54 protein-coding genes and 1 tRNA gene (1 of these 55 only partly in view) are annotated in these 55,527 nt (G+C 70.7%); 37 read left to right on the forward strand and 18 right to left on the reverse strand.

The window, feature by feature from the left end:
• Positions 1–235: 235 nt before the first annotated feature.
• Positions 236–1,522: an MFS transporter gene (locus tag ACFY3J_RS25130; protein ID WP_390841783.1), complete on the forward strand. Its 1,287-nt coding sequence runs from the start codon at positions 236–238 to the stop codon at positions 1,520–1,522.
• Positions 1,523–1,698: 176 nt separating this feature from the next.
• Here the strand turns inward: ACFY3J_RS25130 and ACFY3J_RS25135 are convergent, their stop codons facing one another.
• Together ACFY3J_RS25135 and ACFY3J_RS25140 are read right to left on the reverse strand one after the other, a co-directional pair.
• Positions 1,699–2,448, reverse strand: a complete 750-nt coding sequence (locus ACFY3J_RS25135) for a glycosyltransferase family 2 protein (protein WP_390841784.1) — start codon at positions 2,446–2,448, stop codon at positions 1,699–1,701.
• A gap of 8 nt (positions 2,449–2,456) precedes the next feature.
• Entirely contained in the window at positions 2,457–3,245 is a 789-nt protein-coding gene (locus ACFY3J_RS25140) for a GntR family transcriptional regulator (RefSeq protein WP_141360770.1), read from the reverse strand.
• Between the two features lie 157 nt (positions 3,246–3,402).
• Between ACFY3J_RS25140 and ACFY3J_RS25145 the strand changes: the two genes are divergently transcribed.
• The 11 genes from ACFY3J_RS25145 to ACFY3J_RS25195 all read left to right on the forward strand — a co-directional run bounded on the left by ACFY3J_RS25145 (position 3,403) and on the right by ACFY3J_RS25195 (position 9,915).
• Positions 3,403–3,753, forward strand: coding sequence for a hypothetical protein (locus tag ACFY3J_RS25145; protein WP_141360772.1), 351 nt, complete (start codon positions 3,403–3,405; stop codon positions 3,751–3,753).
• A gap of 2 nt (positions 3,754–3,755) precedes the next feature.
• On the forward strand, positions 3,756–5,111 hold the full coding sequence (locus ACFY3J_RS25150) for an FtsK/SpoIIIE domain-containing protein (protein ID WP_390841785.1): 1,356 nt from the start codon (positions 3,756–3,758) through the stop codon (positions 5,109–5,111).
• A 27-nt stretch (positions 5,112–5,138) separates the two neighbouring features.
• On the forward strand, positions 5,139–5,345 hold the full coding sequence (locus ACFY3J_RS25155) for a hypothetical protein (protein ID WP_376654696.1): 207 nt from the start codon (positions 5,139–5,141) through the stop codon (positions 5,343–5,345).
• A complete protein-coding gene (locus ACFY3J_RS25160; protein ID WP_385941613.1) occupies positions 5,345–6,037 on the forward strand; it encodes a DUF2637 domain-containing protein in 693 nt (230 codons plus the stop codon). The genes ACFY3J_RS25155 and ACFY3J_RS25160 overlap by 1 nt, the downstream gene beginning before the upstream one ends.
• Positions 6,038–6,056: 19 nt before the next feature.
• A complete protein-coding gene (locus ACFY3J_RS25165) occupies positions 6,057–6,248 on the forward strand; it encodes a mobile element transfer protein (protein ID WP_141360780.1) in 192 nt (63 codons plus the stop codon).
• Positions 6,249–6,262: 14 nt separating this feature from the next.
• On the forward strand, positions 6,263–6,418 hold the full coding sequence (locus ACFY3J_RS25170; RefSeq protein ID WP_141360782.1) for a hypothetical protein: 156 nt from the start codon (positions 6,263–6,265) through the stop codon (positions 6,416–6,418).
• Between the two features lie 21 nt (positions 6,419–6,439).
• Positions 6,440–6,778: a SpdD-like protein gene (locus ACFY3J_RS25175; RefSeq protein WP_383055794.1), complete on the forward strand. Its 339-nt coding sequence runs from the start codon at positions 6,440–6,442 to the stop codon at positions 6,776–6,778.
• 155 nt (positions 6,779–6,933) lie between these two features.
• On the forward strand, positions 6,934–7,176 hold the full coding sequence (locus ACFY3J_RS25180) for a hypothetical protein (protein ID WP_390841786.1): 243 nt from the start codon (positions 6,934–6,936) through the stop codon (positions 7,174–7,176).
• The gene (gene repSA, locus ACFY3J_RS25185; protein WP_390841787.1) at positions 7,173–8,564 is read left to right on the forward strand and encodes a replication initiator protein RepSA; all 1,392 of its coding nucleotides are present in this window, start codon (positions 7,173–7,175) and stop codon (positions 8,562–8,564) included. The genes ACFY3J_RS25180 and repSA overlap by 4 nt, the downstream gene beginning before the upstream one ends.
• Complete coding sequence (locus tag ACFY3J_RS25190) at positions 8,561–8,746, forward strand: helix-turn-helix domain-containing protein (protein WP_390841788.1); 186 nt, start codon at positions 8,561–8,563, stop codon at positions 8,744–8,746. Before repSA ends, ACFY3J_RS25190 begins: the two co-directional genes overlap by 4 nt.
• Positions 8,746–9,915 (forward strand): tyrosine-type recombinase/integrase, encoded by a 1,170-nt coding sequence (locus ACFY3J_RS25195; protein WP_390841789.1) that lies wholly within the window; start codon positions 8,746–8,748, stop codon positions 9,913–9,915. The genes ACFY3J_RS25190 and ACFY3J_RS25195 overlap by 1 nt, the downstream gene beginning before the upstream one ends.
• 95 nt (positions 9,916–10,010) lie before the next feature.
• On the opposite strand, the gene ACFY3J_RS25200 is transcribed toward ACFY3J_RS25195, so the two are convergent.
• The 3 genes from ACFY3J_RS25200 to ACFY3J_RS25210 form a co-directional block, all read right to left on the reverse strand.
• Positions 10,011–10,084 (reverse strand) — tRNA-Pro (locus ACFY3J_RS25200).
• A 33-nt stretch (positions 10,085–10,117) separates the two neighbouring features.
• Positions 10,118–10,951 (reverse strand): Pr6Pr family membrane protein, encoded by an 834-nt coding sequence (locus ACFY3J_RS25205; RefSeq protein WP_384174830.1) that lies wholly within the window; start codon positions 10,949–10,951, stop codon positions 10,118–10,120.
• A 126-nt stretch (positions 10,952–11,077) separates the two neighbouring features.
• Entirely contained in the window at positions 11,078–12,004 is a 927-nt protein-coding gene (locus ACFY3J_RS25210) for a metallophosphoesterase (protein ID WP_390841790.1), read from the reverse strand.
• A 151-nt stretch (positions 12,005–12,155) separates the two neighbouring features.
• Here ACFY3J_RS25210 and ACFY3J_RS25215 point away from each other — a divergent pair, with 151 nt between their 5' ends.
• Positions 12,156–12,620, forward strand: coding sequence for a GatB/YqeY domain-containing protein (locus tag ACFY3J_RS25215; protein ID WP_384174834.1), 465 nt, complete (start codon positions 12,156–12,158; stop codon positions 12,618–12,620).
• A 130-nt stretch (positions 12,621–12,750) separates the two neighbouring features.
• Here ACFY3J_RS25215 and ACFY3J_RS25220 read toward each other — a convergent pair whose 3' ends face one another.
• Positions 12,751–15,000, reverse strand: coding sequence for a transglycosylase domain-containing protein (locus ACFY3J_RS25220; protein WP_384174836.1), 2,250 nt, complete (start codon positions 14,998–15,000; stop codon positions 12,751–12,753).
• A 640-nt stretch (positions 15,001–15,640) separates the two neighbouring features.
• Here ACFY3J_RS25220 and ACFY3J_RS25225 point away from each other — a divergent pair.
• On the forward strand, positions 15,641–15,979 hold the full coding sequence (locus tag ACFY3J_RS25225) for a WhiB family transcriptional regulator (protein WP_172632898.1): 339 nt from the start codon (positions 15,641–15,643) through the stop codon (positions 15,977–15,979).
• A gap of 122 nt (positions 15,980–16,101) precedes the next feature.
• Here the strand turns inward: ACFY3J_RS25225 and ACFY3J_RS25230 are convergent, their stop codons facing one another.
• Both ACFY3J_RS25230 and ACFY3J_RS25235 read right to left on the reverse strand, forming a co-directional pair.
• Positions 16,102–17,478 (reverse strand): ArsA family ATPase, encoded by a 1,377-nt coding sequence (locus ACFY3J_RS25230; RefSeq protein ID WP_384174840.1) that lies wholly within the window; start codon positions 17,476–17,478, stop codon positions 16,102–16,104.
• A complete protein-coding gene (locus tag ACFY3J_RS25235) occupies positions 17,475–18,452 on the reverse strand; it encodes an ArsA family ATPase (RefSeq protein WP_384174842.1) in 978 nt (325 codons plus the stop codon). Before ACFY3J_RS25235 ends, ACFY3J_RS25230 begins: the two co-directional genes overlap by 4 nt.
• Before the next feature lie 106 nt (positions 18,453–18,558).
• Between ACFY3J_RS25235 and ACFY3J_RS25240 the strand changes: the two genes are divergently transcribed.
• From ACFY3J_RS25240 to ACFY3J_RS25255, 4 genes are all read left to right on the forward strand, one after another.
• Entirely contained in the window at positions 18,559–18,717 is a 159-nt protein-coding gene (locus tag ACFY3J_RS25240) for a DUF4177 domain-containing protein (RefSeq protein ID WP_009189813.1), read from the forward strand.
• Positions 18,714–19,178 carry a RidA family protein gene (locus tag ACFY3J_RS25245; RefSeq protein WP_384174844.1) on the forward strand — a complete coding sequence of 155 codons (465 nt, stop codon included), beginning with the start codon at positions 18,714–18,716 and terminating at the stop codon, positions 19,176–19,178. The genes ACFY3J_RS25240 and ACFY3J_RS25245 overlap by 4 nt, the downstream gene beginning before the upstream one ends.
• Before the next feature lie 71 nt (positions 19,179–19,249).
• A complete protein-coding gene (locus ACFY3J_RS25250; RefSeq protein WP_384174846.1) occupies positions 19,250–20,119 on the forward strand; it encodes an NUDIX hydrolase in 870 nt (289 codons plus the stop codon).
• A 43-nt stretch (positions 20,120–20,162) separates the two neighbouring features.
• Positions 20,163–20,993, forward strand: a complete 831-nt coding sequence (locus ACFY3J_RS25255; RefSeq protein ID WP_384174848.1) for an MBL fold metallo-hydrolase — start codon at positions 20,163–20,165, stop codon at positions 20,991–20,993.
• Between the two features lie 83 nt (positions 20,994–21,076).
• Here ACFY3J_RS25255 and ACFY3J_RS25260 read toward each other — a convergent pair whose 3' ends face one another.
• Positions 21,077–21,751, reverse strand: coding sequence for a Crp/Fnr family transcriptional regulator (locus ACFY3J_RS25260; RefSeq protein ID WP_100568471.1), 675 nt, complete (start codon positions 21,749–21,751; stop codon positions 21,077–21,079).
• Between the two features lie 308 nt (positions 21,752–22,059).
• Between ACFY3J_RS25260 and nth the strand changes: the two genes are divergently transcribed.
• The 3 genes from nth to ACFY3J_RS25275 all read left to right on the forward strand — a co-directional run bounded on the left by nth (position 22,060) and on the right by ACFY3J_RS25275 (position 25,078).
• On the forward strand, positions 22,060–23,004 hold the full coding sequence (nth, locus tag ACFY3J_RS25265; RefSeq protein WP_384174850.1) for an endonuclease III: 945 nt from the start codon (positions 22,060–22,062) through the stop codon (positions 23,002–23,004).
• 70 nt (positions 23,005–23,074) lie between these two features.
• Positions 23,075–23,779, forward strand: coding sequence for an NUDIX hydrolase (locus ACFY3J_RS25270; RefSeq protein ID WP_390841791.1), 705 nt, complete (start codon positions 23,075–23,077; stop codon positions 23,777–23,779).
• 99 nt (positions 23,780–23,878) lie between these two features.
• Positions 23,879–25,078, forward strand: a complete 1,200-nt coding sequence (locus ACFY3J_RS25275) for a MarP family serine protease (RefSeq protein WP_384174854.1) — start codon at positions 23,879–23,881, stop codon at positions 25,076–25,078.
• 21 nt (positions 25,079–25,099) lie between these two features.
• Here the strand turns inward: ACFY3J_RS25275 and ACFY3J_RS25280 are convergent, their stop codons facing one another.
• From ACFY3J_RS25280 to ACFY3J_RS25305, 6 genes are all read right to left on the reverse strand, one after another.
• On the reverse strand, positions 25,100–25,279 hold the full coding sequence (locus tag ACFY3J_RS25280; protein ID WP_141359658.1) for a hypothetical protein: 180 nt from the start codon (positions 25,277–25,279) through the stop codon (positions 25,100–25,102).
• 127 nt (positions 25,280–25,406) lie between these two features.
• Entirely contained in the window at positions 25,407–26,357 is a 951-nt protein-coding gene (locus ACFY3J_RS25285) for an alpha/beta hydrolase (RefSeq protein WP_358733491.1), read from the reverse strand.
• On the reverse strand, positions 26,354–26,848 hold the full coding sequence (locus ACFY3J_RS25290; protein WP_384174857.1) for a phage holin family protein: 495 nt from the start codon (positions 26,846–26,848) through the stop codon (positions 26,354–26,356). Before ACFY3J_RS25290 ends, ACFY3J_RS25285 begins: the two co-directional genes overlap by 4 nt.
• 120 nt (positions 26,849–26,968) lie before the next feature.
• Positions 26,969–28,411 (reverse strand): Na+/H+ antiporter NhaA, encoded by a 1,443-nt coding sequence (nhaA, locus tag ACFY3J_RS25295; protein WP_384174859.1) that lies wholly within the window; start codon positions 28,409–28,411, stop codon positions 26,969–26,971.
• 247 nt (positions 28,412–28,658) lie between these two features.
• A complete protein-coding gene (gene acs / locus ACFY3J_RS25300; RefSeq protein WP_384174861.1) occupies positions 28,659–30,623 on the reverse strand; it encodes an acetate--CoA ligase in 1,965 nt (654 codons plus the stop codon).
• Between the two features lie 130 nt (positions 30,624–30,753).
• Positions 30,754–33,159 (reverse strand): bifunctional SulP family inorganic anion transporter/carbonic anhydrase, encoded by a 2,406-nt coding sequence (locus ACFY3J_RS25305; RefSeq protein ID WP_384174863.1) that lies wholly within the window; start codon positions 33,157–33,159, stop codon positions 30,754–30,756.
• A gap of 319 nt (positions 33,160–33,478) precedes the next feature.
• On the opposite strand from ACFY3J_RS25305, the gene ACFY3J_RS25310 reads away from it, so the two are divergent.
• A complete protein-coding gene (locus ACFY3J_RS25310; protein WP_390841792.1) occupies positions 33,479–34,741 on the forward strand; it encodes a hypothetical protein in 1,263 nt (420 codons plus the stop codon).
• Positions 34,742–34,747: 6 nt separating this feature from the next.
• Here ACFY3J_RS25310 and ACFY3J_RS25315 read toward each other — a convergent pair whose 3' ends face one another.
• On the reverse strand, positions 34,748–35,728 hold the full coding sequence (locus ACFY3J_RS25315; protein WP_390841793.1) for an ATP-binding protein: 981 nt from the start codon (positions 35,726–35,728) through the stop codon (positions 34,748–34,750).
• A gap of 100 nt (positions 35,729–35,828) precedes the next feature.
• Between ACFY3J_RS25315 and ACFY3J_RS25320 the strand changes: the two genes are divergently transcribed.
• On the forward strand, positions 35,829–36,692 hold the full coding sequence (locus tag ACFY3J_RS25320) for an oxidoreductase (protein WP_390841794.1): 864 nt from the start codon (positions 35,829–35,831) through the stop codon (positions 36,690–36,692).
• Positions 36,693–37,062: 370 nt separating this feature from the next.
• Here the strand turns inward: ACFY3J_RS25320 and ACFY3J_RS25325 are convergent, their stop codons facing one another.
• A complete protein-coding gene (locus tag ACFY3J_RS25325) occupies positions 37,063–37,896 on the reverse strand; it encodes an HAD family hydrolase (RefSeq protein ID WP_384174871.1) in 834 nt (277 codons plus the stop codon).
• 582 nt (positions 37,897–38,478) lie between these two features.
• On the opposite strand from ACFY3J_RS25325, the gene ssd reads away from it, so the two are divergent.
• The 7 genes from ssd (at position 38,479) to ACFY3J_RS25360 (ending at position 43,875) form a co-directional block, all read left to right on the forward strand.
• Entirely contained in the window at positions 38,479–39,582 is a 1,104-nt protein-coding gene (gene ssd / locus ACFY3J_RS25330) for a septum site-determining protein Ssd (protein ID WP_384174873.1), read from the forward strand.
• 86 nt (positions 39,583–39,668) lie between these two features.
• Complete coding sequence (locus tag ACFY3J_RS25335; protein ID WP_390841795.1) at positions 39,669–40,844, forward strand: TadA family conjugal transfer-associated ATPase; 1,176 nt, start codon at positions 39,669–39,671, stop codon at positions 40,842–40,844.
• Entirely contained in the window at positions 40,837–41,712 is an 876-nt protein-coding gene (locus tag ACFY3J_RS25340; RefSeq protein WP_390841796.1) for a type II secretion system F family protein, read from the forward strand. The genes ACFY3J_RS25335 and ACFY3J_RS25340 overlap by 8 nt, the downstream gene beginning before the upstream one ends.
• A gap of 29 nt (positions 41,713–41,741) precedes the next feature.
• The gene (locus ACFY3J_RS25345) at positions 41,742–42,509 is read left to right on the forward strand and encodes a type II secretion system F family protein (protein WP_390841797.1); all 768 of its coding nucleotides are present in this window, start codon (positions 41,742–41,744) and stop codon (positions 42,507–42,509) included.
• 123 nt (positions 42,510–42,632) lie between these two features.
• A complete protein-coding gene (locus ACFY3J_RS25350; protein WP_384174881.1) occupies positions 42,633–42,824 on the forward strand; it encodes a DUF4244 domain-containing protein in 192 nt (63 codons plus the stop codon).
• On the forward strand, positions 42,811–43,221 hold the full coding sequence (locus tag ACFY3J_RS25355; protein WP_390841798.1) for a TadE family type IV pilus minor pilin: 411 nt from the start codon (positions 42,811–42,813) through the stop codon (positions 43,219–43,221). The genes ACFY3J_RS25350 and ACFY3J_RS25355 overlap by 14 nt, the downstream gene beginning before the upstream one ends.
• A 36-nt stretch (positions 43,222–43,257) precedes the next feature.
• Positions 43,258–43,875 carry an Rv3654c family TadE-like protein gene (locus ACFY3J_RS25360; RefSeq protein WP_390841799.1) on the forward strand — a complete coding sequence of 206 codons (618 nt, stop codon included), beginning with the start codon at positions 43,258–43,260 and terminating at the stop codon, positions 43,873–43,875.
• On the opposite strand, the gene ACFY3J_RS25365 is transcribed toward ACFY3J_RS25360, so the two are convergent.
• Positions 43,872–46,376, reverse strand: coding sequence for a DEAD/DEAH box helicase (locus ACFY3J_RS25365; protein WP_390841800.1), 2,505 nt, complete (start codon positions 46,374–46,376; stop codon positions 43,872–43,874). The two genes, ACFY3J_RS25360 and ACFY3J_RS25365, sit on opposite strands and share 4 nt — an antisense overlap.
• Before the next feature lie 82 nt (positions 46,377–46,458).
• On the opposite strand from ACFY3J_RS25365, the gene bldG reads away from it, so the two are divergent.
• From bldG to topA, 7 genes are all read left to right on the forward strand, one after another.
• A complete protein-coding gene (gene bldG / locus ACFY3J_RS25370; protein WP_009189842.1) occupies positions 46,459–46,800 on the forward strand; it encodes an anti-sigma factor antagonist BldG in 342 nt (113 codons plus the stop codon).
• 106 nt (positions 46,801–46,906) lie between these two features.
• Positions 46,907–47,338: an ATP-binding protein gene (locus ACFY3J_RS25375; RefSeq protein WP_225076944.1), complete on the forward strand. Its 432-nt coding sequence runs from the start codon at positions 46,907–46,909 to the stop codon at positions 47,336–47,338.
• Between the two features lie 312 nt (positions 47,339–47,650).
• A complete protein-coding gene (locus tag ACFY3J_RS25380) occupies positions 47,651–50,056 on the forward strand; it encodes a sodium-translocating pyrophosphatase (protein ID WP_384174888.1) in 2,406 nt (801 codons plus the stop codon).
• 191 nt (positions 50,057–50,247) lie between these two features.
• Positions 50,248–50,865, forward strand: coding sequence for a small secreted protein (locus tag ACFY3J_RS25385; RefSeq protein ID WP_384174890.1), 618 nt, complete (start codon positions 50,248–50,250; stop codon positions 50,863–50,865).
• 91 nt (positions 50,866–50,956) lie between these two features.
• Positions 50,957–52,510, forward strand: coding sequence for a methyltransferase (locus tag ACFY3J_RS25390; RefSeq protein WP_384174891.1), 1,554 nt, complete (start codon positions 50,957–50,959; stop codon positions 52,508–52,510).
• A gap of 325 nt (positions 52,511–52,835) precedes the next feature.
• Positions 52,836–53,033, forward strand: coding sequence for a hypothetical protein (locus ACFY3J_RS25395; protein WP_384174893.1), 198 nt, complete (start codon positions 52,836–52,838; stop codon positions 53,031–53,033).
• Between the two features lie 248 nt (positions 53,034–53,281).
• Positions 53,282–55,527, forward strand: the 5' portion of a protein-coding gene (topA, locus tag ACFY3J_RS25400; RefSeq protein ID WP_384174895.1) for a type I DNA topoisomerase. 589 nt of this gene lie beyond the right edge of the window; the window shows 2,246 of its 2,835 coding nt (coding positions 1–2,246); its start codon is at positions 53,282–53,284; its stop codon lies off the right edge, out of view.

Genomic DNA, 55,527 nt, shown 5'->3' on the forward strand with positions numbered 1-55,527 from the left:
GCGTCAGTAGCCGCTTAAGTCACTGGCATTGCGTCTAGGGCAGACGTCAAGCACCACCCGACGCCAACCCGTCAACCATCAACTGAGACTCGACACGCCACTTGGCGCTGCGTCTGGAGCCTGTCACGATCACACAGCTCGGAAATGTCGATGGGAACTGACAATGCCTGAAGCCTCTTCTTGAAGTGGCTGGTTCACGGCATGTGCCGACCTGGGTCCCATAGGGTGCCTGGCCGTGACGGTCTCTTCGGGTGGGTCGCCGTTGTGGCGCGACCGGCAGTTCGTCCTGCTCCTCTGCGCGCGGGTTATTTCCGTGCTGGGCAACGGCTTCGCCCGGGTGGCGCTGGCGTTCGCGGTGCTCGCTCTGCCGGGGGCGAGCGCGGGTCGGTTGTCGCTGGTGCTGGCCTGTCAAGCATTGCCGCAGCTGGTGTTCATTCTGGTGGGTGGGGTGATTGCGGACCGGATGTCACGGTCGAGGCTGATGGTCCTTGCCGACGCGCTGGGGGCCGCTGCATATGCGGGGCTGGCCGCGATGGTGTTGTCCGGTCATGCGCCACTTGTGGCATTGTGTCTGTTGGCCGTGGCGGCCGGAACGGCGACTGCCCTGCTCTCGCCAGCGATGGACGGCCTTGTGCCGTTGGTAGTGCCTGCGGACCGCTTGCAGCAGGCCAACGGGCTGTTGCGGATGGGCACTAACAGCTCTCTGCTGCTGGGCCTAGCGCTGTCCGGGGTGACCGTGGCGTTGATCGGGGCTGGCTGGGCGCTCGCCCTCAACGCGGCGTCCTTTGTTGCCAGTGCGGCACTGACCGCCCGGCTGCGGGTGGCCGCGCGGCCGCGCAAGAGATCGTCGGGCTGGGCCGATCTGCGGGAGGGCTGGCAAGAATTCGCTTCCCGGCAGTGGCTGTGGGTCGTGGTCGTGCAGTACTCGGTCGTGGTTGCCGCGCTTAATGCCAACGCCGGGGTCCTGGGCCCGCTGACGGCCGAGCAGCACCTGGGCGGAGCGCGGGCGTGGTCGGTCATCGTGGCCGCACAGGCCGTGGGCACCATCGCGGGCGCGGGACTTGCCGCCCGGGTGCGGGTGAACCGTCCCATTCTGGTGGCCGTGCTGTGCACCTTTCCGGCCGCCATACCGATCGCTCTGCTCAGTGCCGAGGCCCCGGTGTGGCTGATCGCCGCAGCCATGTTCGGCGCCGGTATCGCGGGGGATGTCTTCGGCGTGCTATGGGCCACCACCATCCAGCGGGAGATCCCGGAGCAGGTTCTGTCCCGGGTCAGCTCCTATGACTGGTTCGGATCCCTGGCCTTCGCTCCCCTCGGACTGCTTGTCGCTGGCCCCCTCGCCGCTGTCGTGGGCACCAGCCAAGCCCTGGCCGGCTGCGCGGCCCTGGTCATCCTGGCCACCATGGCGGCCCTGTTCTCACCTCAGGTACGTACTCTGCGTGCATCTGACGAGAAGCCTTCCGGCACGGCATCCTCACCGGAGGCTGCGGAGTATCAGGTCGGCGAGGAGACGGCAGGCTAAGACGCCGGACCAGTTGCTCGGGTGGCCTTGGCGCTGGCGAGGCAGTTGGACTCGGTGCCGGTTTCGATGATGTTCCCGCCCAAGGTGAGGCGGTCGATGATGGCCGCGAAGAGCCGCAGATCGGTGAACGTTTTGCCCCACGAGTTCGCCTACGCAGATGCGGCACTAGGCTGGGTTCACAGGTTCCAAGTGCTGAGCTTCCCCAGTGCTTCGGCGCGTTCCTCAATGATCTTCATGCGGGCACGCCGTTCGGCTTCGTGGTGGTGGGCATCCTGGGCGGTGCTCTGACCGGGCCACTTCCGGTAGAGGAGTCCGCATTCCTCGGTGAACCATCCGGTGCTGACGGCGTTCAGGGCCATCAATAGTCCGGTGTCCTCGGAGGCTGGGAGTGCCATCCAGCCGCCGAGTGCGGTAACCACGTCACGCCGTGCGCACAGTGTCGCCGGGTGCACCTGTGCCCTGTAGTTGTGTGTCCGCCACCGTTCCAGGACGGCGCCCTGAGTGATCGGCCCGGCTGGGGGGTCACCCTCGAAACCGACAGTTGATCCGTCCGGTAGCAGATCGAGGACGCGTGAGGTTGTCCAGGCGACTCCGCTCTGCGCGGTCAGGACCGTGATGTCTCGGAGTAGAGCCCCAGGGGTGAGCATGTCGTCGGCGTCCAGCACCTTGACCAGGTCGCCGCGGGCGCGGGCAAGTGCCATCGTGCGGGCCATGCCGGCGCGGCCGTGCCGCCCCTGGTCGAAGCTGATGCGGGAGTCCTCGGGGACGTGTGGGCGTACGTCCTCCGTCTCGCCGTCCTCCTGGATGAGCCATTCCCAGTCCCAACCGGGAGGCATTTCCTGCTGGGTGAGTGACGAGTAGGCGTCAGCGAGATACGGTGCGGCCGGTCCGTGTACGGGCGTGATCACCGAGACAAGGTGCGTCATGCGACCGTTCACCACCTTTCCAGTGGGGTTACGCACTTCACGGCGTAGCGGTCGCCAGGCAGGACTACGTCTGCCACCTCCACGATCCGGCCGTTGATGTCGTAGAGGGTTTTTCGGACGTCCATGACTGCGACACCTGGCATGAGTCCCAGTTCCTCGACCTCGTCAGATGTCGGCGGGCGGGCGGTCACGACCTCCTCGACCCGGTCGACTTCAACTCCCACGGTATGCAGCTGGTTCATGGTGCCGCCGGGCCACGGCTCCTGGCCCTCGTCGAGTAGGTCAGGGTTCTGCTCGACAAGCGCGTAGGGGATGTACGAGCGGGCCACGTTCAGCGGCTCGTCCTCGTCCACGCTGCGGGTGCGATACGTCCGCCTGAGTACGGCGGTGCCCGGATCGACGCCCAGTGCCGCGGCTAGGGCCTCTGAGGCTTCGATGCGCTCGTACTGGGCGTTGAACGCCAATTGGGTGATGGTGAGGCCGGTGTCCCGCTCGGTTGCGCCGGTGGTGCTGCGCTCCTTCAGGTCGGCGCGTGCACGGTCCTTCTCCCACTGGTGGCGGAGGTTGCTCCGCTCGGCGCGCTGGCGCTGCTTGCGTACGAAGTTGCCGAGACCGTGCTTCTTTTCGATCAGCCCCTCTGCCTGGAGCGCGCTCAGGGCCTGCCGCAGTGTGGGCAAGCTGACCTTGTACTTCGTGACAAGGGTCGTCTCCGCCGGCAGCCGGTCTCCAGGGACGTACTCGCCGGACTCGACGCGGCGGCGCAAATCCTCAGAAACCTTCTCGTATCGCTTCGCCATCTGCGGCCTCCTTGCTCCGACACACAGTCTAAGTCCTCTTGAGGACTTGACGAGTGGTGGGGGAGTCTGCATAGTCGTAGCAACTCCTAAAGAGGAGTTGAAGACTACAGCTCTGTAAGTGCTGACTGAGTCGGCCCGATGGAAGCGAGATTCAACGATGCGTCAGATCCCCGTCGACACCTCCGACGCCACCGCGATGGTTGCGCAGGCCCCGGAACCGAAGATCCGTGACCGCCGTACCGGTGAGGTCGCCACCGACACCGAGACCGGCGCGACCCTGATGACCGTGAGCGTGATGTTCGCCCTTCGCGGTGAGGTGGAGATCCTGAACATCACCGTGCCCGAGACCGGCATCTCCGGTGAGCTGCCGATGGGCACCCCGGTCGCGCTCACGGGGCTGATCGCCCGGCCGTGGGAGAACGAGTTCAACGGCCAGAAGCGCCACGGGATCGCCTTCCGCGCGGTCGCCGTCACCTCGCTGACCGCTGCGGCGTCGCAGGCAGCCTGATCATGACCGACTTCATGGTCGCTCTCGTGCTGGTCGTCGCCACCGCGGGTCTCCTGCGGTGGCGACGCCCCGCCTGGTACTGGCTGACCTTCGGGGTCACCCTCGCCACGCTGCGGGTCCTGCTCCGGTACGGCACGGTCATGGACGCCTGCGGCCTGACGGTCCCGCCCGCGCGTTGGCGCTTAACCCTGGCCCGGGTTGCCAACCGGCCCGTGCCAGGCCCTCGTGCTCCGCGCATTCTCCGGGTGCGGCCGACCCGGACGGGTCTGGTGCTGCGGCTCAAGCTCCGCCCCGGTCAGGACGCCTTCGACGTCGCTGCCTCCTGTGACCGGCTACGGCACTCGTTCGCCATGTACGGCGTCACCTCGCGTGAGCTGCGGTCGGGCGTGGTCGAGGTCCGTATGACCGGCTACGACGTGCTCAAGCGGGTGCAGATGCCGGCGCGGCTGGACACCCGGCCGATGCGGGTTCCGGTCGCCCTGCGCGAAGACGGCTCGGTCCACTATCGCGACTACCGGTCGATACCCCACGCGCTCACCCTTGGCGCCACGGAGTCCGGCAAGTCCGTCTACCAGCGCAACCTGGTGGCCGGGCTCGCCTCGCACCGGGTCGCCCTGGTCGGCATCGACTGCAAGCAAGGGGTGGAACTGTTCCCCCTGGCCCGGCGGTTCTCGGCGCTCGCCGACAACCCCGATACCGCCGCCGAACTCCTCGATGCGCTCGTGGCCCGGATGGAGGGCGTCTATCAACTCATCCGCGCCGAGCAGCGGATCAGCGTTGACGTGCCGGATGCGGAGATCGCGGCCGATATCTGGAGCCTGCCGGAAGAACTGCAGCCCGTGCCGATCGTGGTCCTGGTCGACGAGGTCGCAGAACTCGCCCTGTTCGCCAACAAGGAAGAGGAGAAGCGCCGGGACCGGATCATCACTGCGCTGGTCCGCCTCGCCCAGCTCGGCCGCGCCGCCGGCATTTACCTGGAGATCTGCGGGCAGCGCTTCGGCTCCGAACTCGGCAAGGGCATCACCATGCTCCGCGCCCAGCTCACCGGCCGCACCGCCCACCGCGTCAACGACGAAACCTCGGCGAACATGGCCTTCGGCGATATCGCCCCGGATGCCGTTCTGGCAGCGATCCAGATCCCCACCGACACCCCGGGCGTCGCCGTCACCGGCGATTCGACCGGCGGATGGGCTCGCATCCGTGCCCCGCACACCTCGCTCCGTCAGGCAGTCAACACCTGCAACCGGCACGCCGACCTGACCCCGGACCTGCCCGAACTCTCCCCGTTCCGGCCCGTGCTTCCCGGCACTCCCGCGATCCCGGTGCCGCTGTCCAAGACGGCCCTTGTCGCGACCTGACCACGCCCGTAGAAGGGAGATCCCACCATGTGCCCCGACTGCGATGACTTCGCCCGGACCGTGCTCCTCCTCGGGCAACTCGCCCTGTATGCCGACATGACCGGCGCCGACCTCGACTTCGTGGACGCCGTCAGCCCGTCCCTGGCTGCCTCGCTGCCCGAGCCGCCGCCCGGCACCTTCTCGCCCGGCTACGACCCTGAGGACGGCCCCGACTACCCCGGCGGAGACGCCTGATGGCCCCCCGCCCTGCCCTCCGGGTCGACGCGGTCCTCGTGCAGGCCGTCATCGCCGGCGCCCTGTCCTTTGCCCACCTGCACGACCTCGCCGCCGCGGCCGGTCAGGACGGCTGGAAAGCCTGGGCCTACCCGGTCAGCGTTGACCTGCTCCTGGTCGCCGCCTGGCGTCGGCTCCGCTCCGACGGGCCGTCCCGGCTGGCCTGGTGCTGGTTCGTGGTCGCGCTGTTCGCCTCGCTCGGCGCGAACGTCGCCACCGCCGGCTTCCTAGACCTGGCCGACCCGCCCGCCCTGCTCCGCCTCGGCATCGCCGGATGGCCCGCCCTCGCCTTCCTCGGCGGCACCCTCCTCGCCCACTCCGCTGGGGACCGGTCACCGGTTCCGCCGACGCCTGCCGCCCCGGACCCGGCCCCTGGGGCTGAGCCCGAGATCGAGCCGGAACCGGCCGCCGTCGCCGAGCCGGAACCGGCCCCGGTCACCCCGGTCGCCGACGACCCCGCCCCAGTCCTCCCGGCCGTCGCCCCGGCATCACTTCCGGCCCTGCCGGTCCCTGCCGCGCTCGTCGACCACGCCCGGAAGGTCGCCGCCGACCACCAGGCCCGAACTGGTGCCCAGATCGACACCGACACCCTGCGCGCCCGTCTCGGCGTCCCGGCCCAGCTCGCCGACACCATCGCCGCCCACCTCGCCTGACCGACAAGGAGAACAGCTCATGCCCTCCCGTGACTTCTTCCACTCCGTGATGCGCATCGGCCCGGTGCAGATCGGCACCCACCGCGACCGCACCGGTCAGACCAAGCACGCCGCCGTGTGCACCAACGACCGTTGCGGCTGGTCCTCGGACTACTCCAGCCAGTCCGCCGCGCAGCTCGCCGCCCGTACCCACCGCTGCCGCGTCAACTGACGGAGATCACCGACATGGACGTCCCGCTCTGGTTCGCCCTCCTCTGCGTCGGAGTCCTCGGCGTCAAGCTCATCCGCCCGCCCTGGTGGCTCGTCGCCGTGCTCCTCCTCGGCGGCTACCTCCTCGCAGACAGCCTCTTCGCCCCCGTCATCAACACCGCCGTCAAGTAACCCGAGAAAGGAGATCCGCTCATGCTCCGGCCCAAGCTCCCGACCATGCCGCAGCCGACCGGCATCGTGATACCGACCGCCGTCATCGAGCCGACTGCCGTCACCCCGGCCGCCCACATCCCGGCGGCTGCCCATGTCCCGCCGCCGGTCGCCTTCGCCACGGCGACACCGTCCCGCCCTGCCGTTCAGCTCACGCCCGGCACCGCGCTCGCCCTGGTCGGCGGCGGCACCGCCGCGGTCCTGGCCGTCGGCGCGGTCCTGGTCTCCATGCTCCTGGCCGTGGCCATCACGGGTGCCTCGGTCGCCGTCTGCGCCGTGGTTCTGCGCTCGCTGATCGGCTCGTCGCGCAAGCACCGCTGAGCGGCCCCCGGGGCGGTCTCAACCGCCAAGTCTCGTCCGCCCCGGGCGCCTTTCCACCCTCCAGATCCAACGGACCCGAAAGGGAAGCTCCATGATGCCCGACTGCGCCCCGTCGTCGCGACGGATCGTCCTCGCCCGTACCGGGCGGTGATCGCGTGAAGACCATCACCATCTCGGCCCACTTGGAGCCGGACACCACCAGCCGTGTGACCGTGTTCGACAGCACGCCCGACGGCGAGTGCTTCGTCAGCCTCCGTATCGGCGGCGAGCTGATCGACATCGCGCTCCTTGCCCAACCGGGCACCGCCGGTGCCCTGCGCGCTCTCGCCCGTGCCGCCGAGGAAGCTGCCTCCGCGCTCGACCTGATCACCGAGTCCGCCCCGGACGGTGCGGCGTGACCGACATCGCGACCTTCGCGGACCTGGACCCCATCACTCTCGGGGACATCCTCAGGGTGGCGGGGTCCCCCGGCTTCGACCGCTGGGAAGACCAGGTCCGCCGTACCGGCGGCTGCGCCGACCCGATCCACCTCCGCGGCTGGGTGCTCCACAAGGACAAGACCACCGGCGAGACCCTGCACCACTACTCCACCGAGGTTGAGCCGACCGGACGGCTCCGCGTCGCCTGCGGCAACCGCCGCGCCTCCCGCTGTCCGTCCTGCGCCTGGACGTACGCGGGCGACACGTACCACCTCATCCGTGCGGGCTTAGCTGGAGACGACCGCCGCGACATCCCCGCCACCGTTCGTGATCACCCCCGCGTCTTCGCCACTTTGACGGCACCCTCGTTCGGCGCAGTCCACAACCGGCCCGACCGGGGCGTATGCCGCTGCGGCACCCGTCACGTCGCCGATGATCCTGCCCTCGGCACCGCCCTCGACCCGAGCAGGTACGACTACGCGGGCGCCGTGCTGTTCAACAACCACGCCGGGCAACTCTGGCAGCGCTTCACCAACCGGCTCCGCCGGGAGATCGCTGCCCACGCCGGCATCACACAACGGGAGCTGAAAGAGTGCGCCCGGCTGTCCTACGGCAAGGTCGCTGAGTTCCAGAAGCGGGGCGCCGTGCACTTTCATGCAGTGATCCGCCTCGACGGATCGGACGGTCCCGGCACTCCACCACCGACCTGGGCCACGGTCGATCTCCTTGCCGACTCGATCCGGGCTGCTGCCGCGCACTCCTACACCTCGGTTTCCGTCCCGGCTGCCGCCGACGAACCCGCCCGCACGTTCCGCTGGGGCACCCAGCTCGACGTACGACCGGTCAAGGCGTTCGGGGACGGCTCCGAGATCACGGAACAGGCTGTCGCCTCCTACGTCGCCAAGTACGCCACCAAAGCCGCGGAGAACACCGGCACCCTCGACCGGCGCATCGGTGAGCTGTCCGAACTCGACCGCCACGATGTCCCCGACCACACCCGCCGCCTCGTCGCCGCCTGCAAGCTCCTCGACCCGCTCTACCCGGATCGGCGGCTGTGGGCCTGGGCGCACATGCTCGGCTTCCGCGGCCACTTCTCCTCGAAGTCACGCCGTTACTCGACCACCCTCGGCGCTCTCCGCCAGGCGCGTGCCGACTACCGCACCGCGCAGGAACGCGCTGCCCTCGGCCTGGACCACGTCGAGCCGGACACCGTCCTCGTCCTGGCTGACTGGCAGTACGCCGGCCACGGCCACACCCCCGGCGAATCCGCCCTCGCCGCGTCCATCGCCCGGGACCTCCAGCTCAACCGCGAAACCGCCCGTGAAGCCCTGCGAGACCAACTCGCCCAGGAAGGAGCCGCAGCATGACCACCGCTCCAGAACTGCTGACCGTGCCGGAAGTCATGGCGCGGCTGAAGGTCGGACGATCCAAGGTCTACGACTTGATCCGAACTCACCGGATTGCCTCGATCAAGATCGATGGCGCGAGGCGCGTGCCCGCTGACGCGGTACGCGAGTTCATCCAGGGCCAACTGGCAGAGGTCGCCTGATGAGCAAGCGTCGAAGCCGTGGGGACGGCGGCCTGCATTGGGACGAGAAGCGGCAACGGTGGATCGCCACGGCGAACCTCGGTTTTGATCCGAGCGGCAAGCGGATCGTCAAGCGGGGGAGTGGCAAGACCAAGACCGAGGCCAAGAACAAGCTCAAGGAGGTGCTGCGGGACCACGAAGACGGCCTTGCCATCGCGCCCACCAACTACACGGTCAAGGACGCCGTGACGGACTGGCTTGCGTACGGCCTGGTGGGCATCGACCCCACCACAGCCAAGACCTGCGCGATCCTGAGCCAGACGCACGTCATCCCGTCCCTGGGCGCTCGCAAGCTCCGCGACCTGAGTGCGGAGGACGTAGACCGCTGGCTCGCTGCCAAGGCAAAGACCCTCAGCACGCGCACCCTTCAGGCGGTCCACTCGTGCCTCAACCGTTCGGTCAAGCGGGCCATGGCCCGAGACAAGGTGAAGCGGAACGTCGTCGAGCTGTGCTCAGTGCCCCAGGGACAAACCGGGCGCCCCTCCAAGGCGCTCACCTTCGCTCAGGCTGAGGCCGTACTCAAGGGTGCCGAGGGGACCTCGATGTACGCGTACATCGTCGTAGCTCTGCTTACTGGTGCCCGTACCGAGGAACTGCGGGCGCTCACCTGGGACCACGTCTTCCTGAAGGGCAATCCGGACGCCGACCCGCCGCAGCCTCCGCACATCGCGGTGTGGCGCTCGGTCCGCCGGGGTGGAGACACCAAGACCCGGAAGTCGCGGCGAACGCTCGCTCTGCCGGCGCGCTGCGTCGAAGCTCTCTGGCAGCAATTCGAGGATCAGGGCTGGGACCGGCTCGCCGCTGACGAGAAGTGGGAGGAACACGGGCTCGTCTTCTCCTCGGCCGTGGGCAAGCCGCTCGACGCGGCCAACGTCCGCCGCGCCTTCCGCCAGGCACTCAAGGATGTCGACGGGATCAGTGCCGACGAGTGGACGCCCCGGGAGCTCCGGCACAGCTTCGTGTCTCTGCTCTCCGACCGTGGCGTCCCGCTGGAAGTGATCTCCCGGCTTGTCGGGCACTCCGGGACGGCCGTGACCGAGGAGGTCTACCGGAAGCAGATCCGGCCCGTGATCCAGACCGGCGCTGTGGTCATGGACGGGATCTTCGCCACCGATCCGCAGCGGCCCTAGTCACGCGGGAAGCGATAGTCACGCAGATATACACGCAGACGAAACAGGTCCCCCGTCTACTCACGTGAGTAAACGGGGGACCTGGTGTTTCTCTGTCGGGGTGGCGGGATTTGAACCCACGACCTCTTCGTCCCGAACGAAGCGCGCTGCCAAGCTGCGCCACACCCCGATGTCGCTGCTTGCCGCGGCGACGACGTTTACTTTAGCCCACTGGTGGCCAGAGGCGAAATCCGGTTTTGGCACGGCGGCGGATCGGGTTCGGGCGGGTGTGGTCGACGGCTACGAGCAGGAGGGCCAGGGCGTAGAAGGCGAGGCCCAGGAGGAGGGCGTTGGCGAGGACGTGCTTGTAGCCGTGCTGGGAGACGTCCAGGAAGGGGTGGAGGTAGCGGTCGGGGGCGTCGGCGGGGAGCAGTTCGCCGCGGGTGAGGGAGAAGGCCAGGTAGGCCAGCGGGTAGAGCAGCCACGGTGCGGCCTGGCGCAGGTGGAGGTGGTCGGGCGCGGTGAGCAGGAGCCAGTCCAGGAGGGCGGCGGTCGGCGCCGCCGTCAGCAGGATCACGGTGGCCGTCTTCTGCCAGAGCGGGTGGGTGCCGGGTTCGCCCGTGATCGAGAACGCCGGCGATGCGCGGGCCAGGAGCCCGTGGTGCACGAGGGCCGTGATCAGGGCGTAGAGCACGGTCGCTCCGGTCAGCGAGGCCGGCAGGGGCTGGCGGGCCGCCCGGGCCCGGCGGGCCGAGAGGAAGAGGACCAGGGCCAGGAGGATGTTGCTCTGGATCGCGAACACACTCAGGACGCGGGCCGGGGAGCCGAGGTGCAGTTCCACGGCCACCGCGGCCGTGATCGCCGCGGCCGTGAGGAGACGGAAGGCCGCCGCCCCGGGGTGGCGGGTGGGCGCCATGACGGCGGTCGGGGGGACGAAGGAGGGGGGCATCAGTCTGACGATGCCCGGGATCGCGGGAAGCTCCGGTATGTCCCGAGGCATGAAAGGCGTCGGAGGTATCTCCGGCACGTCGGGCAGTTCGGGGGTCTCGGCGGCCATGCCCTCACGGTAGGGAGGGTGGGCAAAGGGGGCGATTCGGGTAGTCCGTGTGGGTTACGGATTGCCGTGCGGTGAGAGACCGTCGCCGCCCGCCGTCGCCGCCCCCGGGCCCGTACCGCTACCGCGTCACTCCCGCCCCACCAGCGTCAGCAGCGTCGCCTCCGGCGGGCAGGCGAAGCGGACCGGGGTGTAGCGGTTGGTGCCGCAGCCGGCGGAGACGTGCAGGTAGGACGTGCGGCCCTCGGCGGTGTGGGTGGACAGGCCCTTCACCCGGTCGGTGTCCAGGTCGCAGTTGGTGACCAGGGCGCCGTAGAAGGGGATGCAGAGCTGGCCGCCGTGGGTGTGGCCGGCCAGGACCAGGGGGTAGTCGTCGGCCGTGAAGGCGTCCAGGACGCGCAGGTACGGGGCGTGCACCACGCCCATCGAGAAGTCCGCCGCGGTGGACGGGCCGCCCGCCACCCTGGCGTAGCGGTCCCGCTTGATGTGCGGATCGTCCAGGCCCGTCAGCTCCACCGAGAGGCCCTCGAGCTTCAGGGTGCCGCGCGTGTTCGTCAGGTTGAGCCAGCCGGCCGCGTCGAAGCCGTCCCGCAGGTCCTCCCACGGGTTGTGGATCACTCCGACGGCGGGCGCGTTGCCGTTCAGGCCGTGCCGGCCGCTGGCCTTCTCCAGCAGGTAGCGGGCGGGGTTGCGCAGCTTGGGGCCGTAGTAGTCGTTGGAGCCGAAGACGTACGCCCCCGGGAACTCCATCAGCGGGCCGAGGGCGTCGAGAACCTCCGGCACGCCTTCCGGGTCGGACAGGTTGTCGCCCGTGTTGATCACGAAGTCGGGGCGCAGCCCGGCGAGCGAGCGCAGCCAGCGCTGCTTCTTGTGCTGGCCGCCGACCATGTGGATGTCGGAGACCTGAAGGACGCGCAGGGGGCGCATGCCGGAGGGCAGGACCGGGACCGTCACCCGCCTCAGGCGGAAGGAGCGGGCTTCGAACCCCGCCGAGTAGAGGAGACCGGCGGCCGCGACCGCCGTGATGCCCAGGGGTACTCCGTATCGCGCGCGCATGTGTCCATCGTCTCAGGCCCATGCCGTGCGGCGGAAATCGCCCGTGGGCTGCCACGGCGCCAACGCGCGGGCTCCGCCAGGGGGTCGGCGTACCGCCGTGCTCCGTAAATCGGCGCGCGGGAGCCTTGCCGTACCTGCGACAATCAACCTCATGACCACGCTCAAGTCGAAGCTGCACGATGACCTCAACGCCGCGATCAAGGAGCGTGACGAGCTGCGCTCCTCGACGCTCCGGCTGACGCTCGCCGCGATCACCAAGGAGGAGGTCGCGGGCAAGGAGAAGCGTGAGCTCTCCGACGACGAGGTCCTCAAGGTGATCACCAAGGAGGCCAAGAAGCGCCGGGAGGCGGCCGAGGCCTTCGCGCAGGGTGGTCGCGCCGAGTCGGCCGAGCGGGAGAAGGCGGAGGGCGAGCTGCTCGCCACGTACCTGCCCAAGCAGCTGTCCGACGAGGAGCTGGACCGGATCGTCGCCCAGGCCGTGGAGGAGGCGAAGGCCGCCGGTGCGGAGGGGCCGCGGGCCATGGGCGCGATCATGAAGATCGTGAACCCCAAGGTCGCGGGCCAGGCCGAGGGCGGCCGTGTCGCCGCCGCGGTCAAGAAGCTCCTGGCCGGCTGACCCGGCCGGTCCTCGGGGATGGACCCGGGTACGTACGACGAAGGGGCGCCGGCCATCCGCCGGCGCCCCTTCGCTGTGGCTGAGGCGGAGGACGGCGCCACCGCCGCCCATCCGTCAGGCCATCTGCCCGTCAGCCGTGGCCTCCTCCGTTGCCGTTGCCTCGCGGTCCGCCGTTCTGGCCCTGGAAGAAGCCTTCAGGGATGGAGAAGGACGGGTTCGGGAAGGGGCCGCGGCCGTTGTTCCCCCCGTTGTCGCCGCCGTTCCCGTGCTCGTCTCCCCGGTCCCTGCCCTTGTGCTTGTCCTGCTCCTTCTCGGGGTCCGGGATGTCCACGAGGTTGAAGGACGGGGCGTCCTTGCCCGTCAGCGCACCCGACATCATGTCGCGCCAGATCGGGCCGGGGACCTGGCCACCGAAGACCTTCGCATAGGTGGTGCCGCCGATGGTGATGTCGACCATGCGCCGCTGGTGCGCCGGGTCGCCGACCCAGACCGCGCCCGCCATGTTCGGCGTGTAGCCGACGAACCAGGCCGCGAAGCGGAAGTCCGTCGTACCTGTCTTGCCCGCGCTGGCACGGTCGCCGAGGCCGGCCTGCGTGCCCGTACCGTCCTCGACCACACCCTTCAGGAGCGTGTTGACCGTGTCGGCGGTGGTCTCCGACATCGCCCGGGAGCAGGTCGACTTCGGGACGGCCAGGGACTTCTTCTGGTTGCCGGTGGTCTGAGTGATCGACTCGATGGCGATCGGTGTGCAGTACGTGCCGCGGGAGGCGAACGTGGCGTACGCGCTCGCCATGGTCAGCGGCGACACCTCCTGGGTGCCGAGCGCGATCGACGGGTTCTGCTCGATCGGCGTGCCGTCCGCGCGCTGCACGCCCATCTTGTTGGCCATGTTCTTCACCGGGCAGATGCCGATGTCGCTGATCAGCTGCACGTAGTAGGTGTTGACCGACTTGGCGGTCGCCTCCTTCATGCCGTACGGGCCGACCTCCGTCTCGTTCTCGTTGGTGAGATCGGAGCCCTCCGTGTTCACCCAGTTCTTGCCGTCGCAGGCGGCGATCGGGCTCGGGTACGGCATCCGGTAGGGCGAGGAGTACTCCTGAGTCGCGGGCTTGCCGCCCTCGATGGCGGCCGCGGCCACGATCGGCTTGAACGTGGAACCGGGCTGGTAGCCCGCGCCACCGCCCATGGCCTTGTCCACCGAGAGGTTGATCTGGGTCTCGTTCTTGCCGAAGCCGTACGGACGGGACTGGCCCATGGCGAGGATCTTGCCGGTGCCGGGCTCGACGATGGTTGCGGCCGTGGCCACGGCGTCACTCGCCTTGACGTGGTCGTGGACGGACTTCTCCAGGGAATCCTGCGCCTGAGGGTCGAGCGTCGTGCGGATCGTCAGACCACCGCGGTTCCAGATCTTCGCCCGGTCCTTGCGGGTCTTACCGAAAACCGGGTCGTTCATGAACACTTCGCGGACGTAGTCGCAGAAGAAGCCCGCGCCCCTGATCGCCGTGATGCAGCCGTTGCGCGGCTGGGTGACCTTCAGGCCCAGCGGCTCCTTCTTGGCCTTGTCGGCCTCCGCCTGCGAGATGTCGCCGACACTCGCCATGCGCTCCAGGACGACGTTGCGCCGCTTGGTGGCCTCGGCCTCGTCGTTGACCGGGTCGTAGCGGCTCGGGGACTGGACGATGCCGGCGAGGAGCGCCGCCTCGGGCAGGGTCAGGTCCTTGGCGTGCTTGGAGAAGTAGCGCTGGGAGGCGGCCTCGATGCCGTAGGCCTGCTGGCCGAAGAACGTGATGTTCAGGTAGTTCTCGAGGATCTTCTTCTTGCCCAGGTCCTGCTCGACCTGGATCGCGAACTTCAGTTCCTTGATCTTGCGGCCGATGGTCTGCTGGGTGGCCTCCGCGACCTTCGTCGGGTCGTCGCCGGCCTCCTCGACGAAGACGTTCTTGACGTACTGCTGGGTGAGCGTGGAGGCACCCTGGGAGACCCCGCCGCTCTGCGCGTTCTTGTTGAGCGCGCGCAGTACGCCCTTCAGGTCGATCGCGCCGTGCTCGTAGAAGCGCGAGTCCTCGATCGCGACGATCGCCTTCTGCATGTACGGCGAGATGTCCTTCAGTTGGACCACCGTACGGTCGCGGGAGTAGACCTGGGCGATCTGCTCGCCCTTGTTGTCCAGGATCGTGGTCCGCTGACTGAGCGGCGGACGCTTGAGATTGGCCGGGATGTCGTCGAACCCCGTGGCCGACCCCTTGGCGGCCAGGCCCAGCGCACCGGCCGCGGGCAGTGCGATGCCCGCCATCACGGCTCCCGCGAGCACACTGACACCGAGGAACTTGGCGGCCTGCTGCGTTGGCGACAGACCACCGCCCGAGCGCTTCTTTGGCATGGGGGCAGCCTAATCCGTAGTGATGTGCGATCCGACGGAGCGGGGCTCCTCGGAATGTTCGAATGCAGGATCGTGACATCCAGGGGCGTTCGGGCGGGCAACACCGCAACGCGCAGGGTGACCTCCCGGACGCGGCACGCCGCCCCGGCTGTCGAACACGGCCCACCGGCACCGCGTGAGGCATGGCAACGTGAGGGGTCTACGTTCTCATTCGCCGGACACGCGTATATGCCTTGGCCTAAGCTGCTCTCGACTGTCACAGCGGTGCGGCCACGTATCCATACGTCCGGCAGCTCCGAAACGTTCCGGCTCCGTGCGACTTTTCTGGTCGGGTGGTCCGGGTGGTGTCGGGGCGCGCGGTCGGGGCGTGTGGGATGCGTGCCTGAATTCACCCTGTGTGTCATCCGGTGTCCGTTGCGGCGCACCGTAACTGCCCTACTGTGCCGGGAATGTCGCGCATGTCGCCAGCTCACTCCCCCGGGTGATCTGCCGCTTACCCATAGTCCGTTCGGACCATTCAAGATTGGGCCCGCTGGGGGTGTTGCGCCGTGCCCACCTTCCGTAACGTCCTCAACTGGCGGCGGTGAATATGCCGCTGCCGCCGTGGGGGAGCCTCGATTCGGGAGAGGACGGCGCCGGTATGGGCTGGGTAACCGACTGGAGTGCGCAGGCGGCCTGTCGCACTACCGATCCGGATGAACTGTTCGTTCAGGGAGCAGCGCAGAACAGGGCCAAGGCGGTGTGCACCGGATGCCCGGTTCGCACCGAATGTCTCGCCGACGCGCTCGACAACCGCGTCGAGTTCGGCGTCTGGGGGGGGATGACGGAGCGTGAGCGCCGCGCACTGCTGCGCCGGCGGCCGACCGTGACCTCCTGGCGCCGGCTGCTGGAGACCGCGCGCATGGAGTACGAGCGGGGCGCGGGACTGGTGTCCCTCGCCGACGACCAGGTGTACGAGGACTACGCGGCGGTCGGCTGAGCGGCGGGGCTGAGGCGTCGTCCTTCCTGGGCGGGCCGCGGTTGTCCGTGTGTTCGTGAGTCCGTGTGCCCGTGGTTGTCCCGCTGCGGGGAGGGACCGCGGAAGCCCCCGGCGGGCGGGCGTCAGGCGCCCGGCTCGGGAAGCTCGCGGCGGTGTTCCGCGAGCCGGTTTCCGATGTCCCGCAGCCCCGTGAGGTCGTGCACATCCCCGGGCAGTGCGGCAACTTCGGCCACCGCCACCTCGGGGTGCAGGGCGGTGAAGCGGTCACGCGTGCGCTGCTCACGGGAGAGCAGCTGCATGCGCTCGGCATGCAGCCTCAGCAGGCCCGCGGTGACCTGGTCGACGGACGGCTCCGGTTCGAAGTCGTCGCCGGCGGGCGCCTCGGGGTCCGCGGGAGGCGCACCGGAATCGGGATGAGCAGCGGTGGAGTCTGAACTGCCATACGTTTCAGGAGAGTTACGAAGTCCAGCTTTCCCGTCCCGCTGATCCACAATGCGGGACTCCTCAAGATTTTCCGCGGCGGCGAGCGCCAGCTCGGCCGACAGCTCACCGGCGCCGCTGCCGTGCACCCGGTTGAGCACCAGACCGGCCAGCGGCATCTTCTCCGCGGCCAGCCGCTCCACGAAGTACGCGGCCTCGCGCAGCGCGTCCCGCTCCGGGGCCGCGACCACAAGGAACGCGGTTCCCGGCGCCTGGAGCAGCTTGTACGTCGCGTCCGCGCGGGTACGGAAGCCGCCGAAGGTCGTGTCCATCGCGGCCACGAACGTCTGGACGTCCTTGAGCAGTTGACCGCCCAGCAGCTTGCCGAGCGTGCCGGTCATCATCGACATCCCGACGTTCAGGAACTTCATCCCCGCGCGCCCGCCCAGCTTCGCCGGGGCCGTCAGCAGCCGGATCAGCCGGCCGTCGAGGAAGGAGCCGAGCCGCTTGGGCGCGTCCAGGAAGTCCAGGGCCGAGCGGGACGGCGGGGTGTCGACGACGATGAGGTCCCACTCGTCCCGGGCCCGCAGCTGGCCCAGCTTCTCCATCGCCATGTACTCCTGCGTGCCCGCGAAGCCGGCGGAGAGCGACTGGTAGAAGGGGTTGGCCAGGATCGCGGTTGCCCGCTCGGGGTCCGCGTGCGCCTCGACGACCTCGTCGAAGGTGCGCTTCATGTCGAGCATCATGGCGTGCAGTTCGCCGTCGCCCTCGGTGCCCTTCACCCGGCGCGGAACGTTGTCCAGGGAGTCGATGCCCATGGACTGGGCGAGCCGGCGGGCCGGGTCGATCGTCAGGACGACCACCTTGCGGCCGCGCTCGGCGGCGCGCAGGCCGAGAGCCGCCGCGGTGGTGGTCTTGCCGACCCCGCCCGAGCCGCAGCACACCACGATCCGCGTCGTCGGGTCGTCGAGCAGCGGGTCGACCTCGAGCGCGCGCGTGGGTGCCAGATGACGGACCCCGTCGTGCGCGGGGGTGGAGGTGCGCGCGGTCTCCCGCGCGGGTGCCGGGTCCGGGCTCATGACATCCCCTGCTTCCGCAGCTCGGTCGCCAGTTCGTACAGGCCCGCCAGGTCCATGCCCTCGGCGAGCAGCGGCAGTTCGTGCAGGGGCAGACCCAGCTCGCTCAGCACGGACCGCTGCTCCTCCTCCAGCGTGTAACGCTCGGCGTACTCCTCGGCCTGCTCCAGCAGCGGACCCACCAGCCGCTCGGCGTTCTGGCCGCGCCGCGCCCCGCCGAGCCCGGCGGAGGACAGCGACCGGGCGAGCGCGGTGCGCGAAGCGGTCCGTACGAGTTCCAGGTCGCCCGCGTCCAGCACCTGCGGGCGCACCATGTTCACGATGATGCGTCCCACCGGCAGCCGGGCGGCGCGTAGTTCGGCGATGCCGTCCACGGTCTCCTGGACCGGCATCTCCTCCAGCAGCGCCACCAGGTGCACGGCGGTCTCGGGCGACTTCAGCACCCGCATCACCGCCTGGGCCTGATTGTGTATCGGGCCGATCTTCGCCAGGCCCGCCACCTCGTCGTTGACGTTGAGGAAGCGGGTGATGCGCCCGGTGGGCGGTGCGTCCATGATGACGTAGTCGTAGACGAATTGTCCGCTGCGATCCTTGCGCCGCACCGCCTCGCACGCCTTGCCGGTCAGCAGGACGTCTCTGAGCCCGGGCGCGATGGTGGTGGCGAAGTCGATGGCGCCGAGCTTTTTCAGGGCCCGGCCGGCACCGCCCAGTTTGTAGAACATCTGGAGGTAGTCCAGCAGGGCCAGTTCGGGGTCTATGGCCAGCGCGTACACCTCCCCGCCCCCGGGAGCGACGGCGATCTTCCGTTCCTCGTAGGGCAGCGCTTCCGTCTCGAAGAGCTGTGCGATGCCCTGCCGGCCCTCGACCTCGACGAGGAGCGTCCGCTTCCCCTCCGTGGCCAGGGCCAGCGCGAGAGCGGCGGCGACCGTCGTCTTTCCGGTCCCGCCCTTGCCGCTGACGACCTGGAGCCTGCTCACGTATTCGAGACTAACCAGTTCGCGCTCGGGTCACGCGGGAGGCTGTGGACAACCGACGTCGTGGTCGGCCCGTGGCCCGCCGGCGGCAGCGGATACAGTCGGCCGCATGACCAAGTGGGAATACGCAACCGTGCCGCTGCTCGTCCATGCCACGAAGCAGATTCTGGACACCTGGGGCGAGGACGGCTGGGAGCTCGTCCAGGTCGTGCCCGGACCGAACCCCGAGCAGCTGGTGGCCTACCTGAAGCGGGAGAAGCAGGCATGAGCGCGGTCGAGGAGAGGCTGGCGGAGCTGGGTCTGAGGCTGCCGGAGGTCGTGCCGCCGCTGGCCGCCTACCAGCCCGCTGTGCGGTCCGGCGTGTACGTCTACACCGCCGGCCAGCTGCCGATGGTGGACGGCAAGCTCCCGGTCACCGGCAAGGTGGGCCTGGAGGTCACGCCGGAGGAGGCCAAGGAGCTGGCGCGCACCTGTGCGCTGAACGCCCTGGCGGCCGTCAAGTCCGTCGCGGGCGACCTGGACCGTGTCGCGCGCGTGGTGAAGGTCGTGGGCTTCGTCGCCTCGGCGGCGGACTTCACCGGCCAGCCGGGCGTCGTCAACGGCGCCAGCGAGCTGCTGGCCGAGGTCCTCGGCGAGAAGGGCGTGCACGCGCGCAGCGCGGTCGGCGTGGCGGTGCTGCCGCTGGACGCGCCCGTGGAGGTGGAGATCCAGGTCGAGCTGGAGCCGTAGTCCGAGCCCGGAACCGGCTCTGACCTCGGTCACCTCTCGAACATTCGCTCACCACGGGATAGCCTCCGCCCATGGCGAATGGGCAGTGGTTTCCCCCGGACTGGCCGGACCGTATCCGCGCGCTCGCGGACGGCAGCCTCACACCGGTCACGCCGAAGCGCGCGGCCACCGTCATGCTCCTGAAGGAGACCGGTTCCGGCCCCGCGGTGCACATGCTGCGCAGACGCGCCTCCATGGCCTTCGCCGGAGGCGCGTACGCGTACCCGGGCGGTGGCGTCGACCCCCGTGACGACGACCACCACGTCCGCTGGGCGGGGCCCTCGCGCGCGTGGTGGGCCGACCGGCTCGGCGTCGACGAGAAGGCGGCCCAGGCGATCGTCTGCGCGGCCGTCCGCGAGACGTACGAGGAGGCCGGCGTCCTGCTCGCCGGACCCGGCGCCGACAGTGTCGTCGGCGACACCACGGGTGCCGGCTGGGAGGCCGACCGTGCCGCCCTGGTCGCCCGTGAGCTGTCGTTCGCGGAGTTTCTGGACCGCCGGGGCCTGGTCCTGCGCTCGGACCTGCTGGGGGCCTGGACCCGCTGGATCACCCCCGAGTTCGAGTCCCGCCGCTACGACACCTGGTTCTTCGTGGCCGCGCTGCCCGAGGGCCAGCGCACCCGGAACGCCTCCACGGAGGCCGACCGCACGGTGTGGATCGCGCCCGCGGAGGCGGCGGCCGCGTACGACCGGGGCGAGCTGCTGATGATGCCGCCCACCATCGCCACCCTGCGCCAGCTGATGCCCTGCGGCAGCCCCGCCGAGGCGCTCACCGCCGCGCGGTCCCGCGATCTGACCCCCGTGCTCGCACGGGCCCGCCTGGTGGACGGCGAGGTGGTCCTGACCTGGCCGGGGCACGACGAGTTCACCAAGCACATCCCGAGCGGCACGGCCCGCGCGTGAGCCGCCGCTCCCGCCCGGCCGACGTCGAGGAAGGCCCTCTCGCATGACGGACGCAGCAGCGCTGCCCGGGCAGCCCCGGGGCGGTGTACCGGCCGGCCCCGCCACCGCGCGGGCCGTCAACGTCCTCGCGCCCAACGCGTCCCCCATGACCCTGGACGGCACCAACACCTGGATCGTCTCGGAGCCCGACTCCGACCTGGCCGTGGTGGTCGACCCCGGGCCGCTGGACGAGGGCCACCTGGCCCGGGTGGTCGCCACCGCCGAGGAGGCGGGCAAGCGGATCGCGTTGACCCTGCTGACGCACGGCCACCCCGACCACGCCGAGGGCGCCGCCCGCTTCGCCGAACTGACCCGCACGCGCGTGCGTGCGCTCGATCCGGCCCTGCGGCTGGGCGACGAGGGCCTGGGCGCCGGTGACGTGATCAAGGTGGGCGGGCTGGAGCTGAGGGTCGTACCGACCCCCGGCCACACCGCCGACTCCCTCTGCTTCCATCTGCCGGCCGACCGCGCCGTGCTCACCGGCGACACGATCCTGGGCCGGGGCACGACCGTCGTCGCGCACCCCGACGGCCGTCTGGGCGACTACCTGGACTCGCTGCGGCGGCTCAGGTCCCTCACGGTCGACGACGGCGTCCACACGGTCCTGCCCGGCCACGGACCCGTCCTGGAGGACGCCCAGGGCGCCGTCGAGTTCTACCTCGCCCACCGGGCCCACCGGCTCGCCCAGGTCGAGACGGCCGTCGAGTCCGGCCACCGGACCCCGTCCCAGGTCGTCGCCCACGTGTACGCCGACGTGGACCGCTCCCTGTGGCCCGCGGCCGAGCTCTCGGTGCGCGCCCAGCTGGAGTACCTCCGGGAGCACGGGCTCATCTGACGGCCGACGACGAGCCACGTCTCGCGGCCGACGACGAGGGCCCCGTCCCGGCCGGGAACGGGGCCCACAGGACCGCGGACGGGTCAGCGCGAGCGCTTCGCCAGGCGCTCCACGTCCAGCAGGATCACCGCGCGGGCCTCCAGGCGGAGCCAGCCGCGCTGGGCGAAGTCGGCCAGGGCCTTGTTCACGGTCTCGCGGGAGGCGCCGACCAGCTGGGCCAGCTCCTCCTGGGTGAGGTCGTGCACCACGTGGATGCCCTCCTCGGACTGCACGCCGAAGCGGCGGGAGAGGTCCAGCAGAGCACGGGCGACACGGCCCGGGACGTCGGAGAAGACCAGGTCCGACATCTGGTCGTTGGTCTTGCGCAGGCGCCGGGCCACGGCACGCAGCAGGGCGCCGGCCACCTCGGGCCGTACGTTCAGCCAGGGCTGGAGGTCGCCGTGGCCGAGGGCCAGCATCTTGACCTCGGTCAGCGCGGTCGCGGTCGCGGTGCGCGGGCCCGGGTCGAACAGCGACAGCTCGCCGATGAGCTCGCCGGGGCCCACGACGGCCAGCATGTTCTCGCGGCCGTCCGGGGACGTGCGGTGCAGCTTGACCTTGCCCTCGGTGACCACGTAGAGCCGGTCGCCCGGGTCGCCCTCGTGGAACAACGAGTCGCCCCGTGCGAGTGTCACCTCCGTCATGGAGGCGCGGAGCTCCGCGGCCTGCTCGTCGTCGAGCGCCGCGAAGAGCGGATTGCGCCGCAGAACGTCGTCCACGAGTTCTCTCCTTGTCGACCTGCTCAGAGGATCTTGCTCCCCCGTGTGCCAGGGGTCCGTGTTCCCCATTTTGCCGGACGGTCCAAACAGTGTGATCTGTCACAAGGATGCCGCACAGGTGTGCCCGTTTACGCGGCAGGGGGCCAATCGGGGTCCGATCTCCGGGGTCCGGAGCGGATGTCGGTGCTGGGCTTTAGGCTGGCCGGGTGTCCAAATCGCCGGTGAGAGCGCAGGCCGAGGGGGCTGGGCGGGTGGTTGTACGTGAGGATTCCGCTGTGGGCGAACAAGGGCCCGACGATGGAACGAACATGGCAAAAGCGGCGAAAAAGGCACCCGTGAAAAAGGCAGCACCTCAGAAGAAGACGGCCCCCGCCAGGAAGGCCGTGGCCCCGAAGAAGGTGACGGTCGCGCCGAAGAAGGCCAGCGCCGCCGTCAAGAAGGTCGCGCCGGCGAAGACGCTCGCCCCGAAACCGCCGAAGAACGAGTCGCGCACGGCCCTGGTCCGCCGGGCCCGCCGTATCAACCGCGAACTCGCCGAGGTGTATCCCTACGCCCACCCCGAGCTGGACTTCGAGAACCCCTTCCAGCTGCTGGTCGCCACGGTCCTGTCGGCCCAGACGACGGACCTGAGGGTCAACCAGACCACGCCGGCGCTGTTCGCCAGGTACCCCACCCCCGAGGACCTCGCCGCCGCGAACCCCGAGGAGGTCGAGGAGATCCTGCGGCCCACCGGCTTCTTCCGGGCCAAGACCAAGTCGGTGATAGGCCTGTCCAAGGCGCTGACGGAGGAGTTCGGAGGCGAGGTCCCCGGGCGGCTGGAGGATCTCGTCAAGCTCCCCGGCGTCGGCCGCAAGACCGCCTTCGTGGTCCTCGGCAACGCCTTCGGACGGCCCGGACTGACCGTGGACACGCACTTCCAGCGGCTGGTGCGTCGCTGGCAGTGGACCGAGGAGACCGACCCCGACAAGATCGAGGCCGCCGTCGCCGCGCTCTTCCCCAAGAGCGACTGGACGATGCTCTCGCACCACGTGATCTTCCACGGCCGCCGTATCTGTCATGCCCGCAAGCCCGCGTGCGGTGCCTGCCCGATCGCCCCGCTCTGCCCGGCCTACGGCGAGGGCGAGACGGATCCGGAGAAGGCGAGGAAGCTGCTGAAGTACGAGAAGGGCGGCTTCCCGGGCCAGCGCCTCAAGCCGCCGCAGTCCTACCTGGACGCGGGCGGCAAGCCGGCACCGCCGCTGGGGGCCGGATGACACCGGCGGAACGATCTAGGCGCCGTCGTGCGTTGGACACGGCAGGACGGCGAGGGGAACGGGGGTGGCGATGACGCGGGCGAGTGAGGCGAGCGGGACACAGGGCGGCTCGGTGGCGCTCAGCACGGAGGGGCTGCCCGGCTGGCTCGGGCCGGTCGTGCGCGTGGCCGAGACGGTCCGGCCGGTCCAGCTGAGCCGCTTCCTGCCGCCGGAGGACGGCGCGGGGCGCCAGTCCGCCGTCCTGATCCTCTTCGGCGAGGCCGAGCGCGGACCCGAGCTGCTGCTCATGGAGCGGGCCGGGTCCCTGCGCTCGCACGCCGGCCAGCCGGCGTTCCCCGGCGGGGCGCTCGACCCCGAGGACGGCGACCCGCAGGGCGAGGGCCCGCTGCGGGCCGCGCTGCGCGAGGCCGAGGAGGAGACCGGGCTCGATCCGGGCGGTGTCCAGCTGTTCGGCGCGCTGCCCCGGCTGTACATCCCGGTCAGCGGCTTCGTCGTCACACCCGTACTCGGCTGGTGGCGCGCGCCCAGCCCGGTCGGTGTCGTCGACCCGGCGGAGACCGCACGCGTGTTCACCGTGCCCGTGGCGGATCTCACGAACCCCGACAACCGGGCCACGACCGTCCACCCCAGCGGCCACCGAGGTCCGGCATTCCTGGTCGAATCGGCCCTCGTGTGGGGCTTCACCGCCGGGATCATCGACCGCCTGCTCCACTACGCGGGCTGGGAGCGGCCCTGGGACCGTGGCAAGCAGGTCCCGCTCGACTGGCGGTCGTGACAGGGTGGGCACCGCGTCGGTGCTGCCGGGGGGCGGAACTCCAGGAGGACACAGGCCGACCTGGGGTGATCGGAACATGATGAGGCGAGGCTCGACGCGGTGAACGTGCTGGACATCCTGCTGCTGATCGCCGCCGCGTGGTTCGCGGTCGTGGGCTACCGCCAGGGATTCGTCGTCGGCATCCTGTCGGTGATCGGCTTCCTCGGCGGCGGACTCCTCGCCGTGTACACGCTCCCGGTCATCTGGGACGCGATGACGGACAACACACCGGTCAGCACCACCGCGGCCGTCGTCGCGGTCATCGTCGTGATCGTCTGCGCCTCGGTCGGCCAGGCCCTGACCACCCACCTCGGCAGCAAGCTGCGCGTCTACATCACCTGGTCCCCGGCCCGCGCCCTGGACGCGACCGGCGGCGCCCTGGTCAACGTCGCCGCCATGCTGCTGGTCGCCTGGCTGATCGGCTCGGCCCTCGGCGGCACGACGATACCGACGCTGGGCAAGGAGGTGCGCAACTCCCGGGTGCTGCTCGGGGTCTCCGAGGTGCTGCCCGCACAGGCCGACACCTGGTTCGCGGACTTCACCTCCGTCCTCGCGCAGAACGGCTTCCCGCAGGTCTTCAGCCCGTTCGCCAACGAGCCCATCACCGACGTACAGCCCCCGGACCCGGCGCTGGCGAACAGCGTCGTGGCCCTGCGCGCCAAGGAGTCCGTCGTCAAGGTCATGGGCACCGCGCGCAGTTGCGGCAAGGTGTTGGAGGGCAGCGGCTTCGTCTTCGGAAACCGCCGCGTCATGACCAACGCGCACGTCGTGGGCGGGGTCGACGAACCCACCGTCCAGATAGGCGGCGAGGGAAAGAAGTACGACGCCAAGGTCGTCCTGTACGACTGGCACCGCGACATCGCCGTGCTGGACGTACCGGACCTGAAGGCGCCGGCCCTGAAGTTCACCGGCACGGAGGCGCGCAGCGGCGACGGCGCGATCGTCGCCGGCTTCCCGGAGAACGGGTCGTACGACGTCCGTGCCGCGCGTGTACGCGGGCGCATCACGGCCAGCGGCCCGGACATCTACCACCGCGGCACGGTGCGCCGTGATGTCTACTCGCTGTACACGACCGTGCGCCAGGGCAACTCCGGCGGCCCGCTGCTCACGACCGACGGCAGGGTGTACGGCGTGGTGTTCGCCAAGTCCCTCGACGATGCCGACACCGGCTACGCGCTCACGATCGACGAGATCCAGCAGGACATCGCGCAGGGTCGTACCGCGAACCAGCAGGTGGGCAGCGACGACTGCGCGTTGTAGGCCGCGCCCGCCGGTGCCGGGTCAGCCGCGGCTGTGACGCAGGCGTACCGAGACCCAGCGCGCTCGGCGGCGCAGGATGCGGGGAATGCCCACCCGTGGGTCCGTGTCCGTCAGCTGCGGAGCTCCGCGCTGATGGGAGTTGGGACCGCTCACCGAACGGCGGGTGCGTGCTACGTCGTTGTAGTCGTGCGTCCAGCCCATACCGGGACGTCTGCCCCCGCCCCAAGGTCGATAACCGCCCGCGGACTCCCCAATTGGCCTATGCGCCGGGCAATTGGCAGTTCGCAGGACAGCTGTTCACGTTCGGATACCGGGCGCATCGTCCGGGTCACCGATCCGGTTCGGGGTCTTTCAGCCAGTTGACCAGCTCCGTCGAGAAGGCCACCGGATCCTCCTCGTGAGGGAAGTGGCCGAGGCCGTCGAACAGGCGCCAGCGGTAGGGGGCTTCGACGTACTCGCCCGAGCCGGCCGCGCTGCGGGTGCGCTGGACGGGGTCGAGGGAGCCGTGCAGGTGCAGCGTCGGCACGCGCACGGGCCGCTTCATCCGGCGGTAGAACTGGATGCCGTCGGGCCGGGCCAGCGAGCGCACCAGCCAGCGGTACGGCTCGACGGAGCAGTGCGCCGTCGAGGGGATGCACATGGCGCGGCGGTACGTCTCCACCGCTTCGTCGTCCGGCAGCCGCGGCCCCGACCAGTCCCGTACGAGCCGGGCCACCAGGGCGCCGTTGTCGGCGGTGAGCTGCCGCTCGGGGATCCAGGGCCGCTGGAACCCCCAGATGTACGAACTCGCCGCCGTCTGCCGGACGTCCCCGAGCATCGCCGAACGCCAGCGCCTGGGGTGCGGCATCGAGGCGACCGCGAGCCGACGTACCAGCTTGGGGCGCATCGCGGCCGCCGTCCAAGCCAGGTAGCCGCCGAGGTCGTGGCCGACCAGTGCGGCGTCCGGCTCGCCGAGCGAGCGGACCACTCCGGTGATGTCGAGGGCGAGGTTGGCCGGGTCGTAGCCGCGGGGCGTACGGTCGCTGCCGCCCACGCCGCGCAGGTCCATCGCGACGGCCCGGAAGCCCGCGTCGGCGAGGGCGACCAGCTGGTGCCGCCACGTCCACCAGAACTGCGGGAAGCCGTGCAGCAGCAGGACCAGCGGTCCGTCGCCGAGCTCGGCGATGTGGAAGCGGGCGCCGTTGGCCGCGACGTCCCGGTGCGTCACCTTCCTGCCGCCGGGCAGGTCGATCCGGACGACCGGCGTCGATTGCGCCGAAGGGGTGGCGGGCTCCGTCATGAGGTCGAGCGTGCCACAGCCTCGATGGCCGCGGGGGAGCGGTCCTCCAGGGCGGCCGGCTCCGGGCGCGGGTGCGGCTTGGCGTTCTGGAGCACCCCGGCCGTCGCCTTCATGGACGCGGCGACCTTCTGCGGACCCTGGCTCTTCTTCGTCTTCTTCCCGAGGAACACACCGATCACCGCCAGTACGCCGGCGATCAGGCAATTGGCTCCGAAGGACACCAGGAAGCAGAGGGCGAGGTTCCAGTCGGTCCAGGTGTGAACGCCGTACGCCAGCGCGAAGTTGAGCATCGGCAGGGAGAACAGCAGCAGCGCACCGGCCAGGCTCAGCAGGCTGCCGCTGCCCAGGCCGCGCCTGACGTCCTTCTTGAGCTGGGCCTTGGCCAGTGCGATCTCGTCGTGCACCAGTGCCGACATCTCGGTGGTCGCCGTGGCGAACAGCTGGCCGATGCTGCGTTCGGTGCCGACCGGGTTGCCGTCGGGTGCGCTCATCGCGGTCTTCCTCTCCTGCCTGACTTCGGACTGCGTTCCGTCGGCCTCCGCCCGGCTGCTGTCACTGCCTGACTTCTGCCCGACTGGGAACGCTCCTGTCATTTGTACCGTCCCGTCAGATCATGCCGGACCGCCGTCCTGCTCGCCTGCCCTGCCCGGCACTTCGGCAAGCCGACCGTCCTGTTCGGCGGTCTTCGCCTCGGCGAGCCGGCGGTGCTCGGCGGCCTTCCGCTCGTGAATCTCGGCCATGCGCAGGTGATAGGCCGGGTCGTCCTGCTCGTAGACGTCCGGGATGCCGTCGAGGTCGTCGTCCCGCTCCTCGGACTCGCACAGCCTCCGGTACCGGGCGTTGCGGATCTTCAGCAGGACGGTCGCCAGGATCGCCGCGATCAGGGAGCCGATGAGGACGGAGGCCTTGACCTCGTCGGTGAGTGCCGCGTCGCCGGTGAAGGCCAGTTCGCCGATGAGCAGGGAGACGGTGAAGCCGATCCCGGCGAGCGTCGCCACGGCGAACAGATCGGCCCAGGCGAGGTCCTCGCTGAGCGACGCCTTGGTGAAGCGGGCGGTGAGCCAGGTCCCGCCGAAGATGCCGACGGTCTTGCCGACGACCAGTCCGAGCACGACGCCGAGTGTCTCGGGCCGGGTGAACACGTTGGCCAGCGCCCCGCCCGAGACGGAGACGCCCGCGCTGAACAGGGCGAACAGCGGCACCGCCAGGCCGGCCGAAAGGGGCCGTACGAGGTGTTCGACGCGTTCGCCGGGGGAGGTCTCCTCACCCTCGTGGGGGGCGCAGCGCAGCATCAGGCCCATCGCGACGCCCGCGATGGTGGCGTGTACGCCGCTGTTGTACATCAGCGCCCAGATGACCAGTGCGAGCGGCACGTACACGTACCAGCCGCGCACGCCCTTGCGCAGCAGCAGCCAGAAGACGACGAGACCGGCCGCCGCGCCGCCGAGCGCGGCGAAGTTCAGGTTTCCGGTGAAGAAGACGGCGATGATCAGGATCGCGAACAGGTCGTCGACGACGGCGAGCGTCAGCAGGAAGGCGCGCAGGGCGCTGGGCAGCGAGGTGCCGATGACCGCGAGCACGGCGAGCGCGAAGGCGATGTCCGTCGCGGTCGGCACCGCCCAGCCGCCGAGCGAGCCGTCCGACACGAGGTTGGTCAGGGCGTAGACGACGGCCGGTGCCGCCATGCCGCACAGCGCGGCGATCACCGGCAGGATCGCGGCTCTGCCGTCCTTGAGGTCTCCGGCGACGAGTTCGCGCTTGAGCTCGATCCCGGCGACGAAGAAGAAGACGGCGAGCAGTCCGTCGGCGGCCCAGTGCTCCACGGAGAGGTTCAGGCCGAGGGAGGCGGGGCCGAGGTGGAAGTGTCCGACGCTCTCGTAGCTGCCGCGCAGGCCGGGGATGTTCGCCCAGAGCAGGGCGGCGACAGCGGCGAGGAGGAGGATCACACCACCGACGGTCTCGGTGCGCAGCGCGTCCGCCACGAAGTTCCGCTCGGGCAGGGACAGACGTCCGAGGAACTTGCGGGCTGGGGTGTCGGTGCGGGGCGCGGCCACGGGAACCTCCGGTCGGTGGGCATGACGGAACACATGCCGACCAGACTTCCCGGCGCACCTGAGGGTCTTTTCTGTTGTGGTGTCCCGCCTACCTTACCCAAGGCGGCCGAGTGGGTCCGGCGTCTTCCCGGTGATGCGGCGGGTCCGGCGTCTTCCCGGAGATGCAGAAGGGGCACCCGGCGCTTGTCCCGCCGGGTGCCCCTTGACGCCGTACTCAGTCCTCGCCCGTCTTCCGGGCGTTCCCCGCTCAGTCCTCGCCGGGCGACGCGGGGAGCTTGGCCTGGATGAGGTCCATGACGGCGGAGTCGGTCAGCGTGGTGACGTCTCCGAGCTGCCGGTTCTCCGCCACGTCGCGCAGCAGGCGCCGCATGATCTTCCCGGAGCGGGTCTTCGGCAGCTCCGCCACCGGCAGGATCCGCTTGGGCTTGGCGATCGGGCCGAGCGTCGAGCCGACGTGGTTGCGCAACTCGCCGACCAGGGTCTCGGTCTCGGTGACCGCGCCGCGCAGGATCACGAACGCGACGATCGCCTGTCCGGTCGTCTCGTCCGCCGCGCCGACCACGGCCGCCTCGGCGACCGACGGGTGGGAGACGAGGGCGGACTCGACCTCGGTGGTGGAGATGTTGTGCCCGGACACGAGCATCACGTCGTCGACCCGGCCGAGCAGCCAGATGTCGCCGTCGTCGTCCTTCTTGGCGCCGTCACCGGCGAAGTACCGGCCCTCGAACCGCGACCAGTAGGTGTCGATGAAGCGCTGGTCGTCGCCCCAGATGGTGCGCAGCATCGACGGCCACGGCTCGGTGAGCACCAGGTAGCCACCGCCGCCGTTGGACACCTCGTTCGCCTCGTCGTCCACCACGGTGGCGGAGATGCCGGGCAGCGGCCGCTGGGCCGAGCCGGGCTTGGCGGCGGTCACACCCGGCAGCGGGGAGATCATGATTCCGCCGGTCTCCGTCTGCCACCAGGTGTCGACGACCGGGGTGCGGTCGCCGCCGATGTTCTTGCGGTACCAGATCCACGCCTCCGGGTTGATCGGCTCGCCGACCGAGCCGAGGATCCGCAGGGAGGACAGGTCGAACTTCGCGGGGATGTCGTCGCCCCACTTCATGAACGTACGGATCGCGGTCGGCGCCGTGTAGAGGATCGTCACGCCGTACTTCTGCACGATCTCCCAGAAGCGGCCCTGGTGCGGGGTGTCCGGCGTGCCCTCGTACATCACCTGCGTCGCGCCGTTGGCCAGCGGCCCGTACACGATGTACGAGTGCCCGGTGACCCAGCCGACGTCGGCGGTGCACCAGAACACGTCGGTCTCCGGCTTGAGGTCGAAGACCGCCCAGTGCGTGTACGCCACCTGCGTGAGGTAGCCGCCGGAGGTGTGCAGGATGCCCTTCGGCTTCCCCGTCGTGCCCGAGGTGTAGAGGATGAACAGCGGGTGCTCCGCCTCGAACGCCTCCGGCGTGTGCTCGGCGGACTGCCGGTCGACGATCTCGTGCCACCACAGGTCCCGGCCCTCGGTCCAGGCGACCTCCTGGCCGGTGCGGCGGACCACGATCACGTGGTCGACGTTGTCCACGCGTTCGACCGCCTCGTCGACGGCCGGCTTGAGCGCGGACGGCTTGCCGCGCCGGTAACCGCCGTCGGCGGTGATGACGACCCTGGCGTCGGCGTCCTGGATGCGGGTGGCGAGCGCGTCCGCGGAGAAGCCGCCGAAGACCACCGAGTGCGTGGCGCCGATCCTGGCGCAGGCCAGCATGGCGACCGCCGTCTCCGGGATCATCGGCATGTAGATCGCGACCCGGTCGCCCTTCCGGACGCCCAGTTCGAGCAGCGCGTTCGCGGCCTTGGAGACCTCGTCCTTGAGCTCGGTGTAGGTGATGGCGCGGCTGTCGCCGGGCTCACCCTCGAAGTGGATCGCGACGCGGTCGCCGTGCCCGGCCTCCACGTGCCGGTCGACGCAGTTGTACGCCACGTTGAGCGTGCCGTCCTTGAACCACTTGGCGAACGGCGGGTTCGACCAGTCGAGCGTCTCGGTCGGCTCCACGGCCCAGGTCAGCCGGCGGGCCTGCTCGGCCCAGAATCCCAGCCTGTCGGCCTTGGCCTGCTCGTACGCGTCCGCCGTGACATTGGCGCCTGCGGCCAGGTCGGCGGGCGGCGCGAAACGTCGCTCCTCCTTCAGGAGGTTGGAGAGTGAAGAACGCTCGTTGTCTGCCATCGTCGCACACCGTCCCAGTGGTTTAGACCAATCAATGTGCCCGATTCTCCGAGGGCCCCAGGGTGTCGGTCAACCCCTCCCATCCTGACACCCGCTCATCCACGGGTCACGCACGACGATCCCTGGAGGTTCACTCCTGGAACGCCTTCTCGCTCGGAGTGTCCGATGTGTCGCTCAATGTGAGGGATGGCGTCGTCGTCTGCGGAGTCTCCGTCGCCGCGACCCGGGTGAAGGTCTCCTCGCCGTCCGTCCCCGTGAGCAGGTACGCCTCGGCCTCGCCCACGTGGAAGTACATCCCGTGCAGTTCCAGCGTCCCCTCCCGCAGGGCGCGGGCCACCGCGTCGTGGGCGCGCAGGTGCTCCAACTGCTGTACCACGTTGGTGAGGCACAGCCGCTCGACCGCGTCGGCGGGCGGCCGTCCGGCCGGCCGGGGGGCGGGGCGGCCGTCGTCCGCCATCCGTTCCAGACTGGACAGCCCGTGCCGCAGCCATCGTTCGAGCGGCGTACGGGTCTGTCCGGAGCCGGAGCCGGTGCCTGAGGCGAAGTCAGGGCCCGAGGCGAGGAGTGCCTGCATGGCCCCGCACCCGGAGTGGCCGCACACCGTGATGGAGCGGACCCCGAGCACGTCCACCGCGTACTCCACGGCCGCCGCCACCGAGTCGTCTTCGCCCTGCCCGGGCGGCGGCACGAGGTTGCCCACGTTCCGCACGACGAAGAGGTCGCCGGGACCACTGGAAGTGATCATCGACGTGACCAGTCGCGAGTCGGCGCAGGTGAGGAAGAGTTGGGACGGGCGCTGCCCCTCCCGCGCCAGCCGCGCCAGTTCCTCGCGCACCCGGGGTGCGGTGCTGTGCTGGAACGCGCGGATGCCGTGCGCCAGCCGGTGGCCGCGGTCGCCGGGAGCCGGTGCCGTGCTCCCACACTGGTGGTTGCGCCAGGGCGTCCAGGGCCGGCAGCGGCACCGGACGCCGTCCGGCGCGGCGGGCTCGGCGATGCGGACTCCGGCACGACGGCCGGTGAGTTCGACCGAGCCGCCCTGCGCGGTGTGCGTCCGCTGCCAGTCCTGAAGTGACTCGTACGCCGCGTGATCCATGAACGAGCCGTCAAGCCGGACGACCACGGCGGCTCCCGGCGGCACGAGATGCAGGACCCGGCTGAGCCGTGGCACCGCGAGGAACGTCAACTGCCCTCGTACATGGACGTGATGGACTCCTTTCCGCTCTTCGTGCGTGATGCGGGTGCGGGTGAGGCGGCGCAGGGCGACGGCGACGGCCATGGCGATGCCCAGGGCCACGCCCTGGAGGACGCCGAGGGCCGCCACGCCGAGGGCGGTGGCGGCGTACACCGGCACCTCCTGGTGGCGGGTCACCGTGCGGATGTGGTGCGGGGACACCATCTGGATGCCGACGGCCATCACCAGGGCGGCGAGCGAGGCGAGCGGGACGAACTCCAGCACCGGGACCATCAGCAGCGCGGCGATCACTACGAGAACGCCGTGGAGCATCGTGGAGTTCCGGCTCACGGCACCCGCGCGCACATTCGCCGTACTGCGCACGGCCACCCCGGCGACCGGCAGGCCGCCGAGCGCGCCGGAGACGACGTTGGCGGCGCCCTGGCCGAGCAGTTCCCGGTCCAGGTCCGAGCGGCCGACCCGGGGGGTCGGTCCGGCGCGGCCCGTGACCAGCTTGTCCACAGCGACCGCGCCGAGCAGCGACTGCACACTGCACACCAGCGTGGTGCCGAGCACCGCGGCGACGAGCCCGAGCGCCGGTCCCTGGGGCAGTCCGGCCAGGGCGTGGCTGCGCCAGGACGGCAGATCGACCCTGGGCAGCACCAGCCCGGTGAGGGAGGCGACGGCGGTGGCCGCGGCGACGGCGACGAGCGCGGCCGGCACCTTGGCCAGCAGGCGCCCCGCCCGTCCGGGCAGGCGTGGCCAGGTCAGCAGTACCGTCAGGGTCAGCGCGCTCACGGCGAGGGCCGCCGGGTCGAGGCCGGTCAACTGGGCAGGCAGGGCACGGAGGTTGTCGAGCACGGAACTCTGCGGGCTGCCGCCGAGGACGATGTGCACCTGGGCGACGGCGATGGTCACCCCGATCCCGGCGAGCATGCCGTGCACGACGGCGGGGCTGACGGCGAGCGCACCGCGGGCCACGCGCAGGCAGCCGAGGGCGAGTTGGGCGAGACCGGCGAGAACGGTGACGGCGCAGGTCGTACGCCATCCGTAGCGCTGGATCAGATCGGCGGTGACGACGGTGAGTCCGGCGGCCGGGCCGCTGACCTGAAGCGGTGAGCCGCCGAGCCGTCCGGCGACGAGTCCGCCCACCGCGGCGGCCACGAGGCCGGCCCGCAGCGGGGCGCCGGTGGCCAGGGCGATACCGAGGGAGAGGGGCAGGGCGATCAGGAAGACCGCGACGGAGGCCGACAGGTCGGCGCCCGCGAGGCGGAGGCGGCGCGGTCGCCGGGGCGGGCTGTGGGGTGGGTGGGAACGCTCGGTGCGGGCGGACTTCGCGGTGTGGGCGGGGACGCAGGCCGGCATGTTTCCCGTCTCCTCGGGGTGGCACGGTCGCGGAACTCTCGACTGACTCGACTTTCGGCTGACTCAGCGGGACTTAATGGGAACGGCGGATCAAAGCTGAGTAAAGCGATCGTAATGCCACGTAAAGGCCATGCTTCGATTATCAACTCGAATGGGGCGGCAAATCACCTCGTTGAGTGAAGGGAGCTTTTTATCGGCTTGTCATGCTAATTCCTTCTCCGGTCCATGCGATCTTGACGGCGCTGTCGGCCCGATCCGGCACGTCACCAGCACACGCCGTCTCGGCGTTGGACGAGAGAAGGAAGAAGGTGGGCGGAACATGGCCACCACCCAGAGGATCGCCGTGGGCATCGCCGTCGCAACGGTCTGCGCCTGGTCGCTCGCCGGTTGCGCGAGCGGCCCCGGGGCGCCGAGGCGGGGTGCGCCCGGCGCTCCTCGGAAGGGCCCGCAACTGCCCGGGAACATCGTCCGCTTGATCGGCGACGGGTCCACCGCGTACACCGGAGCGCAGCCGCACCTGCGGAGGCCGGAGCGGCTCAAGGCCGGTGAGAAGCCACCGCAGTTCGTCGTGTTCTCCTGGGACGGAGCGGGGGAGGACAGCCAGAAGCTGTTCTCCCACTTCCGCGAGGTCGCCAAGGCCAACAACGCGACCATGACCTACTTCCTCAGCGGCGTGCACCTGCTCCCGCGGGGGAAGCGGGACCTGTACCGCCCGCCGCAGCACGCCCCGGGCAGCTCCGAGATCGGCTTCAACGACGCGCAGGGCATCGCCGACACGGTCGGGCAGGCGCGTCTGGCGTGGCTGGAGGGCAATGAGATCGGCACGCATTTCAACGGTCACTTCTGCGGCCCCGACGGCGGAGTCGGAAAGTGGTCGGTCGACGAGTGGAAGAGCGAGATCGCCCAGGCCAAGCAGTTCGTGAAGACCTGGAGGACCAACACCGGCATGAAGGACGCCGCTTCGCTGCCCTTCGACTACGACAAGGAGCTCATCGGCGGCCGCACCCCGTGCCTGGAGGGCCGGAAGAACTTCGTCAAGGCGGCGAGCCAACTGGGCTTCCGCTACGACAGCAGCGGTGTCAACAACCAGGTATGGCCCAGGCAGAGGGACGGACTGTGGGACCTGTCGATGCAGCTGGTGCCCTTCCCCGGGCACAACTCCGAGCAGTTGACCATGGACTACAGCTTCATGGTCAACCAGTCCGGCACGCAGACCCAGGGCGACCCCGCCGAGTTCGACGACTGGGGCAACCAGATGCGCGACGGCCTGCTCAAGGGCTTCCGCCGGGCCTACGACGGCAACCGCGCCCCGCTGGTGATCGGCAACCACTTCGAGTCCTGGAACGGCGGCACCTACATGCGCGCCGTCGAGGACGTCGTGAAGGAGGTGTGCAACAAGCCCGACGTGCGCTGTGTCTCCTTCCATCAGCTGGCCGACTGGCTGGACGCCCAGGAACCGCGGTCCCTCGCCGAGCTGCGGACCCTCAAGGTCGGCGAGGCTCCGGCGCGGGGCTGGGCGTCCTTCCTGTCGAGCCGCCCGGCCCCGGCCCCCAAGGGCGTACCCGGGGCGCCCAAGCCGTAGCGGTGCTCACGCCGGGGCGGTGACGCCCTCGCCCAGGACGAAGGCGGGGTCGATCTGCGCCGCGAGGTCGGCCCCGGTCCGCTCGTTTCCCCACGAGGCGGCGTTCTTCAGATGGAAGTGCACCATCTGGCGGGTGTACCGGTCCCAGTCACGCAGCTCGTACGTGGCGTCGGCGGCGACCTGGAGCATGCGCAGCGCGCGGCGGTTGGCGTCCTCCAGGAACTCGAACCGGGGCGGCCGGCCCTTCTCCATGGCGCGCACCCAGTCGGAGTGCCCGACGGTCACGAGCAGGTCGTCCCCGACCTCGGCGCGCAGGAAGTCGAGGTCGTCCTGCCCCTGCACCTTGTTGCCGACGACGCGCAGGACGACCCCGTAGTCGCGGGCGTACTCCTTGTACTGGCGGTAGACGGAGACCCCCTTCCGGGTCGGCTCGGCGACGAGGAACGTGATGTCGAACCGGGTGAACATGCCGGAGGCGAAGGAGTCCGAGCCCGCCGTCATGTCGACCACGGCGTACTCGTCGCGGCTGTCCACCAGGTGGTTCAGGAACAGCTCCACCGCCCCGGTCTTGGAGTGGTAGCAGGCGACCCCCAGGTCGGCGTCCGTGAAGGGGCCGGTGACCATCAAACGCGCGGCACCGCCGTCGAGTTCCACCGGGTGCGCGCAGGCGTCATAGAGCGGGTTGTCCTCGCACAGGCGCAGCAGACGCGAGCCCTCGCCCGGCGGGGTCGTCTTGATCATCGTCTCGGTGGAGGCGATGCGCGGGTTGGTGCCGCGCAGGTAGTCCTTGATCAGCGGCAGCCGGTCGCCCATCGCGGGCAGTGCGGCGGCCTGCGGCTCCTCCAGGCCGAGCGCGGCCCCCAGGTGCTGGTTGATGTCGGCGTCGATCGCGACGACGGGCGCGCCGGTGGCCGCGAGATGGCGGATGAACAGGGAGGACAGAGTGGTCTTGCCGCTGCCGCCCTTCCCGACGAAAGCAATTTTCATGTTCACGAAGCGTAGTGCTCTGGTTGCCCAGGGTGGTGGTCTGCGTGAAGAAGACCACTCCTTCGTGGGGTGGAGCGCTCGGGCCCGTAGGGTCGTACTCATGAGTGCGACAGGAGCGGCCGCCGATCCTCCCCCAAGCTCTCGAACGAGCGCGAGCAGGGAGGACCCCCTCGCGGCCCTGGGCGCGCTGCCCGGTGTGGCCGAGTCCGTGGAGTCCGTACGCAAGGCCGTGGACCGCGTGTACGGGCACCGGGTCATGCGGCGCAGGAGCAACGAGATCACCTCCGAGGCGGCGCTGCGCGGTGCGCGCGGCTCTGCGGCGCTGTCCGGTGCGGACTGGGCCCTGGAGGAGGTGCGCCGGCGCTCCGACTTCAGCGGCGACGACGAGGCGCGGGTGGTGGGCGCCGCCCTGAGGCTGACGGCCGAGGCCGGCCAACTGCTGTCCATCTGGCGGCAGTCGCCCCTGCGGGTGCTGGCCCGGCTGCATCTCGTGGCCGCCGCGAGCCAGGAGGGGGCGGTCGGACGGCCGCGTCAGGAGGGCGAGGACGTCGGTGAGCCGCTGGTCGAGCTGCCGCCGCCGAGCGCCGCAGAGGTCTCCGGACGTCTGGAGGGCCTGTCGGAGCTGATCATCGCCGGCAGCTCCGCGCCCGCCCTGGTGACGGCGGCCGTGGTGCACGGCGAACTCCTGGCGCTGCGCCCCTTCGTCTCCCACAACGGACTGGTCGCCCGGACAGCCGAGCGCATCGTCCTGATCGGCAGCGGTCTCGACCCCAAGTCGGTCTGCCCCGCCGAGGTCGGCCACGCCGAACTGGGTCGCGCGGCCTACCTGGCCGCCCTCGACGGCTATGTCTCCGGCACCCCGGAGGGCATGGTGGCCTGGATCGCCCATTGCGCAAGGGCGGTTGAGCTGGGTGCGCGCGAGTCCACGGCGGTGTGCGAGGCGCTCCAGCGCGGGGCGGCGTGACGGATCCGGACGCAGGGTTGCGGCGGTACGAGAACTCGTACCGCCGCTGGCATCACCACCGAGTTACCAAGCGTCCTCGATATGTCGCCCATCAGGTCGGGATCTTTGCCCGTCACCTGGTGCGGCTGGCCCGTAATCGACGGGTCGACGTCGCGTGGGTGCCCGGTGTTCATGCTCGGTCCGTGGGGCCGATTGAGCTTTAAAGGTGATCCTTTCGGATGTCCTTTGGTCTCGCGGGCCGTCGAATCCTTTGTACTGCAAGCGGGGAGCAAGCGGAACCCCTGGCTGCACTTCTTTACTTTCAGGTTCAAACAGGAACTAAACGGGCGCGCGAGTTCCGCGCGGGATTTTCCGGCGGCCGGGCGGCGGATCAGGCGAGCGAGTTCCGGCGTCGGCTCGTGTACCAGACGAGCCCCGCGGTGGCCGCCGCCGCGCCTATGGCCGCCGCCGCGACCAGGGCCGGACGCGGCGGTACGGAGAACGCGGGCAGCCGCTGCTTGAGCCGCACCGGCCGGTGGAAGTCGAGAATCGGCCACGCGCGCGCGACGGCCTCCCGGCGCAGTGCCCGGTCCGGGTTCACGGCGTGCGGATGCCCGACCGACTCCAGCATCGGCAGGTCGGTCACCGAGTCGCTGTAGGCGTAGCAGCGGCTGAGGTCGTAACCCTCGGACCCGGCCAGCTCGCGGATCGCCTCCGCCTTGGTCGGGCCGTAGGCGTAGTACTCCACCTCGCCGGTGAAGCAGCCGTCCTCCCCCACCACCATCCGGGTGGCCACCACGCGGTCCGCGCCGAGCAGTTCGCCGATCGGCTCGACCACCTCCGCGCCCGACGTGGACACGATGACCACGTCACGACCGGCGGTGTGGTGCTCCTCGATGAGGGACGCGGCCTCGTCGTAGATGATCGGGTCGATCAGGTCGTGCAGCGTCTCGGCGACGATCTCCTTGACCTGCCGCACGTTCCAGCCGCGGCACAGCGCGGACAGATACTCGCGCATGCGCTCCATCTGGTCGTGGTCGGCGCCGCCGGCGAGGAAGACGAACTGGGCGTACGCCGTTCGCAACACGGCCCTGCGGTTGATCAGTCCGCCTTGGTAGAAGGACTTGCTGAAGGTGAGCGTGCTCGACTTCGCAATGACCGTCTTGTCCAGATCGAAGAAGGCCGCTGTGCGGGGCAAGGAGTGGTTTTCCACGCCCCTGAGCATAGGGGCAGCCCATTCGGCGTAAGGTGGGCGCGTGGGTTTGCCTGAGAGGGCTCTCGGGTACACCATGGAAGTCACGGATCGTTCGCGACCGTGCCAACCCGGTCCGACTCCTCCCCCCCCGAGTCGGCCGTGGAGACGACCCCCGCTCTCCCCCCCGGCGGGGGTCGTCGCATGTCCGGGTGGGTTTTTCCCTTTCTGTCCGTGGTTGCCGAGCCGGATCGGCCGCGCCGCGCGGGATTCAAGGGATTTCCATGATCTGTCACGTTGTGTAGTCGTGGCGCTGCTCTGTGGAAGTCGTACGGGAGCCAGCACAGGGGTCACCGGTATGGGTGATGGCGATATTCACAGCCATCGAGTTGTCCACCGTTTTTGACCAAGATCCACACGATTTCCCGGATCGCTGCACCGTGATTCCGACGCGCACCGCTTCCGGCGAGTTCATGGCCGGTTCCGATTGTCCGGGCGCGTGCGGCCGGTTCGTATCGGCCGCCCATAGGAAGGCCGGTCGCCGGTTCTTCTCACGTTCGGGATTCGCGGGGCCGCACGGGCCGCGCGCAAGAAGCAGCGAAGGGGGTTCGACCCGTGGCCGGAACCGTCACACACGATCCACCGCCCGATGCCGGAGGGCTCCAGGGCAGACCGCTGATCGTCACCGAGGACGCCGGGCTCCTCGACGACCTGCTGCGCCTGTGCGCCGCGGCCGGTGCCACACCCGAGGTCCACCACGGCCTTCCCGAGCGCAGAGGCGGCTGGGAGGCGGCGCCGCTGGTGCTGGTCGGTGACGACGCCGCCCGGCGGGTGCGCGGAGCGGCGCGCCGGCGCGGAGTGGTGCTGGTCGGCCGCGACCAGGACGACTCCGGGATCTGGCGGCGCGCCATCGAGATCGGCGCCGATCACGTGCTGGTGCTGCCCGACGGCGAGCAGTGGCTGGTCGACCGCATCGCCGACGTCGCCGAGGGCGTCGGCCGTCCCGCGCTCACCGTGGGTGTCATCGGCGGCCGCGGCGGGGCGGGCGCGTCCACGCTGGCCTGCGCGCTCGCCGTCACCTCCGCGCGGGAGGGCCTGCGCACCCTGCTCGTGGACGCCGATCCGCTGGGCGGCGGCCTCGACGTCCTGCTGGGCGGGGAGACGGCCGAGGGACTGCGCTGGCCGGCGTTCGCCGCCTCGCGCGGGAGAGTCGGCGGCGGCGCCCTGGAGGAGTCGCTGCCCGAACTGCACTCGCTGCGCGTGCTCAGCTGGGACCGCGGCGACTGCGTGGCCGTCCCGCCGCAGGCCGTCCGGGCGGTGCTGGCCGCCGCCCGGCGGCGCGGCGGCGCCGTGGTGGTCGATCTGCCCCGCCGCGTCGACGAGGGGGTCGCCGAGGCCCTCGCCCAGATCGACCTCGGCCTGCTCGTGGTCCCCGCCGAGCTGCGCGCCGTGGCGGCCGCGGCACGGGTGGCGTCCGCGGTCGGCATGGTCCTGCGCGATCTGCGGGTGGCGGTCCGGGGTCCGTACGCGCCCGGGCTCGACGACCGCGAGGTGACCCGGCTGCTCGGTCTGCCGCTGGCGGGCGAGGTGCCCGTGGAGTCCGCGCTGCGGCGCTCCGGCGAGGGCAGGACCCCGCCCGGCGCGGTGGCGCGCGGGCCGCTCGCCCGCTTCTGCACCGCCTTCTGGGAGCGGGCGCTGATCGAGGCGGCCGCCGCATGAGGACGGTTGCCGAACACCTGCGAACGGACCCGCGGACGGCCCCGGCGGATGTGCTCCGCGAGCCCGCGCCTGCCAACGGGTCCCGGATGCCCGCGGAGTTGCTGGACGGCGTACGGCGGTGGCTCGCCGAGAGCGGGGCCGAGCCGACGCCCGCGCGGGTCGCGCAGGCCCTGCGCGAACAGGGCCGCGTGCTTGGGGACGCCGAAGTGCTGGGCGCGGCCGAGCAGTTGCGTTCCGAGCTGATCGGCAGCGGTCCGCTGGAGCCGTTGCTGGCCGATCCGTCGGTGACCGACGTCCTCGTGTCGGCCCCGGACCGGGTGTGGGTGGACCGGGGCGGCGGACTGGAGCGGGCCGCCGTCGCCTTCCCCGACGCGGCGGCCGTACGGCGCCTCGCGCAGCGCCTGGCCGCCGTGGCCGGCCGCCGGCTGGACGACGCTCGGCCCTGGGTCGACGCCCGGTTGCCCGACGGCACCCGGCTGCACGCGGTGCTGCCTCCCGTCGCCGTCGGCTGCACCTGTCTGTCCCTGCGGGTCGTACGGCCGCGCGCGTTCACGCTGGAGGAACTGGTCGCGGCGGGCACGGTGCCGCCCGGCGGGGACCGCGTGCTGCGGGCACTGATCGAGGCCCGGCTGTCCTTCCTCATCAGCGGGGGGACCGGAACCGGCAAGACCACGCTGCTCAGCGCGCTGCTCGGACTGGCCGGGCCCGGCGAGCGGATCGTCCTCGCCGAGGACTCCGCGGAGCTGCGACCCGACCATCCGCACGTCGTCCGGCTGGAGACCAGGCCCGCCAACCAGGAGGGCGCGGGCCTGGTCACCCTCGAGGACCTGGTGCGGCAGGCACTGCGGATGCGGCCGGACCGGCTGGTCGTGGGCGAGGTGCGCGGCGGCGAGGTGGTCCATCTGCTGGCCGCGCTGAACACCGGCCACGAGGGCGGATGCGGCACGGTCCACGCCAACGCGGCGGCGGACGTCCCCGCCCGGCTGGAGGCGCTGGGCACCGCCGCCGGGCTCGACCGGGCGGCGTTGCACAGCCAGTTGGCGGCCGCGCTGTCGGTGGTGCTGCACCTCGTGCGGGACCGCTCCGGACGGCGGCGGATCGCCGAGGTGCGGGTGCTGGAGCGGGACGCGTCGGGACTGGTGCGGACCGTGCCGGCGCTGCGCTGGGGCGCGGAGGCGTTCGTGGCGGAGCGAGGGTGGGAGCGGCTGCGGGGGCTGCTCCGGACGGAGAGCGGGAGAGGGGGCGACGACCGCGATGGATGAGGGGTTCTCGGGCTCGGCCTGCGCGGCCGCGGGCGCGGTGTGTGCAGGGGCGGCCGTGTGGCTGCTGGGCGGCCGGTACTCCGCGGCACGGCGGGCGCGGTCGCTGCTCGCCGGCGGCGGCCCGGAGGGCACGGGGCCGCCGCTCTCGGGCCGGGTCCTTCGCGAACTGGCCCAGGTTCGAGGGCGGTTGCGTGCCGAGTGGTGGGCGCTGGCCGCCGGGATGGTACTCGCGGTGCTGGGCGCCTCGGTGCTGCCTGTCGTCGCGGGGGCGGTCGGGGTGCCGCTGCTGCGCCGCACCCGGCTGGCCCGGGCGGCGCGCCGACGGCAGGAGCGGCGGGCGGACGCGGTGATCGCCCTGTGCGGGGCACTCGCCGGAGAGGTGCGGACCGGGCGGCAGCCGGGCGAGGCGCTGCTGTGCGCCGCACGGGACTCAGGTGGGCTCGGCGACGCCCAGGCTGCGGTGCTGGCGGCGGCCCGGTTCGGCGGGGACGTGTCCGCGGCGCTCGCCGCGGCGGCCCGGCAGCCGGGCGCCGAGGGCCTGCGCGGCCTCGCGGCCTGCTGGCGGGTGGCGGTGGACCAGGGCGCGGGCCTGGCGGCCGGGCTGGACCGGCTCGAGAGCGCACTGCGGGTGGAGCGCGACCAACGCGCCGATCTACGGGCCCAGTTGTCCGGGGCCAGGGCCACGGCCGTCATGCTCGCCGGCCTGCCGGTCCTCGGACTCCTGCTGGGCACGGCCATGGGGGCCGATCCCTTGCGGGTGCTGCTGCACACGGGAGCGGGACTGGGCTGCCTGGTCATCGGTGGCGTGCTGGAGGGCGCGGGGCTGTGGTGGGCCCTGCGGATCGTGCGAGGGGCGGAGGCGATGTGAGCACGGGTGTCGTTGTCCACAGGTTGGGGATGGCCGCGGCGGCGGCGGTGCTCCTGTGGCTGTCGGTGAGATGGCTGCAGGCGATGAGCCGGGAGCGGAGCGCGCGGCGGCGGATGGCCGCGCTGCTGGGGACGGAGCGTTCGGCGGAAGAGGCATGGCGCTCGCGCTCACGGCTCCTGGCGGCCGGTGCCGTGCGGCGGTGGCTGCCGGCGGTGGGTGTGGCCGGGGCGGGGTGGGTGCTGGTCGGCGGGCTCTCCGGGCTCGCGTTCGGGCTGGCCGGGGCGGCCGGGATGTGGCAGTGGCGGCGGCGGGCGGCCGGCCGCCCCGAAGCGGAGTCCGACGCGGCCGAAGCCGCCCGTCAACTCCCGCTCGCGGCCGACCTGCTGGCGGCCTGCATCGCGGCCGGTGCCGGTCCGGTGATCGCCGCCCAGGCCGTCGGGGAGGCCCTGGGCGGCCCCGTCGGGGACGCACTGGCCCGGGGCGCCGCCCAGGTGCGGCTCGGCGGACAGGCGGCCGACGCCTGGCGCGGACTCGCCTCGATACCGGGGGCCGCGGCCCTGGCACGGCTGCTGGAGCGGGCCGACGAGTCGGGCCTTCCCGCCGCCGGACCGGTGGCCCGGCTCGCGGCCGACGTCCGCGCCGACCGGGCGCGCACCGCGACGGCCCGGGCACGCCGCGCGGCCGTGCTGGTCACCGCGCCGGTGGGGCTGTGCTTCCTGCCCGCGTTCGTCGCGGTGGGCGTGCTGCCCGTGCTGATCGGCCTCGCGGGCGGAGTGCTGAGCGGAGGTGGTGGCTGAGGGCACCGGCGGAACGGATGCGGGAGCAGCGGGTCGACAACCAACAGACAACAGCCGATCAACACACAACAGCCGACCAAGAGACACGGCCAACCAACAGACCAAGACCTTACGGGGGTTGAAATGTACGGAAAGGTGTGGGCACGGCTGCGTGCCCTGGCACGCAGGGACGCGGGAATGGTGACGTCCGAGTACGCGATGGGGATCATCGCGGCGGTGGCGTTCGCGGTGCTGCTGTACGAGGTGGTGACGAGCGGCCAGGTCAAGACGGAGTTGCAGAACATCGTGAAGCGGGCGCTCAGTGCGCGGATGTGAACGGGCATGGGCACACCGGGCCGAACGGCAGGGCGCCGACGCGGGGTTCGTGACGGCGGAGGCGGCCATGGTCCTGCCCGTGCTGGTGCTGGTGGTGACGACGCTGGTCTGGGTCCTGCTGGTCGTGCTCGCACAGATCCAGTGCGTGGACGCGGCCCGGGCAGGGGCCCGGGCCGCCGCCCGCCAGGACCCGGACGGCGCGGTCACCCGAGTGACCCGGGACGTGGCACCGCACGGGGCGAAAGTCACGGTGACCCGCAGGGGAGACCGCGTGCACGTGGTCGTCGTGGCCGACCCGCCGGGGCTGGGGGTGCTGCGCTTCCGGCTGAGGGAGGAGGCCGTGGCGGAGGCGGAGGAAACGCTCGGGACGCGCGCAGAGCGGGGGACGGGGACATGAAGCGGAGGACGGGGACATGAAGCGGAGGACGGGGACATGAGGCGCCGCATTCCGGCCCCCCGCGGCTTCCGCCGGCCCATCGGTGGCGGACGTGGCGGACGCCGTCTGTCCGACCGGGGCTCCGCCACCGTGTGGAGCGTCGGGGCGATCGCCCTGCTCTGCGTGGTGTTCGGTATCGGGCTCGCTCTGGGGCAGGCGGTGGTCGACCGGCACCGCGTGGCCGGAGCCGCCGACCTCGCGGCCCTGGCGGCGGCAGGCCACTGGGCCGAGGGCGGTGCCGCCGCCTGCGCCCGGGCGGACGAGGTGGCCCGGGCACAGGCCGCCCGGCTCGTCCGGTGCGCCATCGTGGGCGACACCTCGGACGTCACGGCGGCGGCGGACCGGGGACTCTTCACCGCGGAGGTGAGGGCGAGAGCGGGACCGGCTGCTCCGGCGGACGCCCCGGTGGGACCGGGGGAGCCCGGGGAGCCTGTGGCAGGGGCGGCGGGGCCCGGGGAGCCCACGGCTGGGCCGGTGGGGGCTGGAGGGCCCATGGCAGGGTCTACGGGCCCCGCGGGATCCACGGCAGGGTCCACGGCTTCCGCGGGATCCATAGCGGGGCGTACGGCTCACACAGGGCCCCTGGCGCCCGTGCCTTTCACCCGCGTGGGCTAAGCCTCCGCCTCCATCTCTGCCTCCGCCTCCGCCTCCATCTCCGCCGCCTTCTCCTCCGGGGCCGCCTTCAGCAGCACCGTCAGCAGACGCACGGCCCCCCTCTTGTGCAGCGGGTCGTTGCCGTTGCCGCACTTGGGGGACTGGATGCAGGACGGGCAGCCGGAGTCGCACTCGCAGGAGGCGATGGCCTCGCGGGTGGCGGAGAGCCAGGCGCGCGCGGTGTGGAAGGCGTGTTCGGCGAAGCCCGCGCCACCCGGATGGCCGTCGTAGACGAAGACCGTGGGCAGCAGCGTGTCGGGGTGCAGTGGGACGGACACGCCGCCGATGTCCCAGCGGTCGCAGGTCGCGAACAGGGGCAGCATGCCGATCGACGCGTGCTCCGCGGCGTGGAGGGCGCCACCGAGGATCTCCGGGTTGATCCGGGCCTCGTCCAGCTGGTCCTCGGTGACCGTCCACCACACCGCGCGGGTGCGCAGCGTACGAGGAGGGAGGTCGAGTTTCGTCTCGCCGAGCACTTCACCGGTGATGACACGTCTGCGCAGGAAGGAGACCACCTGGTTGGTGACCTCGACGGAGCCGTAGCACAGGCGGCCGTCGCCCCAGGGCACCTCGACGTCCGTCTCCAGGACGGAGATAGCCGTCGTGTCGCGGGCGACCGTCGTGTACGGCGGGGCGGCCTCCTCGACCAGGGCGACCGAGTCGTCCAGATCGAGGGAGCGCACCAGGTACGTACGGCCCTGGTGCAGATGGACGGCGCCCTCGTGCACCGTCGTGTGTGCGGCGCTCGCGTCGACCGTGCCGAGCAGCCGGCCGGTGCCGGCCTCGACGATCTGCACCGGCCGTCCGCCCTCGCCGCGGATGTCGGTGAGGTCAGCGGCCCGCTCCCGGCGCGTCCAGTGCCAGGCCTTCGTCCGGCGGCGCAGCAGCTTCGCGGCCTCCAGCTGCGGCAATAGCTCCGCGCAGGCCGGGCCGAACAGTTCGGTGTCCTCCTCGGTGAGCGGCAGCTCGGCGGCGGCCGCGCACAGGTGCGGGGCGAGGACGTAGGGGTTGTCGGGGTCGAGGACCGTGGACTCGACCGGCTGGTCGAACAGGGCCTCGGGGTGGTGGACGAGGAAGGTGTCCAGCGGGTCGTCGCGGGCGACCAGCACCGCCAGGGCGCCCCGACCGGAGCGCCCCGCGCGGCCCGCCTGCTGCCACAGGGAGGCGCGGGTGCCCGGGTATCCGGCGATCAGCACGGCGTCCAGGCCGGACACGTCCACGCCCAGCTCCAGGGCGGTCGTGGCGGCCAGGCCCAGGAGCTCGCCGGAGTGCAGGGCGCGTTCCAGGGCGCGGCGCTCCTCGGGCAGGTAGCCGCCCCGGTAGGCCGCGACACGCCGGGACAGCGGCCGGTCGATCTCGGCCAGCCGCTCCTGGGCGATCACCGAGATCAGTTCCGCGCCGCGCCGGGACCGTACGAAGGCGACCGAGCGCACGCCCTGGAGGGTGAGGTCGGTCAGCAGATCCGCCGTCTCGGCGGTGGCGGTGCGCCGGACGGGCGCGCCCCGTTCGCCCCGCAGCTCGGTCAGCGGGGGCTCCCAGAGGGCGAACACCAGTTCACCGCGGGGCGAGGCGTCGTCGGCCACCTCCACCACGGGCACTCCGGTGAGGCGGCGGGCGGCCACGGCGGGCTCCGCGGCGGTCGCCGAGGCCAGCAGGAAGACCGGAGAGGCGCCGTAGCGCGCGCACAGCCGGCGAAGGCGGCGCAGCACCTGGGCGACGTGGGAGCCGAAGACGCCCCGGTAGGTGTGGCACTCGTCGACGACCACGTACTTCAGGGCGCGCAGGAAGGAGGACCAGCGCGGGTGGGAGGGCAGGATCCCGCGGTGCAGCATGTCGGGGTTGGTCAGGACGTGGTTGGCGTACTGGCGGATCCACTCGCGTTCCTCGGGCGGGGTGTCGCCGTCGTACACCGCGGGGCGTACGGCCTTGCCCAGCGGCCGGGCGAGTTCCTTCACCGCTCGGCACTGGTCGGCCGCGAGGGCCTTGGTCGGGGCCAGGTACAGGGCGGTGGAGCCGCGGCCGTTGGCCGCCTCGGAACCGTCCAGCAACGTCGAGAGCACCGGGACGAGGTAGGCCAGCGACTTGCCGGAGGCGGTGCCGGTGGCGACGACGACGGAGTCGCCGTCCAGGGCGTGTTCCGCGGCGCGAGCCTGGTGCGCCCACGGGTGCTCGATCCCGCACGCCTGGACCGCCGCGATCACCTCCGGCCGAATCCGGTCGGGCCAGACGGCATGGCGCCCCGCGCGCGGGGGCAAGTGCTCCGTATGAGTGATGCGCGCAGCCCGGCTCTGCCCCGCGGCGAGCCGGTCGAGAACCGCGCCCGGCGCCAGGCGGGTTGCGGGGGCAGCCGGGGATCGATCGGATCGGTGATTCTTGGCCATCGGCACCGAGTCTGTCACCGGCGTGCAGGACAATGGGACCAAGGCGTCGTGCACGCCTGCCGGTAAGTGATTGAATGCCATCGCGGCTGGCGAACCGTCCCGGGGGCTTCAAGCCGAGGTGTCCCGAGGGGCGACCGCTCGATAGCAAGGTGCTGGAGGATCCGTGGACCTGTCCCTGTCGACCCGTACCGTCGGCGATCGTACGGTCGTCGAGGTCGGTGGCGAAATCGACGTATATACCGCGCCCAAGCTGCGCGAGCAGCTGGTCGAGCTGGTGAACGACGGGAATTTCCACCTCGTCGTCGACATGGAGGGCGTGGACTTCCTCGACTCCACCGGGCTCGGCGTGCTGGTCGGCGGCCTGAAGCGCGTGCGTGCCCACGAGGGCTCGCTGCGCCTGGTGTGCAACCAGGAGCGCATTCTCAAGATCTTCCGTATCACCGGTCTCACCAAGGTGTTCCCGATCCACACCTCGGTGGACGAAGCGGTGGCGGCGACAGACTGACCACCGGCCCCGGGCCGGTGACCGGGGCGGAAGAGTCCAAACGGGGGGCCGGGCATTTCGGCGGCCCGGTCCTCCTACAGCACGCCCGTAGCTCCGAGGGGGATGCATGGCCACCGTCGAACTCCGCTTCAGCGCGCTGCCCGAGCACGTCAGGACCGCCCGTCTGGTGGCGGCAGCGGTGGCGCGCAGGGCCGGAGTGGACGAGGCCGTCCTCGACGAGGTCAGACTCGCCGTCGGCGAGGCCTGTTCCCGGGCTGTGGGGCTGCATCGCAACGGCGGGATCTCGGCACCGGTGAAGGTGATGCTGACCGAGGAGGAGAAGCAGTTCTCCATCGAGGTCGGCGACGAGGCCCGGCACGCGCCGTACCACGCCGGGGACGCCCCGGGCGCGGTGGACGAGGCGGAGGCCGAGGAGGACGAGATGGGCCTCGCGGTCATCAGCGGTCTCGTCGACGACGTGAAGGTGTCGGCAGGGGAGCACGGCGGGTTGATCAAGATGACCTGGCCGACCACATCGCCGGTCGCGACGCTTCCCTGACGCACCTCACCCGTTCGGCGCACCACACGAGGGCCCTGCTTCGCAGGGCCCTTCTTGTTGCACGACCGCTTCCACCAGGTACATTGAATTCGTGAATGAATTCACGACCGGTCGGCAGATCATTTGATCAAGCATTGATCGAGGGTCAATGGTTTTGAACCATTACCTCTTTCGGGTTCCGTGGCGTGACGTCGATCATTTGCTGAAGAGCAGGTGAAGGGCAATTCGGTTTGCCGCGCTCTGTTTTGATCAGGTTCCGCTACCTACAATCCGTCCACATCTTGAGCTCAGCCCAAGCGTCAAGGAGGACGAATGGCGGGGCTTTCTACCCCTCATCAGTTGGGCCACCCCACAACCTTCGCAGCTGCAGTGCTGACCAACGACAATCGGATCATCGTGGCGGTCATCGCGGCCGTCGCGCTGGCCGCGCTCGTGGTCGCAGGCGTCCTGGTGCGCCAGGTGCTCGCGGCGGGCGAGGGCACCAGCAGCATGAAGAAGATCGCTGAAGCGGTCCAGGAAGGCGCGAACGCCTATCTGGGCCGCCAGTTGCGCACGCTCGGCGTATTCGCCGTGATCGTGTTCTTCCTGCTCATGCTGCTGCCCGCGGACGACTGGAATCAGCGCGCCGGACGATCTGTGTTCTTCCTGATCGGAGCCGCCTTCTCGGCGGCCACCGGCTATATCGGCATGTGGCTCGCCGTGCGCAGCAATGTACGTGTCGCCGCGGCGGCCCGTGAAGCGACCCCTGCGGAGGGTGAGCCGGAAAAGGATCTCACCGCCGTCTCGCACAAGGCAATGAAGATCGCTTTTCGTACCGGCGGCGTCGTCGGCATGTTCACGGTGGGGCTCGGCCTGCTCGGCGCCTCCTGTGTGGTGCTGGTGTACGCGGCCGACGCGCCGAAGGTGCTGGAGGGCTTCGGCCTCGGCGCCGCGCTGATCGCGATGTTCATGCGTGTGGGCGGCGGCATCTTCACCAAGGCCGCCGACGTCGGCGCCGACCTGGTCGGCAAGGTCGAGCAGGGCATTCCGGAGGACGATCCGCGCAATGCCGCGACCATCGCCGACAACGTGGGCGACAACGTCGGCGACTGCGCGGGCATGGCGGCCGACCTCTTCGAGTCGTACGCCGTCACGCTGGTCGCCGCGCTCATCCTCGGCAAGGCGGCCTTCGGCAACGACGGGCTCGCCTTCCCGCTGCTCGTGCCGGCCATCGGTGTGATCACCGCCATGATCGGGATCTTCGCGGTGGCGCCGCGCCGCGCCGACCGCAGTGGTATGAGCGCGATCAACCGCGGTTTCTTCATCTCCGCGGTGATCTCACTCGCCCTGGTCGCGGCCGCCGTCTTCGTCTATCTGCCGTCGTCGTACGCCGGTCTCACCGGTGTCACCGACGCGGCGATCAGGGGCAAGGACGGCGACCCGCGGATTCTCGCCCTGGTCGCGGTGGGGATCGGCATCCTGCTGGCCGCCGTGATCCAGCAGCTGACCGGCTACTTCACCGAGACCAACCGTCGTCCGGTCAGAGACATCGGCAAGACCTCGCTCACCGGTCCGGCCACCGTCGTCCTCGCCGGTGTCTCCGTGGGCCTGGAGTCGGCGGTCTACACCGCCCTGCTGATCGGCCTCAGCGTGTACGGGGCCTTCCTGCTCGGCGGTACGTCGATCATGCTGGCGCTGTTCGCGGTGGCGCTGGCCGGCACCGGGCTGCTCACCACGGTCGGTGTGATCGTCGCCATGGACACCTTCGGCCCGGTCTCCGACAACGCCCAGGGCATCGCCGAGATGTCCGGCGACGTCGAGGGCGCGGGCGCCCAGGTGCTCACCAACCTGGACGCGGTGGGCAACACCACCAAGGCCATCACCAAGGGCATCGCCATCGCCACCGCCGTCCTCGCGGCCTCGGCGCTCTTCGGGTCGTACCGGGACGCCATCACCACCGGCGCGCGTGACGTCGGGGAGAAGCTGACCGGTTCGGGTGTGCCGATGACCCTGATCATGGACATCTCGCAGCCCAACAACCTGGTCGGCCTCATCGCCGGCGCCGCGGTCGTCTTCCTGTTCTCGGGGCTGGCGATCAACGCGGTGTCCCGGTCGGCGGGTTCGGTGGTGTACGAGGTGCGCCGGCAGTTCCGTGAGAAGCCCGGGATCATGGACTTCAGCGAGAAGCCGGAGTACGGCAAGGTCGTCGACATCTGCACCAAGGACGCCCTGCGCGAGCTCGCCACACCCGGGCTGCTCGCCGTCATGGCGCCCATCTTCATCGGGTTCACGCTCGGTGTCGGTGCGCTCGGCTCCTATCTCGCGGGCGCGATCGGCGCGGGCACGCTGATGGCGGTGTTCCTGGCCAACTCCGGTGGCGCCTGGGACAACGCCAAGAAGCTGGTCGAGGACGGCAACCACGGAGGCAAGGGCAGCGAGGCCCACGCGGCCACGGTGATCGGGGACACGGTGGGCGATCCCTTCAAGGACACCGCCGGCCCCGCGATCAACCCGCTGCTGAAGGTGATGAACCTGGTGTCGCTGCTCATCGCGCCCGCGGTCATCAAGTTCTCCTACGGCAGCGACAAGAGCCTCGGCGTGCGGATCGTGATCGCGGTCGTGTCGCTGGCCGTGATCGTCGGCGCGGTCTACATCTCCAAGCGGCGCGGTATCGCCGTGGGCGACGACGACAACGCCGAACGGGTCTCCAAGTCGGCCGATCCCGCGGTGGTTTCGTAGGCGGTCTCATCCCGGGCCCAGCTCAGGAGACGGGCGGGCGGCGCGTACGACGCGTCGCCCGCCCGCCGTGTGTGCCGATGCTCTCCGTGAGCCTTCTCTCGCTTGGTGCAAATAGTCGCAAGACGCCACACAAGGGGCGACCGAGTCCCGGGTGTGGCCGACACGGCGTGTATGTTCCGGGGCCGAGAGCCATGGAAGGGACCAAACCGGTGAACAAGAAGCTCGCGGCCGCGCTGTCCGGCGGTGCGGTACTCGTACTGGCACTGACGGGCTGCACCAGTAGCGCTGCCGACAGCAAGAACGACGCGCTGAACACCTGGGCCAAGCAGGTGTGCGACGCGGTGCAGCCGCAGGCGAAGAAGATCGAGGCAGCCAACGTCGCCATCCAGAAGGAGACTTCGGACAACAGCGAGCCGGCCCAGGTCCAGAAGACCGACGCGCAGGCCTTCCAGGACATGGCCGACGCCTACAAGGCCATCGGCCAGGCCGTGAACAACGCCGGCGCACCCGAGGTCGACAACGGCCGGAAGAAGCAGCAGGACGCGGTCAAGGAGCTCAACGGTCTGGCGGCCTCGTACACCTCGCTGAAGCAGCAGGTGGACAAGCTCGACACCAAGGACCAGGCCAAGTTCGCGGACGGCCTCAAGGACATCGCCACCCGGCTGGACAAGCTGAGCCGGACCGGGAACGACGCGCTGAAGAACCTCGAGGAGGGCGACGTCGGCCGGGCGATGGCCCAGCAGCCGAGCTGCAAGTCCGCCTCCGCCACGCCGTCCACCTCGGCCTCGTCCCCGGCGACCAGCGGCTGACGCACGCACAGACGCGCACAGACACACGCAGTCACGCGCGCAGACACACGCAAGCACACGCGCGCGTGCGCTGTCGGAGTGAGCCGACACAATGGGGGGCGTGAGTGACACCAGCCTGCCCGCACTGCCCGCCTCCGACCGACCGGACGTCGCCGCCCGGCTCCGGGATGCCCTGCTAGGCGCCTCCTTCACCGCCGACGGACTGCTGGAGCTGCTCGGCGCGCCCGCGTACGCGGCGCTGGCGCGCGCCGAGACCGTGCCCGCGCTCCGGGCCACGCGCGGCGACACGCCGCTGGAACTGCTGGTCCGGCTGTTCCTGCTCCAGCAGCCGGTGCCGTACGCGCGCGTGGCGGGCGCCCTGCCCGTCGAGGCGTGCCTGGAGACCGGCTGGCTGGTCCGCGCCGGCGCGGACGAGGTCGCCGCGACCGTGGACGTCCGGCCGTACGGCGGACTCGACGGCGAGGACTGGTTCATCGTCTCCGACCTGGGCTGCGCGGTCGGTGGCGCGGGCGGGATCGGCAGCCGCGACGAGGGCGTCGTCCTCGGGGTCGGCGGTGCCTCCACGACCCTGGCCGGCATCACGGTCCGCACGCCGGTCGGCTCCGCGCTCGACCTCGGAACCGGCTCCGGCATCCAGGCGCTGCACGCCGGCCGCCACGCCACGCGCGTGACCGCGACCGACGTCAACCCGCGCGCGCTGCACATCACCGCCCTGACGCTCGCGCTGTCCGGCGCGCGGGCGGCCGATCTGCGTCAGGGCTCGCTGTTCGAGCCGGTCCACGACGACGAGCGGTTCGACCTGATCGTGTCGAACCCGCCCTTCGTGATCTCCCCGGGCGCCCGGCTGACGTACCGCGACGGCGGGATGAGCGGGGACGATCTGTGCCGCACGCTCGTTCAGCAGGCGGGGGAGCGGCTGAACGAGGGCGGGTTCGCGCAGTTCCTCGCCAACTGGCAGCACGTCGAGGGGGAGGACTGGCAGGACAGGCTCAGGTCATGGGTGCCCCGCGGGTGCGACGCGTGGATCGTGCAGCGCGAGGTGCAGGACGTCACGCAGTACGCCGAGCTGTGGCTGAGGGACGCGGGCGACCACCGCGGTGACGCCGCGGAGTACCAGACGCGGTACGACGCCTGGCTGGAGGAGTTCGAGGCGCGCAAGGTCAGGGCCGTGGGCTTCGGCTGGATCACGCTGCGCAGGACGCGCTCCACGACGCCCTCGATCACCGTGGAGGAGTGGCCGCACCCGGTGGAGCAGCCGCTCGGCGACACCGTCCGGGCGCACTTCGCCCGCGTCGACTATCTGCGGGACCACGACGACGCGGCCCTGCTCGACGGCCACTTCCGGCTCGTGCGCGAGGTGGTCCAGGAGCAGGTCGGGCTCCCCGGCGCCGAGGACCCCGAGCACGTCGTGCTGCGCCAGAACCGGGGGATGCGCCGGGCCACCACGGTGGACACGGTGGGCGCCGGCTTCGCCGGTGTCTGCGACGGCACACTGAGCGCCGGCCGCATCCTGGACGCCATCGCCCAGCTGATGGGCGAGAACCCGCTCCTCCTGCGCGACCGCACTCCGGCCCAGATCCGCCTGCTGGTGGAGCAGGGCTTCATCGAACCGGCGCAGAAATCGGTGGAGGAACCGGCTCAGTGACCGGTTCATGCGACCGATGAGGCCTGGGCGCCCCTGAGTGCTCACCGGGCCCACAGGGACTGCCGGGACGGCGGCGAGTTCTCGTCGTTCTCGGGGCGTGTGGGCCGTTTCGATGGTGCTCGGACAAGCTTTTCGATCTTTGCCCGGGGCCGAGCCTGAAAAACGCGGGAAAAAAGTGGAGAGCTTGATTCCCATCACTTCGCGGAGGCGGTCGGAGCGCCGCCCCGGGAGAGGGTCGACTCCTGTTCACCGCGGGTTGGCGTCGTCGTCGCCCGCGGGTGTCAGCCTCCCGTACCGGGGCATCCGGGGGCGGGAGGGGACGTACATGGAGAGCGGGCCGGCGATCTTCGCGGGAACGGTGTTCTCCCTGTTCGGAGCGGCCTTGCTGGTGTGGACGGCGGTCCGGGTCCGGCACCGGGAACCCGTCGCCCACGGACTGCCCCGCACCGCGTCGGCGACCGTCGCGACCCTGGCCGCAGTGACCGCCCTGACCGTCGGCGTGTGGTGCTTCGGGCGCCTGTGACGGCCGCCGCTCCTGTCCGGTCTCCGTAACTGAGAAATCACCTTCCGCATCAGCCCGAACGGCCTGGTGAGCACTCCGGGCGGCAGGAAGGGGGGTAGTCGGGTTACCGTTCGAGTGGCCGTTGCGGGCTTTTCCCGTTTGACACGGGGGCGGGATGTACCGTCACACTCCGCAGCGTCACCACCACCCGACCCCCGGGAAATCAAGGCCTGGGGAGGCCCAAGCGTCGACCGGAGAGAAGAGCGAAGTTGTCCCCGACCAGCGAGACCGCACAGGGCGGCCGCCGACTCGTCATCGTCGAGTCGCCTGCCAAGGCGAAGACGATCAAGGGCTACCTCGGCCCCGGCTACATCGTCGAGGCGAGCGTCGGGCACATCCGCGACCTTCCCAACGGTGCCGCGGAGGTACCCGAGAAGTACACCGGCGAGGTCCGCCGCCTCGGTGTGGACGTGGAACACGACTTCCAGCCGATCTATGTCGTCAACGCGGACAAGAAGGCCCAGGTCAAGAAGCTCAAGGATCTGCTGAAGGACTCCGACGAGCTCTTCCTCGCCACCGATGAGGACCGCGAGGGCGAGGCCATCGCCTGGCACCTCCAGGAGGTGCTCAAGCCGAAGATCCCGGTCAAGCGGATGGTCTTCCACGAGATCACCAAGGACGCCATCCGGGAGGCGGTCGCCAACCCGCGCCAGCTCAACCAGCGGCTGGTCGACGCCCAGGAGACCCGGCGCATCCTCGACCGCCTCTACGGCTACGAGGTCTCGCCCGTGCTGTGGAAGAAGGTCATGCCACGGCTCTCGGCGGGCCGGGTCCAGTCCGTCGCGACACGGCTCGTGGTCGAGCGGGAGCGCGAGCGCATGGCGTTCCGTTCCGCCGAGTACTGGGACCTGACCGGCACCTTCGCCACCGGTCGGGCGGGTGACGCGAGCGACCCGTCGTCGCTGGTCGCCCGGCTGCAGACCGTCGACGGCAGGCGGGTCGCGCAGGGCCGCGACTTCGACTCCCTGGGACAGCTCAAGAGCCCGAACACCCTTCACCTCGACGAGGCCACCGCCCGCGCCCTGGCCGCCGCCCTGGAGGACACCCGCTTCTCCGTCCGGTCCGTCGAGTCCAAGCCGTACCGCCGCTCGCCGTACGCGCCGTTCCGTACGACGACGCTCCAGCAGGAGGCCAGCCGCAAGCTCGGCTTCGGCGCCAAGGCGACGATGCAGATCGCGCAGAAGCTGTACGAGAACGGCTACATCACGTACATGCGTACGGACTCCACGACCCTGAGCGACACGGCGATCGCCGCCGCCCGCGCCCAGGTCACCCACCTGTACGGCGCCGACTACCTGCCGCCGCAGCCCCGTACGTACGCCGGGAAGGTCAAGAACGCGCAGGAGGCGCACGAGGCGATCCGTCCTTCGGGTGATCGTTTCCGCACGCCCGCCGAGACCGGCCTGACCGGCGACCAGTTCAAGCTCTACGAGCTGATCTGGAAGCGGACGGTCGCCTCCCAGATGAAGGACGCGACCGGGAACAGCGTGACCGTGCGGATCGGCGGCGCCGCGGCCGACGGCCGGGACGTCGAGTTCAGCGCGTCCGGCAAGACGATCACCTTCCACGGCTTCCTCAAGGCGTACGTCGAGGGCGCCGACGACCCCAACGCCGAGCTCGACGACCGCGAGCGCCGGCTGCCCCAGGTCGGCGAGGGCGACGCGCTCACGGCCGAGGAGATCACGGTCGACGGCCACGCCACCAAGCCCCCGGCCCGCTACACCGAGGCCAGCCTGGTCAAGGAGCTGGAGGAGCGGGAGATCGGCCGCCCGTCGACGTACGCGTCGATCATCGGCACCATCCTCGACCGCGGCTACGTCTTCAAGAAGGGCACGGCCCTGGTGCCGTCCTTCCTGTCCTTCGCCGTGGTCAACCTCCTGGAGAAGCACTTCGGGCGGCTCGTCGACTACGACTTCACCGCCAAGATGGAGGACGACCTCGACCGCATCGCGCGCGGCGAGGCGAAGGCCGTGCCGTGGCTGAAGCGCTTCTACTTCGGCGAGGGCACCGGCCACGGCGGCGCCGCCGAGGCCGGCAACGGCGACGGGGACCACCTCGGCGGGCTCAAGGAGCTGGTGACCGACCTGGGCGCGATCGACGCGCGCGAGGTGTCGTCGTTCCCCGTGGGCAACGACATCGTGCTGCGGGTCGGCCGCTACGGCCCGTACATCGAGCGCGGTGAGAAGGAGACCGACACCCACCAGCGCGCCGACGTCCCGGCCGACCTGGCCCCGGACGAGCTGTCCGTCGAGTTCGCCGAGGAACTGCTCGCCAGGCCGAGCGGCGACTTCGAGCTGGGCACCGACCCGGCCACCGGCCACACGATCGTCGCCAAGGACGGCCGCTACGGCCCGTACGTCACCGAGGTGCTCCCCGAGGGCACCCCGAAGACCGGCAAGAACGCGGTCAAGCCCCGTACGGCCTCGCTGTTCAAGTCGATGTCCCTGGACACCGT

The organism is Streptomyces sp. NPDC001231, from assembly GCF_042896885.1.
Lineage (GTDB): Bacteria > Actinomycetota > Actinomycetes > Streptomycetales > Streptomycetaceae > Streptomyces.

Excerpts from the sequence above, each read along its gene's own strand:
- ACFY3J_RS25135 (WP_390841784.1), bottom strand. The coding sequence starts at position 2,448 with ATGACGCACCTTGTCTCGGTGATCACGCCCGTACACGGACCGGCCGCA.
- ACFY3J_RS25140 (WP_141360770.1), bottom strand. The coding sequence starts at position 3,245 with ATGGCGAAGCGATACGAGAAGGTTTCTGAGGATTTGCGCCGCCGCGTC.
- ACFY3J_RS25145 (WP_141360772.1), top strand. The coding sequence starts at position 3,403 with ATGCGTCAGATCCCCGTCGACACCTCCGACGCCACCGCGATGGTTGCG.
- ACFY3J_RS25150 (WP_390841785.1), top strand. The coding sequence starts at position 3,756 with ATGACCGACTTCATGGTCGCTCTCGTGCTGGTCGTCGCCACCGCGGGT.
- ACFY3J_RS25155 (WP_376654696.1), top strand. The coding sequence starts at position 5,139 with ATGTGCCCCGACTGCGATGACTTCGCCCGGACCGTGCTCCTCCTCGGG.
- ACFY3J_RS25160 (WP_385941613.1), top strand. The coding sequence starts at position 5,345 with ATGGCCCCCCGCCCTGCCCTCCGGGTCGACGCGGTCCTCGTGCAGGCC.
- ACFY3J_RS25165 (WP_141360780.1), top strand. The coding sequence starts at position 6,057 with ATGCCCTCCCGTGACTTCTTCCACTCCGTGATGCGCATCGGCCCGGTG.
- ACFY3J_RS25170 (WP_141360782.1), top strand. The coding sequence starts at position 6,263 with ATGGACGTCCCGCTCTGGTTCGCCCTCCTCTGCGTCGGAGTCCTCGGC.
- ACFY3J_RS25175 (WP_383055794.1), top strand. The coding sequence starts at position 6,440 with ATGCTCCGGCCCAAGCTCCCGACCATGCCGCAGCCGACCGGCATCGTG.
- ACFY3J_RS25190 (WP_390841788.1), top strand. The coding sequence starts at position 8,561 with ATGACCACCGCTCCAGAACTGCTGACCGTGCCGGAAGTCATGGCGCGG.
- ACFY3J_RS25195 (WP_390841789.1), top strand. The coding sequence starts at position 8,746 with ATGAGCAAGCGTCGAAGCCGTGGGGACGGCGGCCTGCATTGGGACGAG.
- ACFY3J_RS25205 (WP_384174830.1), bottom strand. The coding sequence starts at position 10,951 with ATGGCCGCCGAGACCCCCGAACTGCCCGACGTGCCGGAGATACCTCCG.
- ACFY3J_RS25210 (WP_390841790.1), bottom strand. The coding sequence starts at position 12,004 with ATGCGCGCGCGATACGGAGTACCCCTGGGCATCACGGCGGTCGCGGCC.
- ACFY3J_RS25215 (WP_384174834.1), top strand. The coding sequence starts at position 12,156 with ATGACCACGCTCAAGTCGAAGCTGCACGATGACCTCAACGCCGCGATC.
- ACFY3J_RS25220 (WP_384174836.1), bottom strand. The coding sequence starts at position 15,000 with ATGCCAAAGAAGCGCTCGGGCGGTGGTCTGTCGCCAACGCAGCAGGCC.
- ACFY3J_RS25225 (WP_172632898.1), top strand. The coding sequence starts at position 15,641 with ATGGGCTGGGTAACCGACTGGAGTGCGCAGGCGGCCTGTCGCACTACC.
- ACFY3J_RS25230 (WP_384174840.1), bottom strand. The coding sequence starts at position 17,478 with ATGAGCCCGGACCCGGCACCCGCGCGGGAGACCGCGCGCACCTCCACC.
- ACFY3J_RS25240 (WP_009189813.1), top strand. The coding sequence starts at position 18,559 with ATGACCAAGTGGGAATACGCAACCGTGCCGCTGCTCGTCCATGCCACG.
- ACFY3J_RS25245 (WP_384174844.1), top strand. The coding sequence starts at position 18,714 with ATGAGCGCGGTCGAGGAGAGGCTGGCGGAGCTGGGTCTGAGGCTGCCG.
- ACFY3J_RS25250 (WP_384174846.1), top strand. The coding sequence starts at position 19,250 with ATGGCGAATGGGCAGTGGTTTCCCCCGGACTGGCCGGACCGTATCCGC.
- ACFY3J_RS25255 (WP_384174848.1), top strand. The coding sequence starts at position 20,163 with ATGACGGACGCAGCAGCGCTGCCCGGGCAGCCCCGGGGCGGTGTACCG.
- nth (WP_384174850.1), top strand. The coding sequence starts at position 22,060 with ATGGCAAAAGCGGCGAAAAAGGCACCCGTGAAAAAGGCAGCACCTCAG.
- ACFY3J_RS25270 (WP_390841791.1), top strand. The coding sequence starts at position 23,075 with ATGACGCGGGCGAGTGAGGCGAGCGGGACACAGGGCGGCTCGGTGGCG.
- ACFY3J_RS25280 (WP_141359658.1), bottom strand. The coding sequence starts at position 25,279 with ATGGGCTGGACGCACGACTACAACGACGTAGCACGCACCCGCCGTTCG.
- ACFY3J_RS25285 (WP_358733491.1), bottom strand. The coding sequence starts at position 26,357 with ATGACGGAGCCCGCCACCCCTTCGGCGCAATCGACGCCGGTCGTCCGG.
- ACFY3J_RS25290 (WP_384174857.1), bottom strand. The coding sequence starts at position 26,848 with ATGAGCGCACCCGACGGCAACCCGGTCGGCACCGAACGCAGCATCGGC.
- acs (WP_384174861.1), bottom strand. The coding sequence starts at position 30,623 with ATGGCAGACAACGAGCGTTCTTCACTCTCCAACCTCCTGAAGGAGGAG.
- ACFY3J_RS25305 (WP_384174863.1), bottom strand. The coding sequence starts at position 33,159 with ATGCCGGCCTGCGTCCCCGCCCACACCGCGAAGTCCGCCCGCACCGAG.
- ACFY3J_RS25310 (WP_390841792.1), top strand. The coding sequence starts at position 33,479 with ATGGCCACCACCCAGAGGATCGCCGTGGGCATCGCCGTCGCAACGGTC.
- ACFY3J_RS25315 (WP_390841793.1), bottom strand. The coding sequence starts at position 35,728 with ATGAAAATTGCTTTCGTCGGGAAGGGCGGCAGCGGCAAGACCACTCTG.
- ACFY3J_RS25320 (WP_390841794.1), top strand. The coding sequence starts at position 35,829 with ATGAGTGCGACAGGAGCGGCCGCCGATCCTCCCCCAAGCTCTCGAACG.
- ACFY3J_RS25325 (WP_384174871.1), bottom strand. The coding sequence starts at position 37,896 with ATGCTCAGGGGCGTGGAAAACCACTCCTTGCCCCGCACAGCGGCCTTC.
- ACFY3J_RS25335 (WP_390841795.1), top strand. The coding sequence starts at position 39,669 with ATGCCCGCGGAGTTGCTGGACGGCGTACGGCGGTGGCTCGCCGAGAGC.
- ACFY3J_RS25340 (WP_390841796.1), top strand. The coding sequence starts at position 40,837 with ATGGATGAGGGGTTCTCGGGCTCGGCCTGCGCGGCCGCGGGCGCGGTG.
- ACFY3J_RS25345 (WP_390841797.1), top strand. The coding sequence starts at position 41,742 with ATGGCCGCGGCGGCGGCGGTGCTCCTGTGGCTGTCGGTGAGATGGCTG.
- ACFY3J_RS25350 (WP_384174881.1), top strand. The coding sequence starts at position 42,633 with ATGTACGGAAAGGTGTGGGCACGGCTGCGTGCCCTGGCACGCAGGGAC.
- ACFY3J_RS25360 (WP_390841799.1), top strand. The coding sequence starts at position 43,258 with ATGAGGCGCCGCATTCCGGCCCCCCGCGGCTTCCGCCGGCCCATCGGT.
- ACFY3J_RS25365 (WP_390841800.1), bottom strand. The coding sequence starts at position 46,376 with ATGGCATTCAATCACTTACCGGCAGGCGTGCACGACGCCTTGGTCCCA.
- ACFY3J_RS25375 (WP_225076944.1), top strand. The coding sequence starts at position 46,907 with ATGGCCACCGTCGAACTCCGCTTCAGCGCGCTGCCCGAGCACGTCAGG.
- ACFY3J_RS25380 (WP_384174888.1), top strand. The coding sequence starts at position 47,651 with ATGGCGGGGCTTTCTACCCCTCATCAGTTGGGCCACCCCACAACCTTC.
- ACFY3J_RS25385 (WP_384174890.1), top strand. The coding sequence starts at position 50,248 with ATGGAAGGGACCAAACCGGTGAACAAGAAGCTCGCGGCCGCGCTGTCC.
- ACFY3J_RS25390 (WP_384174891.1), top strand. The coding sequence starts at position 50,957 with ATGGGGGGCGTGAGTGACACCAGCCTGCCCGCACTGCCCGCCTCCGAC.
- ACFY3J_RS25395 (WP_384174893.1), top strand. The coding sequence starts at position 52,836 with ATGGAGAGCGGGCCGGCGATCTTCGCGGGAACGGTGTTCTCCCTGTTC.